At 36.8% G+C, this 57671-nt stretch carries 47 protein-coding genes (1 of these 47 running past the window's edge); 33 read left to right on the top strand and 14 right to left on the bottom strand.

Annotation, left to right across the window (positions count from 1 at the left end):
* A protein-coding gene (locus Q0947_RS08095) for an SDR family oxidoreductase (protein WP_299395257.1) crosses the window boundary here: on the bottom strand, positions 1-576 show its 5' portion. The gene continues 309 nt to the left of window position 1, outside the view; 576 of the gene's 885 nt are visible here — the first part of the coding sequence; the start codon lies at positions 574-576; its stop codon lies beyond the left edge, outside the window.
* A gap of 186 nt (positions 577-762) precedes the next feature.
* Between Q0947_RS08095 and Q0947_RS08090 the strand changes: the two genes are divergently transcribed.
* From Q0947_RS08090 to Q0947_RS08040, 11 genes are all read left to right on the top strand, one after another.
* Positions 763-3531 (top strand): pitrilysin family protein, encoded by a 2769-nt coding sequence (locus Q0947_RS08090; protein WP_299395254.1) that lies wholly within the window; start codon positions 763-765, stop codon positions 3529-3531.
* A 240-nt stretch (positions 3532-3771) separates the two neighbouring features.
* Positions 3772-5412: a CTP synthase gene (locus Q0947_RS08085; RefSeq protein WP_299395251.1), complete on the top strand. Its 1641-nt coding sequence runs from the start codon at positions 3772-3774 to the stop codon at positions 5410-5412.
* Between the two features lie 101 nt (positions 5413-5513).
* The gene (gene yidC / locus Q0947_RS08080) at positions 5514-7412 is read left to right on the top strand and encodes a membrane protein insertase YidC (RefSeq protein WP_299395247.1); all 1899 of its coding nucleotides are present in this window, start codon (positions 5514-5516) and stop codon (positions 7410-7412) included.
* Positions 7413-7687: 275 nt separating this feature from the next.
* Positions 7688-8398 (top strand): toxin-antitoxin system YwqK family antitoxin, encoded by a 711-nt coding sequence (locus tag Q0947_RS08075; RefSeq protein ID WP_299395244.1) that lies wholly within the window; start codon positions 7688-7690, stop codon positions 8396-8398.
* Positions 8399-8689: 291 nt separating this feature from the next.
* Entirely contained in the window at positions 8690-9877 is a 1188-nt protein-coding gene (mnmA, locus tag Q0947_RS08070) for a tRNA 2-thiouridine(34) synthase MnmA (protein WP_299395240.1), read from the top strand.
* A 38-nt stretch (positions 9878-9915) separates the two neighbouring features.
* Positions 9916-11523 (top strand): S8 family serine peptidase, encoded by a 1608-nt coding sequence (locus tag Q0947_RS08065; protein ID WP_299395237.1) that lies wholly within the window; start codon positions 9916-9918, stop codon positions 11521-11523.
* Positions 11524-12468 (top strand): nitronate monooxygenase, encoded by a 945-nt coding sequence (locus tag Q0947_RS08060; RefSeq protein ID WP_299395232.1) that lies wholly within the window; start codon positions 11524-11526, stop codon positions 12466-12468. It abuts the gene before it with no gap.
* 29 nt (positions 12469-12497) lie between these two features.
* On the top strand, positions 12498-12908 hold the full coding sequence (locus Q0947_RS08055) for a hypothetical protein (RefSeq protein WP_299395228.1): 411 nt from the start codon (positions 12498-12500) through the stop codon (positions 12906-12908).
* Between the two features lie 199 nt (positions 12909-13107).
* Positions 13108-14496 (top strand): MATE family efflux transporter, encoded by a 1389-nt coding sequence (locus Q0947_RS08050; RefSeq protein WP_299395223.1) that lies wholly within the window; start codon positions 13108-13110, stop codon positions 14494-14496.
* A gap of 126 nt (positions 14497-14622) precedes the next feature.
* Positions 14623-14850, top strand: coding sequence for a hypothetical protein (locus tag Q0947_RS08045; RefSeq protein WP_299395219.1), 228 nt, complete (start codon positions 14623-14625; stop codon positions 14848-14850).
* Positions 14850-15449: a phosphatase PAP2 family protein gene (locus Q0947_RS08040; RefSeq protein WP_299395214.1), complete on the top strand. Its 600-nt coding sequence runs from the start codon at positions 14850-14852 to the stop codon at positions 15447-15449. The genes Q0947_RS08045 and Q0947_RS08040 overlap by 1 nt, the downstream gene beginning before the upstream one ends.
* On the opposite strand, the gene Q0947_RS08035 is transcribed toward Q0947_RS08040, so the two are convergent.
* The 5 genes from Q0947_RS08035 to Q0947_RS08015 form a co-directional block, all read right to left on the bottom strand.
* Positions 15429-16340, bottom strand: coding sequence for a diacylglycerol kinase family protein (locus tag Q0947_RS08035; protein ID WP_299395211.1), 912 nt, complete (start codon positions 16338-16340; stop codon positions 15429-15431). The genes Q0947_RS08040 and Q0947_RS08035 overlap by 21 nt on opposite strands.
* Positions 16341-16704: 364 nt before the next feature.
* The gene (locus Q0947_RS08030; protein WP_299395206.1) at positions 16705-18066 is read right to left on the bottom strand and encodes an acyl-CoA dehydrogenase family protein; all 1362 of its coding nucleotides are present in this window, start codon (positions 18064-18066) and stop codon (positions 16705-16707) included.
* Positions 18067-18209: 143 nt separating this feature from the next.
* Positions 18210-19286, bottom strand: a complete 1077-nt coding sequence (meaB, locus tag Q0947_RS08025; protein ID WP_299395202.1) for a methylmalonyl Co-A mutase-associated GTPase MeaB — start codon at positions 19284-19286, stop codon at positions 18210-18212.
* Between the two features lie 49 nt (positions 19287-19335).
* Positions 19336-19911, bottom strand: coding sequence for a DUF2911 domain-containing protein (locus Q0947_RS08020; protein WP_299395197.1), 576 nt, complete (start codon positions 19909-19911; stop codon positions 19336-19338).
* Positions 19912-20167: 256 nt separating this feature from the next.
* A complete protein-coding gene (locus Q0947_RS08015) occupies positions 20168-20893 on the bottom strand; it encodes a DUF4382 domain-containing protein (protein ID WP_299395193.1) in 726 nt (241 codons plus the stop codon).
* Between the two features lie 247 nt (positions 20894-21140).
* Here Q0947_RS08015 and Q0947_RS08010 point away from each other — a divergent pair, with 247 nt between their 5' ends.
* From Q0947_RS08010 to pncA, 3 genes are all read left to right on the top strand, one after another.
* Positions 21141-21590: a KTSC domain-containing protein gene (locus tag Q0947_RS08010; RefSeq protein WP_299395188.1), complete on the top strand. Its 450-nt coding sequence runs from the start codon at positions 21141-21143 to the stop codon at positions 21588-21590.
* A gap of 315 nt (positions 21591-21905) precedes the next feature.
* On the top strand, positions 21906-23303 hold the full coding sequence (locus tag Q0947_RS08005; RefSeq protein ID WP_299395183.1) for a nicotinate phosphoribosyltransferase: 1398 nt from the start codon (positions 21906-21908) through the stop codon (positions 23301-23303).
* Between the two features lie 4 nt (positions 23304-23307).
* Positions 23308-23916 (top strand): bifunctional nicotinamidase/pyrazinamidase, encoded by a 609-nt coding sequence (gene pncA, locus Q0947_RS08000; protein WP_299395176.1) that lies wholly within the window; start codon positions 23308-23310, stop codon positions 23914-23916.
* A 79-nt stretch (positions 23917-23995) separates the two neighbouring features.
* Here pncA and Q0947_RS07995 read toward each other — a convergent pair whose 3' ends face one another.
* Together Q0947_RS07995 and Q0947_RS07990 are read right to left on the bottom strand one after the other, a co-directional pair.
* Positions 23996-25033: a c-type cytochrome gene (locus tag Q0947_RS07995; RefSeq protein ID WP_299395170.1), complete on the bottom strand. Its 1038-nt coding sequence runs from the start codon at positions 25031-25033 to the stop codon at positions 23996-23998.
* Positions 25034-25215: 182 nt separating this feature from the next.
* Positions 25216-29178: an AsmA-like C-terminal region-containing protein gene (locus Q0947_RS07990; protein WP_299395166.1), complete on the bottom strand. Its 3963-nt coding sequence runs from the start codon at positions 29176-29178 to the stop codon at positions 25216-25218.
* A gap of 301 nt (positions 29179-29479) precedes the next feature.
* Between Q0947_RS07990 and Q0947_RS07985 the strand changes: the two genes are divergently transcribed.
* Positions 29480-30685, top strand: coding sequence for an SH3 domain-containing C40 family peptidase (locus Q0947_RS07985; RefSeq protein ID WP_299395161.1), 1206 nt, complete (start codon positions 29480-29482; stop codon positions 30683-30685).
* Positions 30686-30848: 163 nt separating this feature from the next.
* On the opposite strand, the gene secA is transcribed toward Q0947_RS07985, so the two are convergent.
* The 6 genes from secA to Q0947_RS07955 form a co-directional block, all read right to left on the bottom strand.
* Positions 30849-34205, bottom strand: a complete 3357-nt coding sequence (gene secA, locus Q0947_RS07980; protein ID WP_299395158.1) for a preprotein translocase subunit SecA — start codon at positions 34203-34205, stop codon at positions 30849-30851.
* Between the two features lie 176 nt (positions 34206-34381).
* Positions 34382-34603 (bottom strand): DUF2795 domain-containing protein, encoded by a 222-nt coding sequence (locus Q0947_RS07975; RefSeq protein ID WP_010177336.1) that lies wholly within the window; start codon positions 34601-34603, stop codon positions 34382-34384.
* 156 nt (positions 34604-34759) lie between these two features.
* Entirely contained in the window at positions 34760-35335 is a 576-nt protein-coding gene (locus Q0947_RS07970; protein ID WP_299395155.1) for a cob(I)yrinic acid a,c-diamide adenosyltransferase, read from the bottom strand.
* 209 nt (positions 35336-35544) lie between these two features.
* Entirely contained in the window at positions 35545-36228 is a 684-nt protein-coding gene (locus Q0947_RS07965) for an ABC transporter ATP-binding protein (RefSeq protein ID WP_299395151.1), read from the bottom strand.
* Between the two features lie 97 nt (positions 36229-36325).
* Positions 36326-37096 (bottom strand): class I SAM-dependent methyltransferase, encoded by a 771-nt coding sequence (locus tag Q0947_RS07960; RefSeq protein WP_299395145.1) that lies wholly within the window; start codon positions 37094-37096, stop codon positions 36326-36328.
* A gap of 171 nt (positions 37097-37267) precedes the next feature.
* The gene (locus Q0947_RS07955) at positions 37268-39127 is read right to left on the bottom strand and encodes an ABC-F family ATP-binding cassette domain-containing protein (RefSeq protein ID WP_299395141.1); all 1860 of its coding nucleotides are present in this window, start codon (positions 39125-39127) and stop codon (positions 37268-37270) included.
* A 317-nt stretch (positions 39128-39444) separates the two neighbouring features.
* Here Q0947_RS07955 and Q0947_RS07950 point away from each other — a divergent pair, with 317 nt between their 5' ends.
* The 18 genes from Q0947_RS07950 (at position 39445) to Q0947_RS15195 (ending at position 57508) form a co-directional block, all read left to right on the top strand.
* The gene (locus tag Q0947_RS07950) at positions 39445-40236 is read left to right on the top strand and encodes a polysaccharide biosynthesis/export family protein (protein WP_299395132.1); all 792 of its coding nucleotides are present in this window, start codon (positions 39445-39447) and stop codon (positions 40234-40236) included.
* A 1-nt stretch (position 40237) separates the two neighbouring features.
* A complete protein-coding gene (locus Q0947_RS07945; RefSeq protein ID WP_299395127.1) occupies positions 40238-42721 on the top strand; it encodes a polysaccharide biosynthesis tyrosine autokinase in 2484 nt (827 codons plus the stop codon).
* 10 nt (positions 42722-42731) lie between these two features.
* Positions 42732-43319: a sugar transferase gene (locus tag Q0947_RS07940; RefSeq protein WP_366915498.1), complete on the top strand. Its 588-nt coding sequence runs from the start codon at positions 42732-42734 to the stop codon at positions 43317-43319.
* Between the two features lie 2 nt (positions 43320-43321).
* On the top strand, positions 43322-44614 hold the full coding sequence (locus Q0947_RS07935) for a nucleotide sugar dehydrogenase (RefSeq protein ID WP_299395122.1): 1293 nt from the start codon (positions 43322-43324) through the stop codon (positions 44612-44614).
* A 2-nt stretch (positions 44615-44616) separates the two neighbouring features.
* A complete protein-coding gene (locus tag Q0947_RS07930) occupies positions 44617-45597 on the top strand; it encodes an SDR family oxidoreductase (RefSeq protein WP_299396691.1) in 981 nt (326 codons plus the stop codon).
* A gap of 317 nt (positions 45598-45914) precedes the next feature.
* Positions 45915-46232: a GIY-YIG nuclease family protein gene (locus tag Q0947_RS07925; RefSeq protein ID WP_299395118.1), complete on the top strand. Its 318-nt coding sequence runs from the start codon at positions 45915-45917 to the stop codon at positions 46230-46232.
* A 183-nt stretch (positions 46233-46415) separates the two neighbouring features.
* Positions 46416-47279 (top strand): ABC transporter permease, encoded by an 864-nt coding sequence (locus Q0947_RS07920; RefSeq protein ID WP_299395114.1) that lies wholly within the window; start codon positions 46416-46418, stop codon positions 47277-47279.
* Between the two features lie 232 nt (positions 47280-47511).
* Positions 47512-48792: an ABC transporter ATP-binding protein gene (locus Q0947_RS07915; RefSeq protein ID WP_299395110.1), complete on the top strand. Its 1281-nt coding sequence runs from the start codon at positions 47512-47514 to the stop codon at positions 48790-48792.
* The gene (locus Q0947_RS07910) at positions 48774-49697 is read left to right on the top strand and encodes an FkbM family methyltransferase (RefSeq protein ID WP_299395108.1); all 924 of its coding nucleotides are present in this window, start codon (positions 48774-48776) and stop codon (positions 49695-49697) included. The genes Q0947_RS07915 and Q0947_RS07910 overlap by 19 nt, the downstream gene beginning before the upstream one ends.
* Positions 49698-49772: 75 nt before the next feature.
* Positions 49773-50549, top strand: coding sequence for a glycosyltransferase family 2 protein (locus tag Q0947_RS07905; protein WP_299395104.1), 777 nt, complete (start codon positions 49773-49775; stop codon positions 50547-50549).
* Positions 50550-50801: 252 nt separating this feature from the next.
* Complete coding sequence (locus Q0947_RS07900; protein ID WP_299395100.1) at positions 50802-51743, top strand: glycosyltransferase; 942 nt, start codon at positions 50802-50804, stop codon at positions 51741-51743.
* 39 nt (positions 51744-51782) lie between these two features.
* Complete coding sequence (locus Q0947_RS07895; RefSeq protein ID WP_299395096.1) at positions 51783-52745, top strand: glycosyltransferase family 2 protein; 963 nt, start codon at positions 51783-51785, stop codon at positions 52743-52745.
* 5 nt (positions 52746-52750) lie between these two features.
* Positions 52751-53650 (top strand): glycosyltransferase, encoded by a 900-nt coding sequence (locus Q0947_RS07890; protein WP_299395091.1) that lies wholly within the window; start codon positions 52751-52753, stop codon positions 53648-53650.
* A 73-nt stretch (positions 53651-53723) separates the two neighbouring features.
* Positions 53724-54728, top strand: a complete 1005-nt coding sequence (locus Q0947_RS07885; protein ID WP_299395086.1) for a glycosyltransferase family 10 — start codon at positions 53724-53726, stop codon at positions 54726-54728.
* A 4-nt stretch (positions 54729-54732) separates the two neighbouring features.
* Positions 54733-55446 (top strand): FkbM family methyltransferase, encoded by a 714-nt coding sequence (locus Q0947_RS07880; RefSeq protein ID WP_299395081.1) that lies wholly within the window; start codon positions 54733-54735, stop codon positions 55444-55446.
* 344 nt (positions 55447-55790) lie between these two features.
* Complete coding sequence (locus Q0947_RS07875; RefSeq protein ID WP_299395079.1) at positions 55791-56828, top strand: glycosyltransferase family 10; 1038 nt, start codon at positions 55791-55793, stop codon at positions 56826-56828.
* Positions 56815-57081, top strand: coding sequence for an FkbM family methyltransferase (locus Q0947_RS15200; protein ID WP_366915497.1), 267 nt, complete (start codon positions 56815-56817; stop codon positions 57079-57081). Before Q0947_RS07875 ends, Q0947_RS15200 begins: the two co-directional genes overlap by 14 nt.
* Before the next feature lie 58 nt (positions 57082-57139).
* Positions 57140-57508, top strand: coding sequence for an FkbM family methyltransferase (locus Q0947_RS15195; protein ID WP_366915500.1), 369 nt, complete (start codon positions 57140-57142; stop codon positions 57506-57508).
* The last annotated feature ends 163 nt before the right edge of the window (positions 57509-57671 follow it).

The following is a 57671-nucleotide window of genomic DNA, read 5'->3' as shown; positions in this document are numbered from 1 at the left end:
AAAACGCATACCGTATTTTGCCCATTCTACAGCAAGACTGCGCGTCATGGCCAATACGCCAGCTTTCGCCGTGGCGCTTGGTACCACGTATGCGGAGCCCGTCCAAGCATAAGTGGTTACAATATTAAGGACGGAGGTATTGGTTTGTTTGGTGTCAATCCAATGTTTTCCAAAAGCCAAAGTACAGTTTTTGGTACCTTTTAATACAATATCAATAATGGTATCAAAAGCATTGGCTGAAAGTCGTTCCGTAGGAGAGATAAAATTTCCTGCGGCATTGTTCAATAGCACATCTACTTTACCATATTTTTCCACCGCTTGTTTTAGCATGGTTTCCACCTCGTCATAATTTCTGACGTCACATTGTAAAGGCAAACAACTTCCTTTGGTGTCTTGTTCCAACTCTTCAGCGGTAGCCTTGAGTTTATCAAGGTTTCGGGAGGTAATGGCCACATTAGCACCAAGTTCTAAAAAGTATTTGGACATTGCTTTTCCCAATCCGCTACCACCACCAGTAACTACTATTGTTTTTCCTTGTAAAGCTCCATCTCTGAGCATTTTTTGAGTGTACATCATGCTAAATTTTTTATAAAAACGTGATTTTAAAATTACGGATTAAAATTTACGATCGTCATTTTAAAAAGTCAAAATTTTCTTAATAATTATAGGGTTGTGGGATTCGTACTTCAAAATTTTTGGTGGCATTCAACTAAGGATTGTAATTTTTACTACCTTTAAAGTGAATCCATTAGCAATATAATTATGAAAAAAACCAACCATTTACTCAAAACTTCACTGTTTTTGTTGTTTTGCATCTCCATGTTTTTCAATGTTGAAGCGCAAATTAAACAAGTCGCAAGTGTAGAAGGAATTACCGAATACCAATTAGATAACGGCTTAAAAGTCCTTTTATTTCCTGACAATTCTGCACAAACCATAACGGTCAACATTACTTATATGGTGGGTAGCCGTCATGAAGGCTATGGCGAAAAAGGCATGGCGCATTTGTTGGAACACATGGTTTTTAAAGGTACGCCTAACCATCCCAATATTCCTGAAGAATTGTCATCGCATGGTGCACGTCCAAACGGAACCACGTGGTATGACCGTACCAATTACTTCGAAACTTTTAATGCTACAGATGAAAATTTAGAGTGGGCGTTAGATTTAGAATCTGATCGAATGGTCAATTCCTATATCGCTAAAAAAGACTTAGAATCTGAATTTTCTGTTGTTCGAAACGAATTTGAAAGTGGCGAAAATTCACCTACTCGTGTGTTGATGGAAAAGGTGATTAGTGCCGCTTATTTATGGCATAATTACGGCAAATCCACTATTGGTAATAAATCTGATATTGAGCGTGTGCCTATTGAAAACTTACAGGCATTTTATAAAAAATACTATCGCCCGGACAATGCTATTTTAATGGTGACTGGGAAGTTCGATACTGAAAAAACATTGGCTTTAATTGAGAAAAAATTCGGTCCGATTAAAAATCCAGAAGGTAAGCTTATAGATAACCCAACCATTGAACCTGAACAAGATGGTGAAAAACGCGTAACGTTAAGCCGCGTAGGCGATTTGCAAATTGTATCGGCGCTTTACCATGTGCCTGCAGGATCTCATGAAGATGCGGCGGCCTTGGCAATTGCTGAACAGGTTTTGACTGATGAGCCTTCCGGCAGATTGTACAAAGCTTTGGTAGATGCTGGGAAATCGTCTGGTATTTGGTCTTTTTCACCGTTTAGTAAAGAACCTTCGTTCTTATATATGAATGTGGATGTGCCTTCTGATAAATCATTAGCAGATGCAGAAACAATCTTATTGTCGACGTTGGATGGTTTACCAAACAATCCAATTACGGAGGCCGAGTTGAATCGTGCGAAAGCAAATCTTTTAAAGCAGATGGATCAGGTGTTTAGGAATTCCTCCTATTTAGGGACTTATATGAGCGAGTTTATTGGTGCTGGCGATTGGCGATTGGCATTTATTTTTAGAGATCGTATTGAGGAAATGACCGTTGCTAAAGTGAATGACGCCATCAAAAAATACATGATTCCTACGAATAGGACGGTTGGAAACTTTATGCCGACTAAAAATCCTGTACGTGTTGGGATTCCGCATACTGAAAATTTAGAGGCATTGGTGGCTAATTATAAAGGTAAGGAGGCATTGGATGCCGGTGAAGCTTTTGATGTGTCTTATGAAAATATTCAAAATACTTTAAAATCGGGTAAATTAGAAAACACAGGGATTGAATATGGCCTGATTAAAAAAGATAACCGTGGTAAAACAGTCAATGTAACGTTCAATTTACGAACCGGGAACGTGGACCAATTAATGAACAAAGGTCTGGCGGCGAGATATACGGCCAGAATGCTTAATAAGGGCACCACTACAATGTCGCGTCAGGATATTGAAGATAAGTTGGCTACTTTAAAATCGTCAATATATTTTAATGGTTCTAACGGACGTGTTACTGCATCCGTAAACAGTACTGAAGAGAATCTGATGGAAACATTGGCGGTAATGACGGACATGTTGAAAAATCCATCGTTTGATGCTGCTGAATTGGAAAAATTAAAAACACAAGATCTTGCCGGTCTTGAAGAAAGTAAATCGGAGCCACAATCGGTGGTGTCTCGACAAATAGCACTATTAAACAATCGCTATAAAAAAGGGCATCCTTTATATAATAGAACTTTGGAAGAAGAAATTGAAGCGATAAAAGCCGTAGATGTTGCTAGTTTGAAAGCATATCACAAAGATTTTTATGGTGTCAATAATAGCACTTCCTTAATTGCTATTGGTAATATGGATGAGGAGGCTGTAAAATCGTATTTTGATAAAACGTATGCCGATTTCAAATCTGATAAACCCTATACTGAAATCAGCGATAAATTTCAAAATAGCAAGCCTGCAAATGAAAAGATCCTTACGCCAGATAAGAAAAACGCATTTACTTTGGGCATTCTGTCCTTTGAAGGCAGTCAATATGATAAAGACTATGCTGCCTTACAAATAGCTGGAGAAATTTTCGGCGGTGGATTCTTAAATTCTCGTATTGCTGGTCGCTTACGTCAACAAGATGGCGTTAGTTACGGTGCTGGTGGTAATGTTGGTGTGGATAGTAATAAGGATGATAAAAATTCGTCCATGTATATCTATGCAATCTACGCTCCAGAAAACGCATCCAAAGTGCAGCAAGGGTTTAAAGAGGAAATAGCACGTTATATTGCTGAAGGTATCACTGAAGAAGAGCTTAAAAATGCAGTTAATGGTTGGGTTCAGGAACAAAACGTATCAAGGGCTAAGGATAATGAGTTGGCAAGAATCATCAATTCCAATTTGTATAATAAAAGAGATATGATGTTCCAAAAGAATGTTGAAAATGAAGTTAAAAAACTGACCGTTGAAGATGTCAATAAAGTCATTAAGAAGTACTTTAAGAATTATGACAATTGGACTATAGTCAATGGAGGTGATTTTGATAATTTTGAAATCAAGAAAGAAAGTAAGAAAATAGACTGATAGATTTTCATCTAAAAAAGAAAGGCCTGCTTCAAAAATTTTCACCTTGAAGCAGGTTTTTTGCGTTTTAAATAGTCGTTTTATGTGAAATTCTTAAAAAATAAGCTGTTAAATAAGGTCTATTTTTTTGAGTGTTTTCTTGTGCTATTGCGGCCGTTCTTTCTATTCATAAATAACTAAAATTAGATGCTACAATAACTATTTAAATTTTGTAAATTTGCCTGCGTTTAACAGCGCAACATGACAACTACTACAAAATACATATTCGTCACAGGAGGAGTAACGTCTTCCTTAGGGAAAGGCATCATTGCGGCTTCATTGGCGAAATTACTTCAGGCTCAAGGCTACAAAACAACAATTCAAAAATTAGATCCGTACATTAACGTCGATCCAGGTACAATGAATCCTTATGAACATGGGGAATGCTATGTAACTGATGATGGTGCAGAAACGGACTTAGATTTAGGACACTATGAGCGTTTCTTGAATGTGACTACCAGTCAATCTAACAACGTTACTACAGGACGTATTTATCAAAGTGTTATTGAAAAAGAACGTCGTGGAGAGTTTTTGGGTAAAACCGTTCAGGTGATTCCTCATATTACTGATGAAATTAAGGAACGCGTTCAAATACTTGGGAAGTCTGGCGAATTTGATATCGTTATTACTGAAATAGGAGGGACCGTTGGAGATATTGAGTCCTTACCATATATAGAGGCAGTACGTCAGTTAAAATGGGATTTAGGTGAGCATAATGCCATCGTCATACATTTAACCTTGGTGCCATACTTATCTGCTGCAGGAGAATTGAAAACAAAACCTACCCAACACAGTGTAAAAACACTGATGGAAAGTGGAGTTATGGCCGATATTTTGGTATGTCGTACAGAGCACGAATTGCCATTGGATTTGCGTCGTAAATTGGCATTGTTTTGCAATGTGAGAGAAGAAGCCGTTATTCAATCTATTGATGCTTCTACAATTTATGATGTTCCTAATTTAATGTTGGAGCAAGGCTTAGATAAGGTAGTTCTTAAGAAACTAAATCTTCAAAGTGATGCGCCAGATTTAACGCAGTGGAATCAATTCTTAAACAAACATAAAAATCCAAAGAGCGAAATCACAATTGGCTTGATTGGAAAGTATGTGGAACTTCAGGATTCTTATAAATCAATTTTGGAAGCCTTTATTCATGCAGGCGCTGAAAATGAAGTAAAAGTAAAGGTTGAACCGATACATTCTGAGCATTTAACTGTTGAAAATGCATCACAACAATTGGCACATTTAGATGGTGTGTTGGTGGCTCCAGGATTTGGAGAGCGTGGTGTTGATGGAAAAATTGAAGCCGTTAAGTTTGTGAGAGAAAATAACATTCCGTTCTTAGGAATTTGTTTAGGAATGCAAATGGCAGTTATTGAATATTCTCGTAATGTGTTAGGCTTGAAGAATGCCAACTCAACTGAGATGAATGAACATACATCTGATCCTGTTATTGATTTGATGGAATCTCAGAAAAACGTAACAGATAAAGGAGGTACAATGCGTCTTGGTGCTTGGGCATGTCATATAGAAGACGGTAGCATCGCTAAAGATGTATATCAAAAGTCAGATATCATGGAGCGTCATCGCCATCGTTATGAATTCAATAATGCCTATAAAGCGCAAATTGAAGGCGCAGGAATGAAGGCTACAGGATTAAACCCTGACACAGGCTTGGTTGAAATCGTTGAAATTCCGTCCCATAGATGGTTTGTAGGTGTGCAGTATCATCCAGAATATAAGAGTACTGTTGCCAATCCGCATCCACTTTTTGTGGCATTTGTGAAGGCAGCATTAGATTATAAAAAAGATGCAAATTGTGTCAGTATGGCACAAAAGTAAATTTGGATGCATTTTTGTGCAGATCAATCTTATCAAAAAACAAAATTTAGTATCAATTTAAAAAGGGCCTATAAAGTCTTGTAGGTCTGAACATATAATAAATGGAAGAAAAAAAATTTGACCTCAATTCTATTATAGGATTCGTTCTTATTTTCGGAATATTGTTGTTCATGCTTTGGCAGAACAAACCAACTCCTGAGGAAATTGCAGCTCAAGAAAAGGCAAAGCAAGCGCAAATTGCTGCAGAGAAGCAACAAAATGTAGAAAAGGACACGTTCGTTTCAAAGGCTGAAGATTTTTCCAATACTACGGTTTCAGATTCTCTGAAGTTGGAAGCATTGAAAAATAAATTGGGAGCGTTTGCTTACGCATCAACGTTACCATCTGCTACAGACGCTGAAACTTTGGTTGAAACTGATTTGTTGCAATTAAAATTTAGCAATAAAGGTGGTTATTTATCTGAGGTAAAACTTAAAAAGTTTGTCTCTTATGATTCGGTGCCAATCTACATTATTAAAGATGGTAATGCGGACTTCAATATTTCTTTCTCTACTACAGATAATAGAAATCTAAATACTAAGGACCTTTATTTTGAGCCAACAGTAACTGAAAACGGAGAAAACACTGTGGTTTCGATGAAACTTAAAGTTTCTGAAAGCAAGTTTTTAGAGTACCGTTATGAGTTGAAGCCAAATGATTATATGTTTGGTTTTAATGTGCGTTCACAAGGGCTGAGTGATGTCATCAACAGTTCACAGCAAGTAAATTTAGACTGGAATACCAAAACTTACCGCCATGCAAAAAGTGTTTCTTATGAAAATAGATACACGGAACTCCTTTTTGAATATGAAGGTGGAAAAGATGATTATTTAGGGCAACAGGATGAAACTGATGATACTGCTGAAGATGTGACATGGGTGGCTCATAAACAACATTTCTTTACTTCCATTTTATTGGCAGATCAACCTTTTAAAGAAGGTTATTTTAAATCGAGAAACTTAGTTCAGGATGAGGATGTAGATACCATTTTCACCAAGGCGTTTACTACAAAATTACCGTTGGCATTGCAAGGTGGTGAATTGAATAAGAGCATGGATTTGTATTATGGTCCTAGTGATTATAAGATTTTAAATGCCTATGACAGAAACCTGGATGAAATATTACCATTAGGTTGGGGTATTTTCGGGTGGATCAACCGTTACTTGTTTATTCCACTATTTGCACTGTTAGGCTCTTTTATGCCTTACGGAATTGCAATTGTGGTAATGACGATTTTAATCAAATTATGTCTATCATTTGTACAGTACAAACAGTTCTTATCTCAAGCCAAGCTTAAGATTATCAAACCAGAATTGGATGCTATCCGTGAAAAATATAAAGACAACAAGCTAAAGATTCAGCAAGAAACAATGGCCTTACAGTCTAAGGTTGGCGCGAGTCCGTTAAGTGGTTGTTTGCCAGCACTGATTCAGTTGCCTGTGTTCTATGCCTTATTCCAATTCTTCCCATCGGCGTTTGATATTCGTCAGAAAAGCTTCCTTTGGGCAGATGATTTATCATCTTATGACACCATTGCGAACTTACCGTTCAAGATTCCTTTTTATGGAGATCACGTGAGTTTGTTCCCAATCTTGGCTTCTATTGCTATCTTTTTCTATATGAAGATGACTACAGGTCAGCAAATGGCGTCACAACCAACTCAAGAAGGGATGCCGGATATGGCAAAAATGATGAAGTATATGATTTACTTCTCGCCAATCATGATGTTATTCTTCTTTAATAACTATGCGTCAGGATTGAGTTTGTATTACTTTATCTCTAACCTTATTAGTATTGGAATTATGTTGGTCATCAAGAATTTTATTTTAGATGAAGATAAAATCCATGCTCGTATTCAGGAGAATAAAGCAAAACCTAAAAAAGAAAGTAAGTTCCAGAAGAAAATGAAAGAAATGATGGAACAAGCTGAACAACAACAGAAAAAACAAGGAAAACGCTAATTTGTTTTCTAAAATATAAAAAATGCCTCTGACACTTCCAGAGGCATTTTTATTTCAATCCTATAATGACAGGATGATTTTAAAATATGAGAATTGGTACAGATGTTGCATATTGGCTTTAGCTAATACAGAATTCTGTTGACTTTATTTTATTGTCATTCGTATTAGAGGTAAGGGTAAAATCTTACAGGTTTTTAAAATAAGTTTGAATTTTTTGAGTTTATTTGTTCGACATAAATTAACGGAACACGAGTACTGTTCAATAACTATATATCATGATTAAGAAACATCTACTTTCTGCGGTAATTTTTACTTTATTTTTAACCACTGTTCATGCTCAAAGTGGTATTAATCAATTTGATGCCAATGGTGAGCGTCATGGTTTATGGAGAAAGAATTATGAAGGTTTAGACCAACCAAGGTATGAAGGCACCTTCGAACATGGGAAGGAAGTTGGTGTGTTCAAGTTCTATAAATTGGACAAGAAACAAAGCGTACTCAGTGCGACTAGAGAATTTAGTCCTGATAGTGATGATATCAGTGTAAAGTTTTTCTCATCTAAGGGGAAACTCATTAGTGAAGGGCATATGAAGGATACTCTTTTCGTTGGAAAATGGGTGTATTATCATAATAAGACAAAAGCCGTCATGACCGTTGAATATTACAAAAATAACGGAAAACTTGAAGGAGAACGCACAGTGTATTATGAAACTGGGCAAGTTGCTGAACTTTCCAATTATGTCAATGGGAAAATTGAAGGTGTCTCCCAAATATTTTCAGATAAAGGCGTGCTTATAAAGGAATTTACCTATAAAAATGACATGCTTAATGGGATGTCAAAATACTATAACGGCGCAGGAGAGATGCTAGCGGAAGGAGCTTATAGAAATGATAAAAAACACGGAATTTGGAAGTTTTATGAAAATGGTGTCCTAACCGAAGAAAAGGATTTTACGGAATACAGTAAAAACCCTATTAAACAGTAGGGGATAATAGTCTTCAGGTGTCAGTCTGCAGTAGGCAGTAAATGGTTTCTGTTGTTTGTAATATTTCAAGTTGGAGTTTATAGTCAATTATAGAGCTACCTAAATTGGTAAAATTTGCGGGAGCTTAGTTTGTAAATAGGCTTCTGATCTTCTATTATTCTATGGTTTCAGGTTAGAATTCCTAATCAACAAGCAGCTTACAGAAATCGGCAAAATCAGCGGGTTACTGTGGGCAGGCAAATTCAATTTTAAATTCAATTTCGTTTACAATAATCTTCGTAATTTTGTAAAATGAAAAGAGTAATTGTAGGACTTTCGGGAGGTGTAGATTCAAGCGTTGCCGCGTATTTATTAAAGGAGCAAGGCTATGAAGTCATTGGTCTGTTTATGAAGAACTGGCATGACGATTCTGTTACCATTTCTGATGAATGTCCATGGTTGGATGATAGCAATGACGCCATGTTGGTTGCTGATAAATTGGGGATTCCATTTCAAACTGTCGATTTAAGCGAACAATACAAAGAACGTATTGTCGACTATATGTTTGATGAATATCAGAAGGGAAGAACCCCAAATCCGGATGTGCTTTGTAATAGAGAAATCAAGTTTGACGTGTTTATGAAAATTGCGCTCGACTTGGGTGCTGATTATGTAGCTACAGGACATTATTGCCGTAAAGGAATACTTGAAAAGGATGGCCAACCTATTTATCAATTGCTTTCTGGTGTTGATAACAATAAAGATCAATCGTATTTTCTATGTCAATTATCTCAGGAACAATTATCAAAATCGTTGTTTCCAATTGGCGAATTGACAAAACCTGAAGTGCGTAAAATCGCCACAGAATTAGACTTGGTAACTGCCGATAAAAAAGACTCTCAAGGCCTTTGTTTTATTGGTAAAGTGAGATTGCCAGAGTTTTTACAACAGAAATTACAACCTAAAGAAGGTGTTATTGTGGAAATTCCATCAGAACAACCTTTATATAAGCAAGAACAACCACAATTTAATTCGGAAGCTGAAGAATTGGCTTACCTGACCCGTAAAGTCGATTACGCGATTACTGACGGTAAAATTGTTGGTAAACATCAAGGTGCCCATTATTTCACTAAAGGTCAGCGTAAAGGGCTTGCTGTGGGTGGTACCGTAGAACCGCTGTTTGTAATCGATACTGACGTTGAGGAAAACGTCATTTACACCGGTCAAGGTAAAAATCATCCAGGACTTCTTAAAAGAGCATTATTTGTCTCTAATGATGAGGTGCATTGGATTCGTGAGGATTTAAAATTGGAATTGGATCAGACCATGGAAGTCAATGCCAGAATTAGATACCGTCAGCCACTTCAAAAAGCCACTTTACATCAGTTGGAAAATGGACTTTATGTGGTTTTTGAAGAACTACAATCTGCCATTACAGAAGGTCAATTTGTAGCTTGGTATCTTGATGATGAATTAGTAGGTTCGGGTGTTATTTCCTAAATTGCAGTACTAATTTTTCTAAATTACTGCTGTATTACATGAAATTTCTTCTGTTCTTCTTATGCTGCATGTCTCAGGCTGCCTTTTCTCAACAGGATGCTTGGGTTTATTTTGCGGATAAGGAAAACGTTGAAGCTTCTATAAATAATCCGATTACCATTCTTTCCCAACAAGCTATTGATAGGAAAAAGCGCCACAATATTCGTGTTGATGGTCGCGATGTTCCTGTGCGTGCTTCTTATATCTCCACTGTAAAAGCTGTAAATGGCATCGTTGTTTTGGCAAAATCTAAGTGGATGAATGCACTTTATGTTAGAGGAGATGTGGCTGCAATTACATCACTTTTCGATTTTGAATTTGTGAGTAAAATCGATTTTGCCGATAGAAATCTATCCGATTTGTCACGTCCATCTGTACCTCAAAACAAATTTACAGTGGAAGCGAATCTGCAGGATTTTAATTACGGGAGTGCTGAAAATCAAGTGGACATGATTAATGTGGATGCACTTCATATTGAGAATTACACAGGTAAGGGCATTAAGATTGCGGTATTTGATTCTGGATTTCCTAATGTGAACACCATGGCTGCGTTTAAACGATTGAGAGACCATCAGAAATTATTAGGCGGTTATGACTTTGTAGACCGAACTTCGGCTATTTATGACTATGCAGGCAGTTCTCACGGCACACGTGTGTTGAGTACCATGGCAGGTTATATAGAAAATGAATATGTTGGTACGGCACCCGACGCGTCCTATTATTTATTCCGCACCGAAGAAGCAGCGAAAGAAAGTCCAGCAGAAGAAAGTTATTGGGTGGAAGCAGCGGAGCGGGCGGATAGTTTAGGTGTGCATATCATTACCTCGTCTTTGGGGTATAATACTTTTGATAATTCCAATTACGACTATACTCCATCAGAAATGAATGGGACCACAACCTTTATAAGTCGAGGCGCTACTATTGCATCACAAAAAGGAATATTAGTGGTTAATTCTGCGGGTAACTCTGGCCAGACGCCATGGCGAATTGTCACTGCGCCGGGAGATGCAGCAGGTGTGTTTACGGTTGGAGCTGTAGATGCCAATGGCGTTTATGCCTCATTTAGTTCTCGCGGAAGTGCATTTCAGCCCACCCAAAAACCTGATGTGGTGGCTCAAGGACTGGGTTCTTTTGTTATTGATGAAAAAGATACGGTTGTCAATAATAACGGCACATCCTTCAGTGCGCCGATTATAGCCGGAGCGCTGGCAAGTTTATGGGAAGCCATGCCAACGGCCAGTGCTGAGCAACTAAAACAATTTGTCAGGGTTTCGTCCTCTCAATATGAAACGCCCGATTATTTTTTAGGATTTGGGATTCCCGATTTTAAGGCAGCATTAGCTTTAACCCTTTCTACTAAAGACGCCGATATAAACGGTTATAAACTATTTCCTAATCCTGTTTCTCATCAATTGCATTTAAAATTACCTGCAGATAATGTACATCGAACACTTCGTGTGTATAATGCGTTAGGTAAATTAGTAATTGAGCAAATGTATGAAGGCAGTTATTCTATATTGGATGTGTCATCATTGGCTTCAGGAACATATCTGTTAAAAATAGATTCAAGTAATTCATCTTCAAATTTTAAATTTATAAAATCATAAATGTCAAATCAAATTACAACCCTTTTCAATATCAAATACCCAATCATTCAAGCAGGAATGATCTGGAATAGTGGATGGAGATTGGCTTCCGCATCAAGTAATTCTGGAATTCTAGGCCTTATTGGTGCAGGATCAATGTATCCAGATGTGCTACGTGAACATATTCAAAAATGCAAAAAAGCTACTGACAAACCCTTTGGTGTTAATGTACCCATGCTGTATCCTAACATTGAGGAAATCATGGATATTATTGTGGAAGAAGGCGTTAAAATTGTATTTACATCAGCCGGAAATCCTAAAACCTGGACGTCATGGCTTAAGGAACGCGGTATTACGGTGGTGCATGTGGTGAGTAGTGTAAAATTCGCTTTAAAAGCACAGGAAGCGGGCGTAGATGCGGTTGTAGCTGAAGGTTTTGAGGCCGGGGGACATAATGGTCGTGAAGAAAGTACGACACTGACATTAATTCCGATGGTACGCGAAGCTTTGGATATTCCACTCATTGCAGCTGGTGGAATCGCTACAGGTCGGGGCATGTTAGCAGCTATGGTATTAGGTGCAGATGGCGTTCAGGTGGGGAGCAGATTTGTTGCGAGCGAAGAAAGTTCCGCACATCAGGCGTTTAAAGATGAAGTTGTGAATGCTAAAGAAGGTGCAACGCAGTTGACTTTAAAAGAATTGGCACCGGTGCGTTTGATTAAAAATAAGTTTTATAATGATATTGTTGAGCTTTATCAAACAGGACCGAGTGTTGACGATTTGAAGGCGTTGTTAGGGCGAGCACGCGCTAAGCGAGGGATGTTTGAAGGCGATCTTGTTGAAGGAGAATTGGAAATAGGTCAGATTGCAGGCTTAATTCATGACATAAAACCGGTTGCCGCTATTGTTGAGGATATGCTGGCAGAATATGAAGCGGCAAAACAACAGGTAAGCACATTGTTTTAAAATGAATCTGTTTTTGACAAACATTAGAAATGACGAAAATTAGATACACAAAGCAAAGATTAACTGGAAATTTAAAAATGGGAATTTTCTTTGTTGCAATAGGTATGCTACTCACGATGTTATCATTTAAAGCTGAGGGTATGAAAGAGATATCATTGTTTTCTGTTGGAGTTGGGCAAATGGTAGCTGGAATTTCCTTAATTATAGTATACTTCTTTGAGAAACGAAATCAATATCTCACTCTTAAAAATGGAGAATTAATAAAAAACACGCTGTTTCCGAAAAAAATAAAACTATCCGATATAAAATCAATTCAAGAATTTGCTGGAGATTATAAATTGATAAGAGAAAAAAACAAGTTTGTAATTAATACACAAATTATTGAGCCAAACTCTTTTGTCAAATTAGAAAAGATACTGAAAGATTATCATCTGAAATAAAGGTGACTTCATATATTTTTAAAATACAATAGATTTTCACCTGCGAAGTAACTGTTTGTAGCTGACTTGTGAACCACAAAACAGTATAACGAATTAACAATATCTAATTGTTTATCAACTTTATCTTAGGCGAAATTAAATCATAAAATCATTCATAAAGCTGAGCAAACTACTACCTTTGCACTTTTAAAATTTCAACGTGGTTTTATCTCAATATACTAAAGAATTTAAGTACAATTTAAACTTAGCAGCGCCGGTTATGCTTGGTATGCTTGGGCATACTTTTGTGAGTTTGGTAGATAATATCATGGTTGGCCAGTTAGGGGCTACGGAACTTGCAGCAGTATCTCTCGGTAACAGCTTTGTGTTTATAGCAATGTCTTTGGGGATTGGTTTTTCTACAGCCATCACGCCATTAGTAGCAGAAGCAGATACTGAGAAGAATTTTGAAAAAGGGAAATCGGCGTTCAAACACGGGTTGTTTCTGTGTACCGTTTTAGGAATCTTTTTGTTCCTGATGTTACTTATGGCCAAACCTCTAATGTTTGTCATGGACCAACCGGAACATGTTGTAGAGCTGGCAATTCCTTATTTGGATTTGGTTGGGTTTTCATTGATACCGTTAATTATTTTTCAAGCCATTAAACAGTTCAGTGATGGATTATCGCTCACAAAATATCCGATGTACGCTACTATCGTTGCCAATGTGATCAATGTGGTTTTAAATTACCTTTTGATATTTGGTAAATTCGGATTTCCAGAAATGGGTCTTGTAGGTGCGGCTTTAGGAACCTTGATTTCTAGGGTAATCATGGTGTTTTTCTTATGGTGGCTTTTAAGAGCTCGCGATAGATCGAAAGCCTATGTCACCAATATCAAGATTTTTGTGTTGGAATCTGCAATGCTTAAAAAGATCATCAATATTGGATTTCCTAGTGCCATGCAAATGTTTTTTGAGGTGGCCATTTTCACATCGGCCATTTGGTTAAGTGGAACGCTAGGTCAAAATCCGCAAGCGGCTAATCAAATTGCATTGAACTTATCGTCTATGACATTCATGGTGGCTACGGGATTAAGTGTAGCCGCTATGATTAGAGTAGGGAATCAGAAAGGGTTGCAAAATTTTACTGAATTACGACGCATTGCCATGTCTATATTCTATTTAGGCGTTATTCTGGCAGTCATTTCCGCGTTATTATTTATAGCGTTGCATAAAGTGCTCCCAACCATTTACGTTGATTTAGATGATCCATTAAACGCGGTAGATACGAGGGAAGTGGTTGCAATTGCTTCAACATTATTGTTGGCAGCGGCTATTTTTCAGATTAGCGACAGTTTACAAGTGGTTGCCTTAGGTGCATTGAGAGGATTACAAGACGTTAAAATTCCGACGATAATCACCTTCATTTCCTATTGGGGAATTGGCTTCCCTGTCAGTTATTATTTTGGGAAAGAAGATATGTGGGGAAGTTTAGGGATTTGGCTCGGGCTTATTGCAGGACTGACAAGTGCTGCGATATTGTTGTTTATCAGATTTGATTATTTGACCAAAAAACTCATAAAGTCAGAGGTGCCTAAAGTTTCTTAAGCCTAGCCATTATTAAATTAATAAAAGGCGAGCGCTTCTATCGAAATCTAAGAATATCACCTTTTATTGTATATTAGCGGGCATTATTTTAACACAGCATAAGAACTAAAAAAAGACTATTTTCATATGGAACTACCAAAATTCATCCTCGGCGATAACACAGATTTTCCTGATGCTATTTACATTATACATACCGATTTTCCTCGTTTTATTTTAAATCTCGAAAATGATGAGGTCGAGTGGATGGAAGAGTTTGATGAACATGATGAAAAGGAAATTACTTCTGAAACTGAGAATTTAATTCAGCAGGCTACAGATTTCTACGATCGTGAAATTGAAAGATACAACGACTAATGATTGATCAAATTTTACAGTTAGATACTGAAGTTTTTATTTTCCTGAATAGTTTAGGGACGCCAACTTGGGACCCGTTTTGGATGGCTTATACCTCTAAATTCAACTGGATTCCATTTTATGCCATCCTGCTTTATTTGATTTATAGACAAGTGCAGTTAAAAGCATTTTTAATCACGATTGTAGCTGTTGCATTAATGATTCTGGTTACAGACCAAGTGACCAATCTCTTTAAATATGGCTTTCACAGACTTAGACCTTGCCATTTAGCGGAATTAATTGATGGCATGCGACTTGTTAAATCGAGTTGTGGTGGTAAATATGGCTTCTTTTCAGGTCACGCGTCCAATACCATGGCAGCAGCCTTATTTATTGGATTAACCTTAAAAAAAAGATTTAAATATCTCTTATACTTCTTGATAGGTTGGGCACTTCTAATGGGGTATAGCCGCATTTATATTGGCGTACATTATCCTTTAGATGTGGTTTTAGGATCCTTGTTTGGAGCACTTCTGGGAACGTTGTTTTATAAACTTAATAGCTACGTCATCGCTAAATTTGGTGTGAATGCTTCTACATTAGGCAATGACGTGAAGTGATTTTTCTAATAGCGAAATTTCAATAGCATCACTCTCAATATTAAAAAATTCTCCGTCAATCTGACTTTCATATATATGTTGATCGGCTTGACGGATTTTTAGTTCTTTAGCTTGATAACTTTGGGCTTCTTTGATTAAGTGATGCTTTTTAAGCAAAATCATTAAGCCGAAGTATAAAGATCTTAACCTTGACATTTTTGAAACTATAAGCACATCCAGTAGCCCATCTTGTAAGGATGCCATGGGCGTCAAACTGATGTTATAGCCCATTTCATTAGTGTTTGAAATAAAAACTAAAAAAGGGTAGGTTTGAATCGTTTTTCCGTTGATTTCCACCGTGATTTTATTACGATAGTTTAAGCCTTTCAATGCTTTTAACGACGATTTGATATAACTCAGTAGTTTGCGTTTATTGGAATTTTCATAATGCATGATCACTTGTGCATCAATCCCAATGCCCGTATTACTGAAAAAGTAATGTTCGTTAATACGACCAACATCAATCTTTTTAATGGTGGTCGATTTGATCAAGTCTATAGCGTGTTCAATGCGCTTCGGAATCTTTAAATTTGATGCCAATCCGTTGCCAGATCCCAACGGAATAATGCCTAAAGCAATATTGGTATTTACCAAACACGTAGCCACTTCATTAATGGTTCCATCACCACCACAGGCTACAATAACATCTGCACCTTCTTCAATGGACGTTTTTGTTAATGTTTTTGCGTGTTTTTTGTAATCAGAATTCTTTATAGTTATCTCATAAGTATCCTTATCGAAAAATTTATTCAAAAATTTTCGTGTGATCGCATGGTTGCCAGAACCAGCAATAGGATTAACTATAAAGTGAATATGTTTCAAATTTTTACCTTCAAGTGATTGAATTGTCATGGTAATGAAATGTTGCGCGGCACGTATTCATGTCTTGACAATTTTTATAATTTGAAAATCTGTTACTGTACTAATTACAGAGATTCTGGTAGCACAAATTAGAGCGCTAAGTTCAGATGTTGAACACGTTTTTAAACGTGCCACAAAAGTCTGAAATGTGGGCGAAAGATATCACTTTGTTCACATAATTTTATCAAAAATTTAAGGAAATGAACGTCATTTATTAGTCCATTATTAAACTTCAAATTAATGATATAAACGAGCAGCGCAAGCGTTTTGATACCAGTGGATTAAGGGTCTTAAACCATCAGCTATATGGAGATATTAAAACCTTATTTAAAGTAATTCAGAATATTTTTAGGTCTTATACAAAAGCACTATAACCTGTAATTGCCCTACCTACAATTAAGGTGTTGATTTCTTTAGTACCTTCATAGGAGTAAATGGCTTCTGCATCCGCCACAAAACGCGCCACGTTGTATTCCAATAATATACCGTTGCCACCCATCACTTCACGTGCCTGACTCACCACATCTCTTGTTCTTAAAGAACAGAATACTTTGGCCAAGGAGGCGTGTTCATCTGTTAATAAACCTTGGTCTTGCAGTTCGGAAAGTCGGTAGACCATAGTCTTCATGGCGGTTAAATTGGAAAGCATTTCCACCAAATGATTTTGAATCAATTGAAATGAAGCGATTGGTTTTCCAAACTGTTCACGTTTTTTGGTGTATTTCAGCGCATTTTCATAGGCACCTCGAGCACAACCTACGGCTTGCCACGCAACGCCAGCTCTCGTCATTCGTAGTACTTTGGCAGTATCTCTAAAGGAATTGGCATTTTGGAGTCGGTCTTTTTCTGAAATTCTGCAGTCGGTTAGCGTTATGATGGCATTCTGAACAGTCCTGAGTGCCATTTTATCTTCTATTTTCTCAGTTTCAAATCCTGGAGTGTCCTTGCGGACTAAAAAGCCTTTTACTTTATTGGTGGTTTCCTCTCGCGCCCAAATGATGGTCACATCAGCAAAAGTGGCATTTCCAATCCATTTTTTTTGTCCGTTAATCACCCATTCATCACCTTCTTGTCGGCAGGTCGTTTCCATCCCACCAGCTACAGCACTTCCAACATTGGGTTCTGTGAGCCCAAAAGCGCCTATCAATTCCATTTTTTGCATTTTCGGTAGCCACTCTTGTTTTTGTTCTTCGCTGCCGCAGAGGTAAATCGACCCCATGGCAAGTCCGCTATGGACACCAAAAAATGTAGATATGGAAACATCCACACGCGCCAATTCTTCCGCGATGATGCCTTCCATGATAAACGGCAGATTAGGACAGCCGTAACCTTCATAGGCTACGCCACAGATATTTAGCGCGGCTAGCTTAGGAATAATCTCCATAGGGAACTTTGCCTTTTTCCAATACTCATTGGCTATTGGCTCAACTTCATCTTCCATAAAATTGCGGACTTTCATTTGGATGGCACGTTGTTCTTGGGTAAGTTTTAAATCTAAATCGTAAAAATCGCCATCAATAGGTGGGAGTTGGTGCTGGCCTTTCTTGCTTTTTTCCGAAAGCATTTTCATAAGTCCGTCCAGCTGTTTGTCATCCAAATCGCCAACGGTCTTCATTATTTTGGGTAAATCTATTTTTTCTGAAATCCTACTCAGGTCTTCAAAATCGACCTCTTTCATTAATTGAATAACGGATTTTATTTTAGTGAATAATCGCATAATACTATCGCATTTAGAATTTTAAGTGTTGAAAAGTTAGTCAATTTTAACTAATTATGAGAACACCAAGTTATGATTTATAACGAGTTTAACGTGTGAAGAATAAATCGATGTTGAAGTGGTGGTTTAACGTTAGAAGGAATCTATTTCAAGCCCAATAATAGTTCTGCGGCAGCGAATGGAGAGGTGGTACCATTTTCAATACGTTCCAACTGAATTTTTAATTCTGTTTTGATGGAAGGATTATTGTAAAAATCAGATTTTAAGCGGTCTTCAATAGTTTGAAGCAACCAGAATTTGTTTTGTTCTTTTCTTTTGTGGTCAAAAAAATGGGTCTTTTTAGCTAGGGATATGTAGTTTTCAATCAACTCCCAAACTTCAGGAATACCTTCATTTTTTAGGGCGCTTGCCAGCAATACCTTAGGTTGCCATCCAGATTCTTTTGGAGGGTAGAGGTGTAGCGCTCTGTTAAATTCCACTTTTGCTGATTTGGCATTTTTAAGATTGTCGCCATCCGCTTTATTGATTACAATAGCATCAGCCATTTCCATAATGCCACGTTTAATGCCTTGTAATTCATCGCCAGCACCGGTTAATTTCAACAGTAAAAAGAAATCTACCATACTATGTACGGCAGTTTCACTTTGGCCAACACCTACGGTTTCAATTAAAATGGTGTCAAAACCGGCAGCTTCACATAAAATGATGGTTTCTCTACTTTTGCGTGCCACACCACCTAACGATGTGCCAGAAGGCGAAGGTCGGATAAATGCATTGTCGTCCTTAACGAGGTCTTCCATTCGGGTTTTATCGCCTAAAATAGAGCCATGGCTTAACTTGCTGCTCGGGTCTACTGCAAGCACGGCAACATTCTTTCCTTGGGAGGTTAAAAATGTTCCGAAAGTTTCAATAAAGGTACTCTTGCCAACACCAGGAACACCGGTAATGCCAATGCGGACAGATTTGTTGGCATACGGCAAACACTCTTGAATAATGGCGTTTGCTTTTTTAAGATGCAGCGGATTGGTGCTTTCAACGAGTGTGATGGCTCTGCTTAATGCAGTACGGTCTTTGGCCAAAATGCCCTTGACCAATTCGGCCGCAGAGGGTTGGCTCAGTCGTTTATTTTTAATTGCTTGAATAGCGAGTTTGTTAGTGGTTTCAGGGTCAGAAACACCTTCATTTTCTTGTAGTGCTGAAGATTTACGCGTTTTACTCAAACTATTTTATTTAGCGAATTTAGATTTAAAGTTTTTACTCTTCCAGTAGTTACTCTGGTTGCTCTTTGCTGACTTCCATCGGAACTTCAATCTTGGTTTGGTCCCAAGCCATTGTTAGTTTCAAATTATCTGTAGTATTGTCAAAAGCAATGGTAAATAGCTCCACTACATTGTCTAAATGGATTACAGGTACGTCCACTTCCAAAAGGTCAAATTCAGGCTCACGCATGGGTTGCATTTGCTCGTCTACGCCCCAAGGATACTCTTTAGTATTGAAATACACTTTCCAAATACTGTCTGTAGGAATCGTCCAAAGAGTGTATGTGCCTAATGGTACTGGGTGTCCATCAACTATCAAGTTCTTATTGGTGGTAAACGTTGTAGCCTCATTTGCACCCGTACGCCAAACTTGATTATACGGTACTAAAGCGCCAAAAATTTCGCGACCTTTTTTAGAAGGTCTGTTGTACATCACTTCCAATTTGGTGTCATTGAGCTCAAACTTTACAACGTCTTTTGGACTCAGTCGTTTTGAGAAAATATCTTCAACAAAATGAGAATATAAAAATAGTCCGACAGCCACTACAGCTAGGAATATCACAAGGCGTTTTAAAAACGTATTCATAAATTCAATCAATTTTAACTAGGGTTAAATATAATTCAAAAACCTTGCCCTGTAAAGCTCTTAACGCTGTTTTATGAAAAGTTGGTATGATATGTTCTAAAATAAGTTGATTATTTTACAATTCTACTTTTGTGCAGGTCTAAATCCATAGAAGTTAGTGTCGTGATAATTTGGATTTCATAAATAAAAAAATGCCCTAAACATAGCATTTTGAGCTTTTTTAGGACATTTATAATGATATATGATTGGGCGATAATTAATCTTGGTCTTCCATTAAATCAATTTGTGTTTTGATGGCTTCTTTTATAAGCTCTGCCAAGTCATTGTTGCCGTCTTCATCGTCAGGACTAATGGTTATCAAGCCGTCACCATCAGTATCTGTTGCCGTAGAAAGATCGATCATATCCATAACGGCATTAAGATCAAAATTGATGAGGATTTCTTTGGTATTGTTGTCAATAACTAAATTTTTATTGGAATCTTCATAATCGATTTCAATTTCCTCTTCAAAATCATGCCAGAAAACAAAGGGTTGACCATTGATTTCTCCAGTTAATTTCATGCTTTTGCCATATAAATCAGAGGCTTCGTTTTCACTTTTATCGAATTCGAACTCAATTTCTTCGTAAATGCCATTTGGTATTTCAACCGTTGCCAATTGAATGCTGTTGCCTGATAATAAATCAATTTCGAAAGGACCTTTGAGTTCGATATCGTCATCGCTTCCAAAAAAGCCATCTATCAGATCTTCATCAGCGTCACTACGCTCGAGTTCAATTTCTTTAAAATTCACAATAAATTTTGATAGGCTTACAGCGTTCTCTCCTGATCGATTAAGTACGTTATTATAATTTGCTTTTGCTGCAATTTTTAGCGATCCTTGGAGAGGAGTATCTACGGAATCATCACTTGAACACGCAGTAAAGACTAAGGATAAACCGAGAGCCATAGCGCCAAATTTCATGTTTTTCATTACTTTCATAATTTTATGCTTTTAGGTTATAGTATCTTAACGAGCCTAATTTTATTTAGTATTTTTCAATTGTTAAAAGTTTCTAAAAGTCGCCCGCTACGGGAATAGCTTTCCAAAATCATTCAAATTTCAATGGGTTTACATCCGTTTTTTTAAGGTTGATACTCTGTCTTTTAAGCTGGAATACAACTAATTACGAATTATAGCAATTCGTATCATAATAACACGTACTTTTGCGCCCTCAAATAAATAGTGAATGAAGCGCATAAATGAATACAAAAAACTCTTTGGAGTAGAAAATGAAGTCGATTTAAAGACTTTAAAGAAGAGTTACCGTGATTTGGTAAAAGAATGGCATCCTGACAAATTCCAAAATGGAGATGCTTTGCAAGAAGAAGCCGAATTACAAAGTCGCAAAATTATTGATGGTTACCATTTTCTTGTAAGTATTGCACCAGAAACTATTGCCGCTAACTTGGACGCCTATACTGAAACGATTACGAATTCAGGTATTGCCGATTATACGCACAAAGGTTTATTGTTGGAAATTACTTTTCAAGATGGTACCACTTACGAATATTTTGGAGTGACCAAACAAGTGTATATTAAAATGATTAATAGTGATAAGCTGAACCGTTTTGCGAAACGTAGCATCTATCCTAATTATGTTTATAGAAAAACGAAACGCAGCTTAGTAGAAGCTTAATTTTCGATACTTTTAAAGACCTTAGTAGTGCATTTTTTAAAATGTCCACTAAGGTCTTTTTGTGTCTAATAGTTTGAGTTCCATTAAAAATTCCCCAAAAAATCCCTATTTCGCCCTCTTTTAAATTTTTGTGTTTTTGATGAAACACTTGTTGCTATCATTAAAATAAATGCAATTTCAATTCTATCAGAATTGTGATCTCTATAGCGATGTAGGCGCATTAAATATTAGCTTTCTCCACATAAACGCACGGTCTGTTTTGAATTTTTTGGATATATTTACAATTCGACATTATTAACTAAAAACTAGATACTCTTGAAGATTACAGCAGCATATACTGACCTTTATCAACTTACGATGGCCCAAGTTTATTTTAAAACTAAACCAGATGGACGAGCGGTTTTCGATTATTATTACCGACACAATCCGTTTAATGGGGGCTATGCAATTTTTGCAGGACTTGAAAATGTATTGGATGTTCTTGAAACCTTAAAGTTTGCCGATTCTGATCTCGCATTTTTGGAGCAACACGGATTTGAAAAGGAATTTTTGGATTATCTTAAAGATTTTCGATTTAATGGGAACATTCGTTCGAGTCAAGAAGGCGATGTCGTATTTCCTAATCGTCCTATTTTACAAGTTGAAGCGAACATTATTGAAGCTCAGGTGATCGAAACCATGTTGTTGAATCTCCTTAATTTTCAAACCTTAATCGCTACCAAGGCCAACAGAATCAGACATAGTGCCAAGGAGGCGGTTTTATTGGACATGGGACTTAGACGCGCTCATGCTACCGGTGGTTATTATGCTTCAAGAGCAGCTGTAATTGGTGGTTTTGATGGCACCAGTAATGTGAAAGCGGCGGAAGATTTTAATATCTCTGTTTCGGGAACCATGGCGCACTCGTTTATCCAAAGTTATGGCGATGAATTACAGGCATTCCGAGATTTCGCTAAAGTGAGACCAAAAAACTGTGTGCTTCTAATTGATACCTATAATACACTCCGCAGTGGTTTGCCAAATGCCATTACTGTGGCAAAAGAAATGGAACGTGAAGGTGAAAAACTATTGGGCGTTCGATTGGATAGTGGCGATTTAGCGTATTTGGCGAAGCAAACCCGAAAAATATTGGATGAGGCCGATTTAGGCTATGTGAAAATTGTAGCGTCAAATCAATTGGATGAATTTGTAATTAAAAGTTTAAAAGACCAAGGTGCGCCGATTGATATTTATGGGGTTGGAACGAATTTAGTAACTGGTAAGCCAGACGCGGCCTTAGGTGGAGTTTATAAATTATCTGAATATAATGGTGATCCGCGAATTAAACTGTCTGAAAATATTATCAAAGTGTCCTTGCCTTATAAAAAGCAGGTGTATCGCATATTGGATAAAAACGGAATGTTTTATGGTGCGGATGCTGTGACTATTTTTGATGAAGGCGCCGTTGAGCAAATGGAGCACCCGTTCGATCCTACAAAAAGTATGAGTTTAAAAGGGTTTGAAAATGAAGCGTTGCTTCAGGATGTTATGACCAATGGCAAAAGAGTCATCCCAACCCGAACAGTTACTGAAATTGCAGACTATTCAAAATCGCGATTGGAAAAACTCCCTGAAGAATATAAACGTTTTCAGAATCCGCATATTTATAAAATAGGTCTTAGTTCTAAACTCAAAGAAGAACGCAATAATCTTGTTCTTAAACACAAATTCTAATTAGATGAAAACGCTTCTTATAATTGATGTTCAAAATGATTTTATACCGGGAGGATCGCTACCGGTTCCTGGTGGGGATAAAATTGTACCGGTAATTAATAGCATTCAGCCTAAATTTGATTTGGTGGTTGCGACACAAGATTGGCACCCTCAAGATCATATCAGTTTTGCTTCCAATCACGAAGGAAAATCAACCTTTGAAGTGATAGAACTTCATGGGAAACCACAAACGTTATGGGCAGACCATTGTGTACAAGGGACGGAAGGTGCGGAATTTCATCCGGATCTCGATTCCACAACATGGGAAGCTATTTTTAGAAAGGGTACTGATAATCAAATTGACAGTTACAGTGGCTTTTATGACAACGGCCATTTAAAGTCTACAGGATTGGCAGGATATTTAAAAGAAAAGGGTGTGACACAATTATTTTTATGCGGACTTGCCGCAGATATTTGTGTGTATTATTCTGCTTACGATGCTTTTAAGGAAGGATTTGCATGCTTTTTTATTGAAGACGCTTCTCAACCTTTAGATTCAGAAAACTATAAGGAGCTTAAGAAGAAAATGGAATATTTAGGAATTCAATTTATTTCCGCCGCAGATATTCAATAGGAACCACAGATTATAATTCAATATAAAACCCCATAGTGCTTTATGCAGTATGGGGTTTTAGCTTTCAATTGACTTGAGTTTATTTTGATTTCTTAATATCAAATTTCTCTTTGTAATACGCAATAATCGGAGGGAAGGGCCCGTATTTATGCTGTTCCGCAGTAAAATCATCTTCCCAAGGTCCGTAAGGCGTAGAAACCGGTTTTAGTTTTAAGTCAGGATAATCCTTTTCCTTATTGGATTTCTCAGGGCGATTAAAACTATTAATATAGCCTGCCACGTTATAAGCTTCTTCATCAGTGAGTACAGGTTTATCTCTTGTTGCCACTAAATACGGCATGTTTGCTTTGATAAATTGCGCTGCGGTCAACACGCGATGCATCCCAGCACCGTCATTAAAGGTGTCATCGCCCCAAAGTGGCGGATAGACATAACCATCCCTGAAATCTTCGTGTTTTAAGCCTTGGCCATCTTCTTGGTGACATTCTATACAATGCTTCGTGAAAACCTGTCTGCCTTTTTGTAAATCCACTTTGGCATTAGGAGGATCTAATGTTGTATATCCTGATACTTTTTTAACTTCATCTTTCGGGATGCCTTCACTTAACCAGTCCATATAAGCAACAATGGCACGCATTTCTCTCGAATCTTTATCGAGTTTTTGCCCATTCATGCTTCGCTCCATACAGCCATTTATACGATCTTCAATGGTTCCCATAGCATTTGAACGACCTCGAAAAGATGGATAGCGCTGTGTTACCCCTGCCCAAGATCCTGAGCCGGGTCTATTACCTGAATCTAAATGACAACTTGTGCATTTAAGGTTGTTGCCTGATAAGCGCATTTGAGGATTTTCCGCTTGTGGCCCAAGGTGCTTTTGAGTTTGGGTAAGCAAGTCATAACCATATTTTACATCGGGCATTATAAACGAATTCGCCATGTCTTCATCCACATTTCTAGGCTCCCAAATCGTGATGGTACGCTCCGACTTTTGCAGTAATTCAGGGTTGTTTTTAAAAAAATAAAAACCAAGAATTACAACGGCCATCAGCCCCATCAGTGCTGAAATTATAATGGCGATGCGCTTTGAAACTATTTTATAATTAATCATTTTCATAGGAAAAAGGCATTGAATGAATAATTATCCGTGAGATAATCTTTAATACCCTTAAAATTATGAAACTGTAAGTAGAACCTTGACTCAAATAGGATGAATGCGAGTGGAAATCAAACTTCAAGATGGATTTAAATAGAAATGTGGTGCCTATCCATAAGGAATCTGAGAGGAAGCGTACCTGATTAATGGTTCAAGCTTTTCTGCAGCTTTCTGAGTTTTCGATTTCCTAATCGGAATTTGACTTTTAGTTTTTGCTTTCTCGCTTTTTCACTCTTTTGATTTTGCAAGAACTGTAAGTAGAATTTGGCTCCTGCAGCGTCAAATGTGGTTTTTTCTGGTAAGGTTAAACCATCATTACTCATTAGGTTTTTCCATGGGATGGACAACCATATGTTGGCGTATTCATTAAGTTTTAAGCGGCCTTCAAAGAATAGATGTATCGCTGAAGATTGTATTTGTGTTCGCGGAATAATGAGCTCACCATTTCTGATTTCAAAAGTTTGTACGATAGGTTGAAATCTTAAATTTTTGAAACGCTCGGCTTTCATCAAAGGGATGTTTTCCATGATAGGCTTGTAATCGTAAAGCGTCAAGTCATTAATTTCTAAGGTTAGAAATCCATTTAATGAATTCATATTCACTTCGCCTTCATTGTTAGCGGTGCCCTGTGCTGTAAGATTATAATTTAAGTTTCCTGCAATATGTTCTGCTTGTCTTAAAGCGTCATTCTTAAAATAATCAAATCGCGTTACGAGTTCATGAAGGTCCATATCCTGAACATCCATATCAATGCTGACCGGCGTGTTTTCGCCAACTTTGATCCCAACATCCACATTCATCGTTATTTTTCCGCCATAAAAGTCAAGTTTGGTGTCCTGGATTCTAAAAAGCCCTTTATTATCAAAACCTAGTTGCGATTCATAATCTGTGATATTGAATTCTTTGTGTTTTAACGTGTCCACCTGAATGGCGATGGCAGGGTAGAAGGACGTATTGATTTTGGTTAAAACTTCCTTCCATTTTTTAAGATTTAAGTCTTTAGGCTCTCCATTTTTTTTGGTAGTAGACTCTGAACGCTCTAAAAACTCCTTGATATTGGCCGTGTCTAAATAAGGCGCATAAATTGAAAAATTAGAGCTGTGCTGACGTTTTTCAGTAGAACCATTAATGAATTCAGAGAAATTGTCAATAGCACCCGAGAAAAACACGGAACTCTTGCCAGGCAATTGAATGTCCAGCGTTTTAAGCGTCGCTAAATCATTATGTATTTGAATATGCAAACTATCTACAGGAATCTGAAGATCGGCCGCTTCAAAGTCTACAAGCGTGCCACCAATCTTTAAATCGCCAGAGGCTTCAGAATTGAGCAGTTTTAAGTTTTTAGATTGGCCCTTGTAATCGCCGTAAAACTCAAAATCACCTGATTTAAATACAAAGTTGGTCGTTTTTAAATAATCATTCAAATCTGCCGATTTCCCTTTTACCTGAACCGAAAAATCAAGATTAAACGGATTTTCGTTCAGCAAATCCTTTCTGCTCGTATGCGCATTGATTTCACCTTGAGCACTGGCAACTGTAGATTTGTATTTCAAATTGAGATGGTCCAATTTCAGGATGGAGTCGTTTTCAAAATACACTTGAGCAGCAATATTTTCCGTAATGAGGTCTCTAAATTTGAAGGAGTCAATCGCCAATTGTATTTCAGGATTGAATTTATTGATGTCTTTAAAGATGTTGTGTAAGGCTTTTTTGTCTTTAAATGTAGCCGTGTCCTCATCTTTAAAAGAATTGATGGTGGTTAACAGTTGATCCCCATCAAAAAAAGGTGCCGATATTTTTAAAAATACGGAGCCTTCGTCTTTTATGTCATCTAATAGGAAATTAGGAAATTCTTTAATGTGCCCATTGAGTTTTATGGGATGGAAATCGTCTATTTCTAAGTTGAATTGTTTCAAAACAATATCATAACGATCTACAAATAAGGCTAAAGAATCGATAGCAATATCCATCTCAGCGGGAGGATAGAATAACTTTATATTGGTCAGTGTCAAATCGCCTTTAGCACTTTCAAGAAGTTCATTAAAAGCCCTCACATTGCCATTCACCTTTCCGTTAAATTTGTACTGTCCCGAATCTATTCTAAACAGTTGAATGTTAAAAAGCTCTTTAAAAACCGCTAATGAGCCTTCAGAAGTGGCATCTGCATTCATGAAAATAGCTTCTTTGAATCGGCTTTCCGGAGGATACACTTTTACCCTGCCTTTAAGGTTGGTTACAGCATCATCATAATTGAAAATGAAATTATGAAGCACAATAGTTTCAGGATCTGTGAGTTCAATTCTCGATTTCACATCATTAATCGTCACATCCTTATAGGTCATTGCCTTAATGTCTATAGTAAACTTCGGATGGAATTGGCTGTAAACGGCTTCTAAGGTTTCGTGCAGCGTTTGTCGGTCAGTATTTTTTTGATTTGCTTCAGGAACAAATTCTTGCGCCATAGCAATTACCTCAGAAATGTTGAGGTTATCAGAAGTCAACATAATTTGACTTGTGGTTGGCGATAGTGGCGACTTTGATAGCAATCCAGCAATACTTTTTAAAGTACCTCTAAAAACCAAATTCTCACCATTTGGAAGGTTAACGGTCAATTCCCTCAAAATGGAGTTCTCATTTTGTAAGTCTACTGAAATGGATTGAATTGGCAGTTGCAAGCCATTCTTTTTAAGGATGACCCGAGTATTCTGTAAAGCAAAACTACCTGTAGCTTTATTTAATATTTGGTATAGATTGGGAATATCTCCTGAAATATTGGTGTTCATTTGAAAGTTTCCGCCTTTAAAGTCGAAATTATCCGTATCAATAAGCTTGGCTAAGGTTTCATTTCGCCCACTTAACTTCACATTGGCTTCTATAAAATTAGCGTCTTCTGGCGTGCTTTGGTAATAGGAATTGACGCTCGTTAGTTTGATATCTTCAAACTCACCATTTAACATATCAAACGTTACTCTGATATCTTTAGGCGATTTTTTCAAGCGTCGCAAACTGTCATTGGTGTAAATGTCAGTAGTTAAATTCCCAGTAAAGGCCGCATTATTTAAATGAATCTTATCCGAAATAACGATTTCATTATTAGTCGTAGCGTAGGTTGCTTTGACCTCAGGATTATTCCTAAAAGCAAATTTTCCGGCAATCTTAATGGTGCTTTCAAATGGCTTTTTAATTTCGAAGTCTTTCAATTTACTGGCAATACTATCACTCAATAATCTTTTGACAGTTTTAAAATTGGTGGTCTTATTTTGTAATTCAAAAACGAACGCGTTGGTTTCCGAGAGATTTAAATCTGCCGTTAATTGAAACGTCTGGTCATTAATATGAAGTGGGAAGTAGGGAATAGATATCACATCTTTTTGAAGGTCAATATTAAAAGTTGGTTTTCCTGTGATATGGGCATTCTTTAAAAAACTTCCTTTTTTTGTGTTAAAACCGAGACGATTAACCGTGATATTCATGGCGTGATTTCCCTCCAATTGTAGCGCATCACCTTTAAAAGTTGTTTTGGAATAATGGATATGGACATCAAAATTTCGGCTTAAAATAGTGTCCTTACTGGTGTATTTTACATTATCCAATACAATGGTTGCGCCTTCGGGGTTGAGCCAATCTGGAAGCTGAATTCCTTTCTGATTGCCTTGTCTGGCGCGTTTTAAATCTTCGTGATAGGCTAGTGGACGCTCAGAAATGACTTCTGAAGTGAAGACAGCATTTTTGATGTCTATTTTTCTAAATATAAAATCGCCTCTCAACAAATTTCCTGCGCCAATTATCAAACGTGCTTCTTCAATGTCGAGAGTTGAAACTTGGTCTGTAATCGAATCATTATTGGTGTGTTTAATGTCTTTTAGGGTAAAACCTACATTAGGAAAGCCGCTCAAAAAACTGGCATTGACTTTGCCAATTACCAAGGTGCCAGAAGTATTATTGGCATACCATTCCTGGAACATATCAATAACACTATCTCTATTAAACCAACCTATGGTAAAAAGAGTGATGGGCAATAGGATGACAACGGCAAGCGTCAAAAGTAAACGCCGCAACCATTTTCGGGTTGTAGTAGTGTTGCTGTTGTCCTTAGAGGTTGTCAATTTGGAAATTTATTGAAAAATAAGGAGAAAATTTGGGTTGGAAAACATAAGGATGAAAATACTTTAAAACAGCTATAATTGAACAGTTTTAGAGTAATTCTCTAACGAGAGGATATGAGTCAAATATTAGTGGAAACTTTGATGATGATTTAAGTTTATTGGCTAATGACAGAATTAGTTTTCAATTATCGATTGCTGTTTTATTGTCACATTCAGAACTGAGCGTGAAAGTGAGCCACTTTAATTTAGTAAATCGATAATAATTTTATAATTTGCTCTAGTTTAAAAAATAACATTGAAAATGATAAGAAAGATCTCTAAAATTGGTGTTCTGTTGCTGACGTTAACCTTTGCAATGAGTTGTGCAACACGAGTGGAACATAGAGCACATTTGACAAAGGAAATTGAAGCAGTTAAAAGTGAATTTGCTCCGGATAAAAGAGTCGCTGTTTTTGCAGTTGAAGCAGAAAAGACGGGTAAGGCTTATGTGTTGAAAGGGGAAAGTAATTTGCCAGATGCTGTACAGACTTTAAAAAATAAGCTTAGTGCTTCAAATATCGCTTATGTCGATAACATCCAAATGCTTCCAGCATCAAGTTTGGGTGATAAGACGATAGGTTTGGTTACAATTTCTGTTGCGAACTTAAGAAGCCGTCCTGCACATTCTGCTGAATTGGCGACCCAAGCAACCTTGGGAACTCCGGTCACCGTTTTAAAAAAGGACAATAGTTGGACCTTAATCCAAACCCCTGACAAATATTTAGCTTGGGTAGATAGTGGCGGCATTGAAGATATCAATCAAGCGGAATTTGACCGTTGGAAAGCTGCTAAAAAGATTATCTATACAACGATCACAGGAAGTAGTTATTCAGAACCGTCTACAACCTCACAAGTAGTCTCAGACGTTGTTGCTGGCGGAATTTTTGAATTGTTAAGTGAGGACGAAAATTTTTACAAAGTCGTATATCCTGATAAGCGTGTTGCGTATATCAGCAAAACCGAAGCTGAACTTTATGCATCGTGGTTATCACGTACCAATCCATCGAATGAAAATTTAGTAGCCACCTCAAAACGATTGATGGGTTTACCATATTTATGGGGAGGCACGTCGCCAAAAGGCGTGGATTGCAGCGGATTTACAAAAACGATATTTTTCTTAAACGGACTTATTTTACCTAGGGATGCTTCACAACAAATCCACACAGGAGATTTGATTGATGACAGTCAGAATTTTGAAAATTTACAACCTGGCGATTTATTGTTTTTTGGAAGAAAAGCCACGGAGACATCTCCAGAGCGCGTGATTCATGTGGGCATGTGGATTGGAAATAATGAGTTTATCCATTCAGCAGGACGTGTTAAAATTAACAGTGTCGACAAAAATGCTCCAAATTTTGATGCTTATAACCTTAACAGATATTTGCGAACAAAACGTGTTGTTAATAGTGATGTAGGCGAGGTGATTGATTTGACAGAAACGAACGTTTTTGAAGCGGCTGCTCAGTAGTTTTTAGGTAGCATCTTGTTGGTAAAAACACCAGCAAGGGCATTTTTTAAGACGGATATTAGTCCATCACTATAGCTAAAAATATCGTAAACAAAAAAAAATCCTGACGTCAATAGAGGTCAGGATTTTTTAGTTCTAATAATTCTGCTTTCACAGGTGTTCTTTATTCTTCAGTTAACACCCAGTCGCCTTTCATTAATAAAGGTTCCGCTTGTTTGTACTTTAAAGTTTTGTTTTCGCCACTCATCACATTCTTGATGGTCACTTTATCATTACGTCCAATCTTTGGCTTGTCGCGAACAATAGTTTCGACAACTTCCTGACGTTGGTTCATGTTTCCGGCTGCTCTGCTTTGTGCTGAACGTTCATCTAAATTAGGGATTTCCTCTTTTGTGGTTTCTAATTTTTCTTTAGAACGTTTCTCACGAGCTTCCTGAATGGCATCTGTAGTTTCTGATGGCAATTCACCTTTGAATAAGAATGAAATCACATCTTTATTCACTTGGTCAATCATCACCTTGAACAATTCAAACGCTTCAAACTTATAGATCAATAACGGATCTTTTTGTTCGTGGACCGCCAACTGAACAGATTGTTTCAATTCGTCCATTTTACGTAAATGCGTTTTCCAAGCATCATCAACTATGGCAAGCGTAATGTTTTTCTCAAAATCATTGATCAACTGCTTTCCGTTGGTGTTGTATGCTTTTTCAAGATCAGTAACTACTTGCAAACTCTTAACGCCATCTGTAAACGGCACTACAATACGCTTAAACTTATCGCGTTGTGTTTCGTATACATTCTGAATTACAGGGAATGCCATATCTGCATTGCGCTGCATTTTATCTTTGTAATGATTGAATGCCGCTTTATAAATGATACCTGCAATTTCCTGTTCTGACATTTTACCGAATTCAGCTTCAGTAATTGGAGAACTCATAGAGAAATAACGGATCAATTCGAACTCGAAGTTTTTATAATCGTTAGCTGCTTTGTTGGTTTGAGTGATACCTTCTGACGTATCAAAAATCATATTAGCCAAATCCACACGCAAACGCTCACCATGTAAGGCATGACGACGACGCTTGTAAATAACTTCACGTTGCGCATTCATCACATCATCATATTCCAACAAACGCTTACGAACACCAAAGTTATTTTCCTCAACTTTTTTCTGTGCACGTTCAATAGATTTAGAAATCATAGAGTGCTGAATCACTTCACCTTCCTCTAAGCCCATTCTATCCATCATTTTGGCAATACGTTCACTACCAAAAAGACGCATTAGGTTGTCCTCTAAAGACACATAAAACTGTGAACTTCCTGGATCTCCCTGACGACCTGCACGACCACGTAACTGTCTGTCCACACGTCTGGAGTCATGACGCTCTGTACCTACAATGGCCAAACCGCCTGCTTTTTTAACTTCTTCCGTTAATTTAATATCCGTACCACGACCCGCCATGTTGGTGGCAATGGTAACCTGACCTGGTTGTCCCGCTTCCGCAACAATATCAGCCTCTTTTTTATGAAGTTTCGCGTTCAGTACATTGTGTGGTACTTTGCGAAGGGTCAACATTTTTCCTAATAACTCACTGATTTCAACAGATGTTGTACCAATCAATACAGGACGACCTGCTTGAGAAAGTTTTGTTACTTCGTCAATAACAGCGTTGTACTTTTCACGTTTTGTTTTGTAAACTAAATCGTCTCTATCATCACGTGCAATTGGTCGGTTGGTTGGAATTTCAACCACATCTAATTTATAGATTTCCCAAAACTCGCCAGCTTCAGTAACCGCAGTACCGGTCATACCTGACAATTTGCGGTACATTCTAAAGTAATTTTGAAGGGTTACCGTTGCAAATGTTTGGGTTACAGCTTCAATTTTTACGTTTTCTTTCGCTTCGATAGCTTGGTGTAATCCATCGCTATAACGACGGCCATCCATAATACGACCTGTTTGCTCATCAACAATCATTACTTTATTGTCGATTACCACATATTGAATGTCTTTTTCAAATAGGGCATAAGCTTTTAATAACTGGCTTAGCGTATGGATACGTTCAGACTTGATTCCGAAATCTCTGAACAATTCTTCTTTAGCATCAGCTTCTTCTTCTTTTGAAAGATTTTGTGCTTCAATTTTTGAGATTTCCATCCCAATTTCTGGCATCACAAAGAAGTTCGGATCATCATCACCTGATAAAAACTCAACACCTTTATCAGTTAATTCAACTTGATTATTTTTTTCGTCAATCACGTAGTACAATTCCGCATCTACCTTAGGCATTTCGCGGTTATTGTCCTGCATGTATTGGTTTTCCGTTTTTTGAAGAAGTTGTTTGATACCTTCTTCACTCAAAAACTTGATTAGTGCTTTATTTTTAGGAATACCTCTATAAACACGTAAGAGTTTGAAGCCACCTTCTTTGGTATCACCTTCAGCAATCAGTTTTTTAGCTTCAGCTAAAACACCCGTCAAATATGCACGTTGAGCAGCAGCAATACTATCTACTTTAGGTTTCAACTCTGTAAATTCATGGCGATCACCTTGAGGCACTGGTCCAGAAATAATCAACGGCGTACGCGCGTCATCCACTAATACGGAATCCACCTCATCCACAATTGCGAAATGATGCGGACGCTGCACTAAATCTTCCGGTGCATGAGCCATATTATCACGTAAGTAATCGAAACCAAATTCATTATTTGTTCCGTAGGTAATATCTGCCATATAGGCTTTTTTACGAGCGGCAGAATTAGGTTGGTGGTAATCAATACAATCTACGGTCATTCCGTGGAACTCAAATAGTGGCGCCATCCACGCGCTATCACGTTTTGCCAAGTAATCATTCACCGTTACCAAGTGCACACCGTTACCAGCAAGCGCATTGAGGTACATCGGAAGTGATGCCACAAGCGTTTTACCTTCACCCGTTTGCATCTCAGCAATTTTACCTTGGTGTAAGGCCACACCACCAATCAACTGCACATCATAGTGAATCATGTCCCAGGTAATCGGCTTTCCGGCAGCATCCCAAGAATTTGCCCAAATCGCTTTATCATCTTCTAAAGTGACATAATCTTTTGATCCCGAGATTTCACGATCAAAAGCACTCGCGGAAACTGTAATGGAAGTGTTGTGTACAAATCGTTTTGCAGTTTCTTTAACCACCGCAAAAGCTTCTGGAAGGATGTCATTTAGGACATCTTCAGTAGCTTTATAAATATCATCTTTAATACGGTCAATTTCTTGATAGATATCTTCACGTTGGTCAATATCATCAGTTGCTTCAGCGTCTTTTTGAAGTTTTTCAATGGTGTCATTAAACGGTTGACGTGCTTCGGCTATTTTGGATTTGAAATAGGCTGTTTTCGCTCTTAATTCGTCATGCGACAAGGCTTCTAGCGCTTTTTCAAAGGTTTTAACTTGTTCTACTATAGGAGTGATGGCTTTGACATCCTGTTTGGATTTATCGCCAACAAAGACCTTCAATATTGAATCTAAAAAACTCATAAGGTATTATTGTTTACACGGCAACATGCTCTGTGTATATTAATATAATTTTGTTTGTATCCTGTTTTTTGCTTTTTTATGGCTCACAAAGATACGGTTTGTGCTAAGGTTATTGAAAAAATAGCGCACAAAAAAAGTCTCGGGTGGAGACTTTTTAACTAATTTTTCTGATTTATTTAATATTCGTCCTCGTTCCAGAGGTAATCTTCATCGGTTGGATAATCTGACCAGATCTCTTCAATTGAATCATAAGAGTCACCTTCATCTTCAATTGCTTGTAAATTTTCCACCACTTCTAAAGGCGCACCAGTACGGATTGCATAATCAATTAATTCGTCTTTAGTGGCTGGCCAAGGCGCATCGCTTAAATAAGATGCTAATTCTAATGTCCAATACATGTGTTATTTGTTTTAAATTTTTGCAAAAATAAATTTTTTGTTGAAAGAAACAAGTAAAAAATGAATTATTTATCATTAATGATAAGAACGTCTAATTCTTACATAATTTCTTAACTATCAATATATAATCAAAAAAAATGTGATTACCTAGTTATTCTAGGATTCTTTCTTGGGAATCCACTGAATTTCTTCGGCTTTTAACTCATAAGACAACTTCCGTGCCAACACAAATAGGTAGTCAGATAAGCGGTTTAAATAGGTTAAAGATTCCGGTTGAAAAGGCTCTAAGTCGTTAAGTGCCGATGCTAAACGTTCCGCTCTACGGCAGACACAGCGGGCAATATGACAGAATGACACCGTTTGATGACCGCCTGGCAAAACGAAGTGTGTCATGGGTGGCAAAGCATCATTCATACTGTCAATTTCCTTCTCCAGAAGTTCAATGTCTTCAGCTGAAATTTTAGGGATGTTTAACCGATCCTTACCATTTTTAAGCGTGGCTTTGTCCGGGTCTGTTGCCAAAATAGCACCAACCGTAAATAAATGGTTTTGGATAATGATTAAAATGTCCTTATAATGTTGTTGGATGTCTTGATCTCTGATTAAGCCCAAATGCGAATTGAGTTCATCAACAGTTCCGTAACTGTCAATACGAATATGGTGCTTTGGGACTCTGGTGCCGCCAAATAGGGCCGTGGTGCCTTTGTCACCTGTTTTAGTATATATTTTCATGATTTTAAATTATGTAGTGTAAAGCTTGACGAATGTATTACGAATATACAATAGATTGAAAAGTTTTGCCACAAAACACTAATGAATTTTGGGAAGAATGAGGTATGAGGTTTGGGGTTTGAGGACTGCTAACTGAAGATTAAGGTATGAGGTCTGAGGACTGCTTACTGCCTACTGCCAACTGAACCCTGCCAACTGAAGACTGAACCCTAATTCCTCACATCACTCTCAATCACTCCATCGCGTAAACGAATGATACGCGCGGCACGCTCTGCTACATCTTCTTCGTGGGTCACGACGATAACGGTGTTTCCAGCTTTGTGAATGTCGTCAAACAACTGCAGAATCTCCAATGAGGTTTTGGAATCTAAATTCCCAGTAGGCTCATCAGCAAGGATGATGGAAGGTTTGTTCACAAGCGCACGGCCCACGGCCACACGTTGACGCTGACCTCCTGAAAGTTCATTAGGTTTATGATGGATACGATCTGCTAAGCCAACATCGGTCAACACGGCTGTTGCACGCGCTTCACGATCTGCTTTGGAGGCACCGGCATAAATCATAGGTAAGGCCACATTATCTAAAGCAGTGGTTCTTGGAAGTAAATTAAAGGTTTGGAAAACGAATCCGATTTCTTTATTTCTGATTTCTGCAAGTTGATCATCAGTTAGTTTGCTGACATCTTGGTTGTTTAGAATATACGTTCCAGAGGTTGGCGTGTCCAAACAGCCTAATAGATTCATCAAGGTCGATTTCCCAGAACCTGACGGACCCATGATAGCCACGTAATCGCCACGTTCAATATCTAAATCGATGCCTTTTAAAACATAGACCGTTTCTGAGCCTAATTGAAAATTTCTGACGATATTTCTGATGTGAATGACGTTATCCATGTGACGATTTAATGTGTTATTTCTGTTTGCAGTGTGTCGATTTGAACTTCCAAAATAAACGATTTACGATTCATATGACGTGTAAAGGCGCAAGATGTTACACTCTAATTTTAAAATGTTGCTTTAATTGCTCTCTTCTAAAAAAGACGATGCCCCAATTAAAGGTGTCAACTGTGACGGTGACTTGCGGGTGATTTTTAATGATTTCCCACACTTCCGTCATACCTTTTGACCAGTATATATCGTCAAACACAAAAACAGAATCGTTGTGAGCCGTAGGTAACAGCATCTCGAAATAGGCTAGAGTAGCTTCCTTAGAATGATGCCCGTCAAAGAAAATGAAATCCCATGTAGAATTTGGCAGTTCCTTGAGGGTCGTTTTAAAATCCCCTTGGATACTTTTAATGTTGCTGAGCTTTTTGTCTGAAAAATTTTGAGTCGCTACTTTCAACAATTCCGGGCAGCCTTCAATCGTCGTGATGTTGGCTCTAGGGTGAGCTAAAGCCATAGTATGTGTACCGATGCCAAGGTTGGTGCCCAGCTCTAAAACGTGATCGGGCTTAAAATAATTAAGCAAACGATAGAGCAGCTTGGTGTTTTTTAAACTTGTGCCCGAAGTTTTCGCAATGGCGTTAATAGGACGTTCATTTGTTTTGAAAACCTTTGAACCTGATCCGAAATCGGTGATATGGATGACTTCGGTGTTTTTGAGCAACTCCCTACGATATGACGCAATTTCAGCATACGCTTCATGTTTCGATCGGTCATAAAAACATTTCGTAACCAAATTGTACACAAACGGGGAATGAACCCCGTGTTGGTTGGTGGATTTTAAAAGGAATTTTATAAAGGATATTGGTTGATGCACGGGGTGTTTTCAATTTTCAATGGAACGCAGATGATGCTGATGATGCTGATTTGCGCAGGATTTTATATTATGTTCAATGTTCAAAGTTTTCCGTCTTTAGTCTTGATTCTTGGCTCCTGATTCTTGGTTCTCTTCTCTATATTCTCTTCTCTCTATTCTTAACCCTCACCTTTAAGATTCCAGTTTTTCCGACAGTTCAAACCAACGTTCTTCCTTAACAGCAATATCATCTATGATTTTTTGCAATTCTTCAGACAGTTTATTGATTTTCTCTTGAGATAAAGAAGCATCAAGGAATTTTTCCTCCAAGGCTTTCTTGCCTAATTCTAAAGATCTGATTTTACTGTTTAAAGATTTGAGTTCTTTTTGCTCGTTATAGGATAGCTTTTCTGCTGTGTTGTTTTTCGTGTCACCAGATGCAGTTTCAATTTTTACGGGCTCCACATAAGGCGTTGATGCTTCATAATCACGGTAATCCGAATAGTTCCCAGGGAAATCCTCAACCTCTCCATTGCCTCTAAACACAAATAAATGATCGACAATCTTATCCATAAAATACCTGTCGTGAGATACCACAAGTAAACAGCCTGGGAAATCTAATAAGAAATCCTCAAGGACGTTTAAGGTCACAATATCTAAGTCGTTGGTAGGCTCATCCAGGATTAGGAAATTCGGATTTTGAATTAACACCGTACATAGATACAGTCGTTTTTGTTCGCCACCGCTCAATTTTTCTACAAAATCGTATTGCTTTTTGCGGTCGAATAAAAACTTTTCTAAAAGCTGCGAGGCGCTAATCTGACGTCCTTTTGTCAATGGAATATATTCTCCAAACTCTTTGATGACGTCGATGACTTTTTGGCCTTCCTTAATTTTGATGCCATTTTGGGTATAATATCCAAATTTCACGGTATCGCCAATTATCACCTTTCCAGAATCGGGCGTGATGGTTTGGGTCAACATATTTAAGAATGTTGATTTTCCCGTGCCGTTCTTACCGATAATGCCAATGCGTTCGCCTGTCTTAAACACATATTCAAATCCGTCTAAAATGACTTTGTCTTTAAACGACTTGGATACTTTATGAAATTCTACAATTTTACTGCCCAAACGCGCCATATTGATTTCCAATTGGATTTTATGGTCATTTCGGCGTTGGTTAGCCTTGGCTTTGATATCGTGAAAATCGTCAATGCGCGATTTAGATTTCGTGGTTCTGGCCTTAGGTTGACGGCGCATCCAATCCAATTCTTTTTTAAATAGTTGCTTGGCCTTGCCAGTTTCAACCGTTTCATTGGTGATGCGGGCTTCTTTTTGTTCTAAGTAATAGGAGTAATTCCCTTTATAAGTGTATAATTTACCGTGGTCCAATTCAATGATTTCATTACAAACGCGTTCCAGAAAATACCGGTCATGCGTTACCATAAATAAGGTCATCTGTGCTTTCGCAAAATACTGCTCCAACCATTCAATCATTTCCAAATCGAGGTGGTTGGTAGGTTCATCCAAAACCAAAAGGTCAGGATTGTTGATCAATGCTGTAGCTAATGCCAAACGTTTTTTCTGACCTCCAGAGAGCGTTTTGATTTTCTGGGTAAGGTCGTCCAACTTTAATTGCGATAGGATTTGTTTGAAACGCAATTCAAATTCCCAAGCGTTGTGACGGTCCATGCCTTCAAAAGCTTTCTGATATGCATCACTGTCGTCCGGATTTAAAAGCGCCTTCTCATAACTCTCTATGACTTTTAAAATTGGTAAATCTGATTTAAAAATGGTGTCTTCAATCGTCAGTTCATCTTCAAATTGAGGCGATTGTGATAAAAATGACAAGCGTAAGCCTTTCCTAATCACCACTTGACCGTTGTCAGGCTGGTCTAATCCCGCCAGAATATTAAGGATGGAGGTTTTACCACTTCCATTTTTTGCCACAAAAGCGATTTTATCATCTTTATGGATGCTAAAGGAAAGGTCTTCAAATAGCGGAGCATCGCCATAAGTTTTTGAGATGGATTCAACAGTTAAATAATTCAAAGTCTAATTTTTTTTACAAATAACGGCAATAAATCACAATGGATTGTCTATCCCCAGTTTTAAAACCACAATAGTGTTGTAATTCGGATAAAGGGTAACACATCTAACCAAATGTGGTCCTATTTTTAGGTTCTCAAATCAAGGAATTTCGTTATTACAAATTTATAGATTAGTTCTTAATATTTTATAGAAGTGCTTAATCGGAATCGAGGGATTAAACGGATTCCTAATTAAGCAGTTAATATTTCAAAAATATTGAGAAATGTTTTGATATTCATAGTGAAAACCTATATTTGTTAAAACACATGTCGCCTTCTATGAAAAGATTTTTATTGGTAATTGGAGTAATTTTGACTTCTTTTTTAACATCCTGTATTCCTCATAAAGACATTGTGTATCTTCAAAATAAAAACACCGCAACAGATTCTTTGCAGGTGATGATAGAGCAGCAAAAGCCGTATCGAGTTCAGATTAATGATATTTTGAATATTCGGATCAAAGTTTTGGATCAGGATAACGTGAGTATTTTCAATCCGATAGGCGAAGGAAATCTTAATGCGAGTGCTTCAGAACGTGCCTATTTTGATGGGTTTACAGTTGATAATCACGGTAAAATCAGAATTCCTGAGCTGGGACAACTGAGTGTACTGGGGTCTACTACTGCCGAAATTGAGGAACTTATTAAGGAGCGACTTTTGGCGGAGCAATTTAAAGAAACAGCGAATATTTTCATCACCGTAAAACTTTCAGGATTACGCTACACCGCCATGGGCGAAGTGGGTTCACCTGGATCGCAGATTTTGTTTCAAGAGCGTGTCAATATTTTTCAGGCCATAGCAAATGTGGGAGAAATTCCTGTTACAGGCGACCGTAAGGATGTGTTGATCATTCGTCAGTATCCGCAAGGGCAGCAAATCCATCATCTGGATCTAACAGATGTAAATGTCATGAACTCACCTTATTATTATATTCAGCCGAATGATATGATTTATGTAAAGCCGCTCCCACAAACAACATGGGGAACAGGTATTACAGGGCGAGAAACTTTAGGGACGATAATTACGGTATTAGGACTTGTCAGTACCACAATTTTATTAATAAGTAGGTAGGATGGAAGATTACGAAAACGACTATTCGGAACCAAGAGGTACTTATTTTGACTTTAGAGGCTATTTATTCAAAGCGCTCAACTTATGGAAGTTTGTAGTGCTAAGTGTTGCATTCGCCTTGATTGTAGCATATCTCATCAATGTTAGAAAAGAAAGTATTTATAAATTAAGTTCCCTTATTTCGGTAGAAAGTGATCAGAATCCTTTTTTTACTGCCAATACGAGCATATCCTTTAACTGGGGTGGTGTTTCTGGAAAAGTCGGAAAAGTGCTCACTACGGTTAAAACACGAACGCACAATGAGCTTGTGGTAGATTCCTTGCAGTATTACATGCAGTATTTAAGGCAAGGCAAGTATCGCATGGAGGACATTTATAAAAATGCACCATTTGTATTAAATCTAGATAAGACCAAGGGGCAAATACTCGGGAAACCTATTGCGATTAAATTTATTAATGAGAATCAATTTCAGTTACTCGCTACTTTTGAATCGAGTGGCTTTACCGCACAGCGGTATTCCGATAAAGAGAAACTCAATGGGAATATGAAAATCGGTGAGTTCGCTAAAACCTATAGTTTTGGAGAACCCATCAATCTGCCTTTCTTTAACGGCACAATCACCAAACGGAAGGAAGCGACCATAGTACCCGACACACAATTTTATTTCCAATTCCTCAATTTTGATTCTGTAGTCAGCCAATATCAAGGCGGTATCATGATTTCACCTTATTCAGGAAGTTCGTCTTCCGTGTTGTCCTTGTCGCTTGCGGGAAGTAATAAGGCGAAGATTGTGGACTATTTGAATGCCACCACGTCCATCTTGAGTAAAACGGAACTACAACGTAAAAACCTATATGCCACCAATACCATCAAGTTTATTGATAGCAGCTTAAATGCAGTTAACGATAATCTAAAGGATGTCACCGAGGAAATGAATTCCTTCAGGAAACAAAACAAGCTCTTTGATGTGACTGAAGAAATGGCCATAGTGTCTGAAAAGTTGAAGGCACTGGATCTAAATAGGGAAGAAGAGCGCACCAAATTGAATTATCTCAATTCCTTAGAAACCTACTTACGGACCAAAACAGATTATACGAAGATAGCCGCACCAACATCTGTAGGTATTGATGAAAGCAATATTTTATCAAGTGTCGCTAAAATTACAGCACTTGCTATTGAACGTCAAACAAAGGAATATACCGTAAAAGAAGGGAATCTTATTTTTAAGGATATTGACCGACAGATTGAAGCAGAAAAAAATGTGCTCTTAGAAACGATTGGTAATACGAAACGAACTATCGGACTCAATTTGGATAATATCAATAACAAAATCGCTCGTTTTGAGGGGCAACTTAGCAATTTGCCTGAAGATCAGCAGGAGTATTTAAAAATCCAAAGGAAAATGGATATTAGCCAAGAGGCCTATAATATCTATTTGACCAAACGTGGCGAAGCAGCTATTGTCAAAGCGGCTAACGTTTCAGATATCAGTACCATTGATGAAGCTAAGGATATTGGCGGCGGACGAATAGGGCCAAATAAGAACCTTAATTACATGATGGGGTTGATGTTGGGCTTCTTTATCCCAATGTTTCTAATTTTTGTAGTCTTCTTGTTGGATAATACCATTCACGGGTCAGATGAGGTACAGCGTTTGTCGAGCATCCCTATTATAGGTCTGATTGGGAAATACAACTATAAGAACAATTTGGTGGTATTTGAAAAGCCTAAATCGGCTGTGTCAGAATCGTTCAGATCCATCCGTTCGAGCTTACAGTTTATTTATAAAAAGCAAGGGGAAGAAGAAGGTAAGGGTAAAACCATTATGATTACGTCTTCAGTGAGTGGGGAGGGTAAAACCTTCTGTTCCATCAATATCGCTACAGTGTATGCTTTGTCCGGTAAGAAGACTTTGCTTTTAGGGCTGGATTTAAGAAAACCAAAAATCTTTGGCGATTTTCAAATTACGAATGACAAGGGGGTTGTGAATTATCTGATTGGTGAAAGTTCCTTTGATGAAATTAATTACCAGTCGTTTATTGAAAACCTTGATGTGATTCCGTCAGGACCTGTGCCTCCAAATCCATCAGAATTATTAATGGGCGACCGAATGAAAGAGCTCATTGATCATGCCCGTAAACATTATGATATGATTGTGTTGGACACACCACCACTTGGTTTGGTGACTGACGCTTTAGAGCTGACGCAATATGCAGATGCGACCTTGTTTATGGTGCGTTTAGACTATACAAAAAAGGGAATGCTGTCCTTAATCAATGCCAAGTATAAAATGGGAGAGGTAAAGAACATCAGTTTTGTACTTAACTTCTACAAACATAAAACCAATCATAATTATGGTTATGGCTACGGTTATGGCTATGGTTACGGTTATGGCTATGGCGTGTATGGCAATGCCTATCATGAAGGTAATGGCAGACGCTCGTTGCTGAAACGTTTTAAGAAGTTTATACAAACGAATACTTAAGATTTTAGGTTTGATTTCACCCAAACAAGCGCGTGTAAAGCGTAGTTTTGACATTTTGTTGGCTTTATTTCTATTGCCCTTTCTTATGTTACCTATTGTTATATTGATTATAATAGCCAGTATAGATACGAAGGCCAGTGGTTGGTTTTTGCAAGAACGCATAGGCCAATATGGGAAACCGTTTAAGATTTTTAAAATCAGAAGTCTTAAATCTGGTGTACACCGTTTAGGAAATATGGATGTTTATGCATCATCTTTTGGTAGCTTTTTAAGAACATATAAATTAGATGAACTGCCACAGCTTTTTAACGTATTAAAAGGCGATATGAGTTTTGTTGGTCCAAGACCTGATTTACCCGGATTCGCAGATGTGCTTGAAGGTGAGGATCGTATCATATTGGAAATAAAACCAGGGATTACAGGTCCAGCGACTTTAAAATACAGAGATGAAGAACTGATCTTGGCCAAACAGTTGGACCCTGATACTTACAATAGGTCGATTATCTGGTCAGATAAAGTTGAAATCAATAAAAAATACATCAAAAATTATAGTTTTTATTTAGATTTGATATACCTTTTAAAATCAATAAAAAACTAATAATGAAGACTAAAGCTAAAATTACCGTTATAGGATTAGGATACGTAGGCTTGCCTTTGGCGGTCGAATTTGCTAAGAAGTTTCTTGTGGTCGGTTTTGACATCAGTCAAAAAAGAATTGATGAGCTAAATCAAGGTGTTGATCGTACTTTAGAAGTTGATAATGAGACGCTTCAGTCGGTATTGGTGACTGATATTAATTCTAGCAAGGGTTTGCTAGTGTCGAGCGCGTTATCAGATATTGAAGATTCTGATTTCTATATTATAACAGTGCCTACACCAACAGATGCATTAAACAAGCCCATCTTTACGCCTTTGGTAAAAGCAAGTGAAACGGTAGGTAAAGTATTAAAAAAGGACGCAGTCGTTATTTATGAATCTACGGTGTACCCTGGCGTTACAGAAGATATTTGTGTGCCCATTTTAGAGCAGGAATCTGGACTTAAATTTAATATCGATTTCTTCGCTGGATATTCGCCAGAACGCATTAATCCAGGAGATAAGGAGCATACAGTAACTCAAATTCTAAAAGTAACTTCTGGGTCTACACCAGAGATAGCCATAAAAGTGGATAATCTATATAAAACTATTATCACTGCAGGTACGCACATGGCTCCATCCATTAAGGTGGCTGAAGCTGCTAAAGTAATTGAGAATTCGCAACGTGATATTAATATTGCTTTTGTAAATGAGTTGTCTAAAATCTTTAGATTACTTGATATTGATACTAAGGCCGTATTGGAAGCTGCGGGTACAAAATGGAATTTCATTAAAATGTCACCAGGATTGGTTGGTGGGCATTGTATAGGCGTCGACCCATATTATTTGGCACAAAAAGCAATAGAATCAGGTTATAATCCTGAAATTATATTAGCAGGCCGTAAGATGAATGACAGTATGGGTAGCTATGTGGCTCAAGAAACTGTCAAGATGATGATTAAAAAAGGAGCGCGTATTAAAGGTGCAAAAGTTTTAGTCTTGGGGATTACTTTTAAAGAAAACTGTCCTGATATCAGAAACTCTCGAGTGATTGATATTGTGAAGGAATTTGAAAGTTATGATGTAGATGTTGAGGTTTATGATCCTTGGGCTTCCGCAGAAGAAGTAAAACACGAATATAATTTGGATTTGATTTGTACAGATACCAAATTGGCTTCAAAATATGAAGCGATAGTTGTTGCAGTGTCTCATGAAAAATTTTTAGATTTAGACATTCAAAACTTGAGATCAGAATCAGGTGTTATTTTTGACGTTAAATCCTTATTACCAAAAGAATCCGTAGACGGCAGATTATAATGATGTACACACACGCATACCATACCGAAGATTTATCAACATATAGCTTTTTAGTCACTGGAGGCGCAGGATTTATTGGATCTAATTTGGTTCAATATCTACTGCAGCATGGCGCTAAAAAAGTGAGGGTATTAGATGATTTTTCGAATGGATATCGTGAAAATCTTCGGGAATTTATGGACAATCCCGCCTTCGAATTGTTAGAAGGTGATATTAGGGATATAGACACCTGTCATAAAGCGGTACAGGATATGGATTTTGTGTCGCATCAAGCGGCTTTAGGTTCCGTACCCCGATCCATAAATGATCCCGCAACCACCAATGATGTGAACATCTCTGGGTTTTTGAATATGATGGTTGCCGTAAAGGACAATCCAACGGTTAAACGCATGGTGTATGCCGCTTCGAGTTCTACTTATGGTGATAGTCCATCCTTGCCAAAAGTTGAGGATATTATTGGGAAGCCTTTATCGCCTTATGCAGTCACAAAATATGTGAATGAATTGTATGCTGATGTGTTTGGAAAAACCTACGGTACAGATGCGGTTGGATTGCGTTATTTTAATGTGTTTGGCCCAAAACAAAGCCCTAATGGCGCTTATGCGGCGGTCATTCCGTTATTTATGCAAGCGCTAAAGGATAATAGTTCGCCAAAAATTAATGGGGATGGTGGGCAGACACGTGATTTTACATTCGTAGACAATGCGGTACAGGCAAATGTCAGAGGTTTTTTTGCCTCAAAGGCAGCTGCTAATCAGGTCTTTAATGTAGCCTGTGGCGAACGTATAGATATCAATTATCTTTGGGAAGCTTTACAATCAGCCGCAGACTCTAAACTGGAGGCCATCTACGGCCCAGAACGTCAAGGTGATGTCCGCGATTCTTTAGCAGATATTTCTAAAGCCCAAAAGTTATTAGGCTATCAGCCACGTTATACGGTACGTGAAGGCTTGAAAATTACTTGGGACGCTTTTAACAAGTAGTGTCATAGCGAGGGCGCACTCTAATTTCATACGTCATTGCGACGAGCGTGTTTCATTCATATGGTGCGAGGAGCACACGCCATTCAAACGTCATTGCGAGGAGCACACGCCATTCAAACGTCATTGCGAGGAGCACACCCCATTCATACGTCATTGCGAGGAGCGTAGCGACGCGGCAATCTCAAGGTTGAGGCGCCATAACAAACAGATTGCTTCAGTCGTTCCTCCTTCGCAATAACGGAACAAATTGCCACATCACTCCTTACGTAGCTCCTCGCAATGACTGGTTGTGCTATTAATCCCAATACCCATTATTTATGAAACCCGGCTTCGTCTACATCGTCACCAATAAAAATCACACGACCTTATACGTTGGAGTCACATCAAACATTGTGAATCGTATTAAGCAACACAAAGATAAATTCTACCCAAAATCATTCACGGCGCGCTATAATCTAAATAAATTAGTGTATTACGAAGCATTTCAAATGATAGGCGATGCTATAGGAAGGGAAAAAGTATTGAAGGCTGGGAGTAGAGCAAAAAAGGTAGCATTAATTGACACTATAAACCCCGAATGGGTTGATTTGTACGAAGCGGTCAAGGCTGAGTTTGGGATTTCTGAGGATGAATAACCATCTTATTTCCAGGGTCATTGCGAGGAGCGTAGCGACGCGGCAATCTCATGAATTGAGGTTCTAATCAACAGATTGCTTCAGTCGTTCCTCCTTCGCAATGACCGAACCCACATTTATACAGTTCTACATTTCTGTTTTCCAATAGCTTTTGTATATTAGCCACAACCTAACCTAAACACTTTGAGTCCTACAGATACAGACGATTGGCTTTATACCATCTCTTCCAAACGAAAACTAATCGACTTTAATTTTGCCGAAATCTGGCGTTACCGCGATTTGCTATTTTTATTTGTGAAACGGGATGTGGTGACGGTGTACAAACAGACCATTTTAGGACCGCTGTGGTATCTCATTCAGCCGTTGTTTACGGCACTGACATTTACGCTTATTTTTAATAAGGTGGCTAATATCGAAACAGGTACGGTGCCGCCATTCTTATTTAACTTGGCGGGGATTTCCATTTGGAATTATTTTAATACCTGCCTGACTTCTACGAGTGATACTTTTACAAGCAATGCCGGGATTTTCGGGAAAGTTTATTTTCCGCGAATCATCATGCCTTTGTCTGTTATTATTTCCAATTTGATGAAGTTTGGAATACAGCTGCTCATTTTTATCGCATTTTATGTGTATTATTACTTTAATGGCGCGGCCATTTATGTGGATAGCAGTATTGTGTTTTTCCCTGTTATTGTGATGTTGATGGGTTTGCTCGGATTAGGAATTGGAATGCTGATTAGTAGCATGGTCACCAAATACCGCGACTTGAAATTTTTAGTTGGTTTTGGAGTACAGTTGCTGATGTATGTGTCGGCGGTGATGTATCCCCTGGCATTAATGCGCGAGAAATTGCCTAAAATAGCTTGGATAGTAGAATATAACCCTGTTGCCTATATTATTGAAACAGCACGATATATGTTATTAGGAACCGGGACCTTTAGTTGGTTCGGTATTTTATATACGGTAGGAGTGACCTTGGTCATATTGTTTTTAGGGATTGTGGTGTTTAACAGGACGGAGAAAACGTTTATTGACACGGTGTAGTTGCGAAGACGACCACCACAGCGTCATTGCGAGGAGCGTAGCCCTTTTCATCAAGCGTCATTGCGAGTATGGGACCCCGCGACCCAAGCGTCATTGCGAGGAGCGTAGCGACGCGGCAATCTCAAGGTTGAGACGCCATAAAAAACAGATTGCTTCAGTCGTTCCTCCTTCGCAATGACGTCACAGGAGAAGACTCGTAATGACAGGTTAAAATAATTATATTTAAGATTTCATGATCATTTTAAAAGCCGAAAATATCAGCAAACAATACCGCCTCGGGCTCGTTGGTACGGGCACGATCAGTCATGATTTGAACCGATGGTGGGCTGGCATTCGTGGGAAAGAGGACCCGTATTTGAAAGTGGGTTCAGTGAATGATAGAAGCACGAAAGCGGATAGCGATTATGTTTGGGCCTTGCGTGACATCAATTTTGAAGTGCAACAAGGGGAAGTGCTTGGTATTATTGGAAAAAATGGCGCAGGAAAAAGTACCTTGCTTAAAATATTATCGCGAGTAACGATTCCTACCACTGGCGAAATTAAAACCAAAGGAAGAATAGCGTCTTTATTGGAAGTGGGCACTGGGTTTCATCCAGAACTTACAGGCCGTGAGAATATTTATTTGAATGGTGCCATCCTCGGGATGACCAAAGCTGAAATAAAATCTAAAGAAGCCGAGATTATAGAGTTTTCTGGGTGTGAGCGCTATGTGGATACACCAGTAAAACGCTATAGCTCTGGGATGCGGGTGCGTTTGGCTTTTGCGGTTGCCGCGTTTTTAGAGCCTGATATTTTGGTGATTGATGAGGTGCTGGCGGTAGGTGATGCCGAATTCCAGAAAAAAGCGATTGGAAAGATGCAGGATATTAGTAAAGGTGATGGTCGGACGGTGTTGTTTGTGAGTCATAATATGGCGGCTGTAGAAAATCTATGCACGCGGGCAATTGTACTAGAACATGGATCCGTCGTCTTTGCAGGTGAAACTACTCCCGCAATTGATTATTATCTAAATTTGGAAAACACAAATTTAAATGAATCTTCAATAGAAGCTTTTATTGAAAATCAATCTGATGATATTTTACGTTTGACTGATTTTTTAGTTACTCAAAATGAGATAATCAGTGCCAATTTTTATACCAATAAAACAGTAAAAATATCAATCTCCTATGAAGTTTTTGAGGATGTTATGGGTTTAAGAGTAGGATTTGATTTAATAGATCTATCAAAATCTTCTGTTCTATTTCGGGCTTTTGAAGATGATGATAAGAAATCTATAGAAATAACCAAAAAAGGATTTTATAGTATTGAATCTGAAATCCCAGAAAATATTTTTAAAAATGGATATTATGGCGTTAAATTGGCCATAGGCATACATAATAAACGCTGGATAATCTTTGATGACAATGTCATGGTGAAATTTAATATGGTAAATGTGAATGGTCTTAATAGAGCATATTCGGATTCAAGACCAGGAGTCATCATGCCACATTTGAAATGGAGGAAAAATATTTAAAGAGCAAAATGGGGCATAAATCGAAAAAAAGTTTGCTTTACCGATTGGCAGGAAGAATTTCAAAAATTCTAAGAGGATATCAACAGCGCCAAGATGAAAAACTTCTCATAGAATCTGAAAGAATATGGTTTGACTTGTTTCAGAATGGGGATAGTTTTTTATTTCAATTGGAAAAGGAGGTCAAAATCAAATTATATAAGGATAGTATCTTGTCAAAATTAATTTATAATGGATTCGAAAAAAAGGAACGTGATTATGTGATGTCTCAGCTTAATAATGGAGATATTTTTGTTGATGTAGGGAGTAACATTGGATTGTTTTCATTGCCTGCGTCAATAAAAGTTGGAGACACAGGTAGAGTAATATGTTTTGAACCAGCTCCTACTACATTCAATAGACTATTAGAAAATATAAATATCAATAAGTTTCATAATTTAGATATCCGGAATTTAGGATTGTCTGATAAACAAGGTGAGTTACAATTTCATCTTTATAACGATGGGTATGATGCATGGAATTCATTTGCAGCAGATAAAAATTTGCAATCTGATGTTGCCATTAGTGTTCGCACATCAACCTTAGACCACGAACTATCAGATATTGATAAAAGCAGAATAAAGCTTATTAAGATTGACGTTGAAGGGTGGGAGAAGTTTGTTTTGCATGGAGGAAAAGAATTCTTTACAAACTATGACCCAATAGTTTTAATTGAATTTACTGACACTAATACATTCAATGCAGGTTATAGTATTTATGAATTATATGATATTATGATCAATTGGGGATATACTTGGTATCGATTGGGTGAAAATAATGAGTTGGAAAAAGAAACAAAACAATTCAGATATCCTTATGTTAATTTAATTGCCATTAAAAAATATATTAGAACTTTAAATTCTATATAAAGCTTAATCTGTTAAGAATATTTCTTTTCTAATTATATTTTTTCACCTCCGAGCTTTAAAATGTTATTATATACCATGCTAATTTCAATTATTACCATAAATTACAATAATCTTGAAGGTTTAATAAGAACAATGACAAGTGTGTTGCAACAAACCTATCCTCAAATTGAATATATTGTGATTGATGGAGGAAGTAGCGATGGAAGTAAAGATTATATAGAAAATCACCAAGATAATATAGCTTATTGGGTGAGTGAACAAGATAAGGGGATTTACCATGCCATGAATAAAGGTATTTCCCAAGCAACGGGTGAGTATATTCTATTTTTGAATAGTGGAGATATGTTAGTGAGTAAAGATGTTATTAAAGAATGTCTACCAAAATGTTTAAATCACGAAATCATATGTTTTGATATCAATGTTGTTGGTAAAGACCACTCTTATATTAAAAGCTGCCCGGACACAATCAGGTTTTCTTTTTTGTATACAAATACATTGCCCCACCAATCAACAATTATTAAAAGATCCTTGTTTGAATCTATTGGGAATTACGACGAAACTTTAAAAATTGTGTCAGATTGGAAGTTCTTTATTATTGCTATATGTAAGTATAATGTAAGTTACAAATATATTAGTAGGGTTCTTTCAATATATTATTTAGGAGGTATTAGTTCAAATCCAGATAATTTTTTGTTAATGAACGCTGAACGCCAAAAAGTTCTTGAGACCGAATTTTCTTTCCTATTAAATGATATGAATGAGTTGAATTCTTTAATTTCACAAGTTGACAACTTAAGAAGGTCCAAAAAGATTAAAATGCTTATTCGATTAGGCTTTTTAAATAAATTTTAAATGTATTAATTTGTGGAGGTAATTTGGTAACTAATGTTTAACTGATGTAGTTTATTTACTTTTTTAATTTATTGACGACAAGTGAATGTTGAGTTTTCTTTGGCTCAATAGATTAGTGTATAAAACGTCAATATCGGTTAAAATAAAGATGCATACTCATATACAATTCTTAGTTCTATTTGATTTCTTAAAAAATGGTGGATTGATAACGCTGCATCAAAATTTAGAATGTAGTAAAATTAGACATATTCAATGATTTCAGTAATTACGCCTGTTTATAATGCGGAAAAGTATTTATCTAAAAGTATTCAATCTGTTTTAGACCAAAAAGAGGTAAGTGAACATATACTAATTGATGACGGGAGTACAGATGGGTCTTGGGAATTGATTTTGAAACATTCAAGGAATAATAAAAAAATCATTGCACTTCAACACCCAGACAAGAAAAATCATGGGCGATCAGCGTCTAGAAATTTGGGGTTGTTAAATGTTACAAACAATTATATTGCGTTTTTAGATGCAGATGATTATTATTTGCCAAATAGATTTAATGAGGATATTAAGATTTTGAATGATAGTCAAATCCACGGAGTTTATAACGCTATTGGTGCTCATTATTATGAATCTAGCAACCAAGAAAAGAGGGAGCTCCGTAAACTAACTACCCTTGTTGAGTTTGTGCCATCTGATATGTTGTTCGAAGCATTGATTAGTGGCAAAAAGGGGCATTTTTCAATAATGGGGCTTACCATAAAGAAGGAAGTGATTGATAAAATCGGGAGCTTCTCTGAACAGTTAAAAGTAGCGGAAGACACTGAGTTGATTTTAAGAATGGCTTTAATATGCAATTTAATACCGGGATTCTTAAATAAACCGGTGGCCATGAGAGGGATTCATAATTCCAATGTGTTTAACCGCGAGGACTTATATGTGACCGAAAGATTAATAATGTTGGAACTTTTAGTTAAATGGATGGGAACCCGAAGTATAGAATTAAATAAGGTAGACAAAATCATGAATCTATTGTGGTTTTTTCGATTTCAGCAAAGGATGGGTTTGGCTAATGAAATTAGGTATTGGTTTCAAATAAATTCGTCACATCTTAGATTTTTATTTTCCTTTTTGAGCATAAAATATTTTCCACTAATCAGAAAACGGCAAATATATTTTTCATTTTTATACAGGAAAAAATAAGTTTAAAATTATATTAAAAGTGTTTTGAAAAGAGATAGAATGAACGAACCGCTGGTGTCTGTGATAATTCCAACATATAATCGTGCCCACTTAATTTTAGAAACTATACAGAGTGTAGTGATGCAATCTTATAATAATTGGGAATGTTTAGTAATTGATGATGGCAGTACTGATAATACAAGGCAAATTGTAAATGAGTGTAATAATAAAGACAAGAGAATAAAATATTTTATTCGGCCACCAGAGTATAAAAGTGGCGGTAATGGAGCTCGTAATTATGGATTTAAAATAAGTCAAGGAGATTTTATACAATGGTTTGACGATGATGACGTTATGTTGTCAGATTTTATTGAACAAAAAATTAATGTATTTGATTTTAAAACCAATTTTGTTATTGGACTAGGAAACATCACAGATGATAAATTGAACACCGTCGCACAGTTAAGTTTCGATAAGGATATGTCTTTATACAGAGGGCTAGTGCTTTGGAAAACTAAAATTATTACGGGTTGTGTGATGTTTAAAAAAACCTTTTTAGAGGGGGAATCGTTGTTTAATGAGAATATTTTGCGAGGTCAAGAAACAGAATTCTTTTCTCGGTTATTTTTTAAATGTAATAAAAACGATTACATTTTGGTTGAAGCCCCATTGTTTTTATATCGACAACATGGGTTGTCTAAAACAACACAGAATGTTAAATATAACGTTTCGTTTAAAACATCTGAAATATATATAGCACTTGAGAATTTAAAACAAAGTATTCTATTAAACGACCGACAATTATTTCAGTTCTTTTATAAGGTTCTAATCAATTTTTTATTTCGAGCAGTTCAAAATGGAGACTCTCCAAATGCCCACGTAATATTAAACGAATTAGTGCCAATTTTAAAAAAAAATAACAAAGCCCTCTCATATCAAATTAATATTGCTAGTAGGATGTTTTTGATTCTTGGGTGTACATCATATAAAGTGGAAATGTATTTTAAAAACTATCCTTTATAACTTTTATGTCATACTTCGTTTCTATCATTATACCAACTTATAATCGCTCAGCATACATTGCGGATGCCTTAACAAGCATTCGTGACCAAACTTATAAAAATTGGGAATGTATAGTAGTTGATGATGGAAGTTCAGATAATACTGGGGAGATAGTTAAAAGATTTGTTGACAAGGATGCTCGTTTTAAATATTATAAAAGACGCGATGATTTTCCAAAAGGGGCCAATGGATCTAGAAATTTCGGGCTTTCAAAAAGTATAGGATCTTTTATAGCCTTTTGTGATGATGATGACTATTGGTTGTTCGATAAGTTAGATAAGCAAATTACTATTTTTAAAAACCATCCAGAAGTAGGTTTGGTGACGAGTAACATAGAGTTCGTAAATGCCAATGGTGTTCGAACAGGCCGGGTAATTATTCAAAAGCACAACCACGGCTATGTATTTCAAGAATTTCTATTAAAGAACCGAATATCTATGATCACACCTTTGGTTAAGAAAGAAGTGTTTGAAAAAGTAGGTCTTTTCAATACTGATTTTCACTATAATGAGGATTGGGAGTTTTGGAGACGTGTTGCTTATTACTACCAATTTTATAGTATTCAAGAGGTGTTAGCTTGTGTGCGAAAACACGATGAAAATAGCAGTCTTACTTTTTCACAGTCGCCATTTGAACAGTATAAGATATATAGCAGATTAAATAAAGCACTTTTAACATGGGGTCAAACTGTATTTAGTAAAAAGGATAAACATTTAATTGCTATATCAACTTGGAAACGATACAAACAAATTCAAAAAAATCATTGTCCTGGTATACTGCCTAAATTGAAACTTTTTACCCAATCGATCATGTATGATAAAAAGCAATTTCTTTATTTGGTATATTATACAATTTTTTCATTTTGATATTTGAATGAAGATAATTGATTAATGTCAAGAATTTATATATTTTGGTTTATTCATAAATAAAAATCATCTTTTGGTTTCAATTTTAAAAAAAGTAAAAAATCGCATTCATTATTATTGGAAGTTTTATAAAAGCTATAAGGTTCAAAAGTTAAAGTTTCGAGATTCTAGCATCAAGTTTTTTAATTATGGCTATAGCGGCAAGAAAATTCAAGATTATTGGTTTTATAGATTCATAACACATCACAACCTGAATAGCCAAAATAAAGTTATAAATGTAATCTCTGTATTTGGCGAAAAAAAAATTGTGTATCTGCTTAAAGGAATTAAGATTTTTATTTGTGGGGAGAACCTTACTCCAATGGTTAGTGCATATCCTAAATATCTTAACTATGCGGACCACTATGGCAATAAAGTTGATTTGGCCTTGGGTTTTAATGACGAAAATAATATGCCGGCAAACTATATGCGTCATCCTCTATGGTTACATTATTTCATACCCCCAGAGTCAACTTTAGAAAGTCTCAAAAAACTAATTGATGAGTATAATTCTTTAGGAAATAGAAAAACCATCAACCGGAACGGTTTTGCTGTACATATTTCCAGACATGATAGAAATGGCATTCGGGAAGAAATTATTGAGGCCATGAATGGAATTGACACTGTATGTTGTGCAGGTACCTTTATGAATAATTCGAGTGAGTTAAAGGAGAAGTATAAAGATGATAAAGTAGAATTCCTAAAAAAATTTAAATTTAATATTTGCCCCGAGAATAGTAATACAGAGGGTTATGTAACCGAAAAACTTTTTCACGCTATCATGTCAGGTTGTATTCCTGTATATTGGGGAAGCAATAACTTGCCAGAACCAAACCTTATCAATCCAAACGCTGTTTTGTTCTATGAAAGAGATAATAAGGAAAAACTAATTAAAAGAGTTAAGGAACTTATGGAGTCTAAGACGGCATATGAGGATTTTTTGAAGATTCCGCCTTTTCAGGAACATGCTGCCGAAATTATTTGGGAACAATTGTCCAAACTGAGAATCAGAATGGAAGAGATAATTGAAAAAAAGTAAATAAATGATGGCTAAATATTACTCACAATATAAGCAGGACAAGTTTTTAGATAAAATAGTATTCAATGGTAAGAAAAGTGGTTTTTTTATTGATGTTGGTGCTCATGATGGGATAAGGTTTAGCAACTCTTACTTTTTTGAAAAAAATAGAGAATGGAAAGGCATTTGTATAGAACCCAATCCTAATGTATTTTCAAAATTGAAGGAAAACAGAACGTGCACAAATTTGAATATTTGTGCCGGTGAAAATAATCAAATCATCAATTTCACAAAAATTGAAGGTCCTGCTGAAATGTTGAGTGGAGTTACTGACTCTTATGCACCAGAGCATTTAAAAAGGATTAATAAAGAAGTTTCTAGTCATGGTGGAAGTATGGAAACAATTGAAGTGAAGATGAAAAGGTTAGATAGTATTGAGGGTATCACGGATCGGGTCATAGATTTCGTGTCAATTGATACAGAAGGGAATGAGCTCGGTGTTATTAAATCCATTGATTTTAACAATATTAACATTTCTTGTTTTGTAATTGAGAATAACTATAATGATCATGAAATGATTAGACTATTACAGGAACATGGTTACGAGCATATTGCTAAATTAAGATGTGATGATGTTTATGTTCATGAAAACTATAAGTCGCTTTCCTTTAAATTAAGGTTGAACCTGTGGAAGGGAACAATTTTTTTTAAAAAGACAATTGTTAAAATTTTAAAATGATAACATCAAGAATACGTTCTTTTTTAAGATTGAAGAGTATTCAAAATTGTTAAAATATTCAAAATTCCATCTTATTCCAAACAAACAGGCATACCGGGCAAAAGGTGTTGTGGAGCATTTCTATAAGGCTTTCAGGATTATATTGAAAATTATCTTGATGTAGACGATAAGAAGCTGATTAACTATGTAGAAGTCAAAAGTTAATACAGTCGTTAAAAAAAACAATATTTTTAGTTAGGTGTTTTACTGAAGTTCTAGGCATATTTATTTTGTTTAAACAAGAATTTAATTTATTTGACTTTTTGTCGTATTATTAGGAACTATTAAGATCTAACAATCAGTTAATGTATTTGCAGCTATTTAATGGCTTAAAAAGCACAAAAGGACACCTCCATTCACATTTGAAATTATATAGGACTTATAATGATCAAAAGTCAAAATTCCGAAATTCCAATATAAGATTTTATAATTTTTGGGATGTAGGAAGTATTGAAGACTATTGGTTCTATGAGTTTATAACACATCATAAGCTAAATAATCAAAATAGAATTGTCAACTTCATTTCGGTGTTTGGAGACAGAAGAATTATTAGATTTTTAAGAAAAGGAAAAAGAATTTTTTTTACGGGAGAAAATTTAAACATAGAAGATTCTCTTTTTCCCAAACATCTAAAATTTGAAGATCATTATGGCCATCAGGTCGATTTGGCTTTAGGGTTTAATTACAAAGAAATCATGGGAGCTAATTATATGCGTTTCCCTTTATGGTTGATTTATTTTGTGCCACCAGATTCAACGTTGGAAAGCCTTAAAAGACTAATAGATAAATTAAATTCCACAGAAACACGAACAAATGAAAACCGTGTACGATTTGCTGCACTTATTTCAAGACATGACTTTCAAGGTATCCGTACCGAAATTATCGAGACACTTAAGGATTTTGAGACCGTGAGTTTTCCAGGTAAATTTAAGAATAACACTTTCGAACTTAAAGAGAGATATAACGATAATAAATTAGAATATTTAAATAATTTTAAATTTAATATCTGCCCAGAGAATAGTAATACTAAGGGTTATGTTACCGAGAAATTGTTCCATTCTATAATGGCCGGATGTATCCCTATATATTGGGGAAGCAATAACCTACCAGAACCAGATATCATCAATCCAGAAGCCGTTTTGTTTTATGACAGGGATGATAATGTAAAACTCATAAATCAAGTTCGTGAACTAACGGAGTCTGAATCGGTATACGAATATTTTTTGAGGATTCCACCTTTTAAGGATGGTGCTGCTGAAGTTATTTGGGGATATTTGTCTGAATTAAGAAGCCAATTAGATCAAGTTATAAATATTAAGAAGAGAATTAGTGGTAAAATATAACTCACAATATAAGCAAGACCGTTTTTTAGATACAACAGTGTTCAATGCCAAAAGAAATGGATTTTTTATTGATATTGGTGCTCATGATGGTATTTCATTGAGCAATTCATTTTTGTTTGAGAAACATAGAGCATGGAAAGGAATTTGCATTGAACGGAATCCAAAAGTTTTTTCCAAATTGGAAAAAAACAGATCATCTACAAGTTTAAATATTTGTGTAGGAGAAGTCAATGAACCAATTCCGAAATGTTAAGCGGTGTTACAGATGCATATGCTCCAGAGCATTTGAAACGGATTGAAAAGAAGTCTCTATTCATGGTGGTCGTGTTGAAATAATTTCAGTAGATATGAAGAGGTTAGATTCAATTGAGGACGTGAAAAATCGAAAAATCGATTTCGTCTCAATAGATACGGTAGGTAATGAACTTGGTGTAGTCAAGTCAATCGATTTCAATAATTCTAAAATCTCTTGTTTTGTGATAGAAAATTACTACAAAGATTCTCAAATCACTAACCTATTACAGGAAAATAATTATAAACATATTGCGAGATTAAAATGCGACGATGTTTATGTACACAAAACTCATTTATCTTTCGGTTTTATTGTACGACTGAACAGATGGAAAGGAACGGTTTTTTTTTTTTTTAAGATAATTTCAAAATTTCTTAAGAATATGTAATATAACAAAAGCGTATGTTATTTGATCTATTTCAAAAATGGATTTGCTTATTTACGTATTATAAACTCATTGCGCCGTTGGATTACTGTAGGCTTCCCCCGTTTAGAACTGTTTGTTAATCCAAATATATAATTTTTTCCGTTTTAAAATGAACTGGCTTTCT

The sequence above is a fragment of the uncultured Gelidibacter sp. genome (assembly GCF_947500795.1).
Classification (GTDB): Bacteria; Bacteroidota; Bacteroidia; order Flavobacteriales; family Flavobacteriaceae; genus Gelidibacter.
The sequence above is the reverse complement of the archived record's forward strand: the minus strand, read 5'-3'. Positions and strand labels throughout refer to the sequence as shown.

Coding starts and splice junctions, on each gene's coding strand:
- Q0947_RS08090 (WP_299395254.1), top strand. CDS start 763: ATGAAAAAAACCAACCATTTACTCAAAACTTCACTGTTTTTGTTGTTT.
- Q0947_RS08085 (WP_299395251.1), top strand. CDS start 3,772: ATGACAACTACTACAAAATACATATTCGTCACAGGAGGAGTAACGTCT.
- yidC (WP_299395247.1), top strand. CDS start 5,514: ATGGAAGAAAAAAAATTTGACCTCAATTCTATTATAGGATTCGTTCTT.
- Q0947_RS08075 (WP_299395244.1), top strand. CDS start 7,688: ATGATTAAGAAACATCTACTTTCTGCGGTAATTTTTACTTTATTTTTA.
- mnmA (WP_299395240.1), top strand. CDS start 8,690: ATGAAAAGAGTAATTGTAGGACTTTCGGGAGGTGTAGATTCAAGCGTT.
- Q0947_RS08065 (WP_299395237.1), top strand. CDS start 9,916: ATGAAATTTCTTCTGTTCTTCTTATGCTGCATGTCTCAGGCTGCCTTT.
- Q0947_RS08060 (WP_299395232.1), top strand. CDS start 11,524: ATGTCAAATCAAATTACAACCCTTTTCAATATCAAATACCCAATCATT.
- Q0947_RS08055 (WP_299395228.1), top strand. CDS start 12,498: ATGACGAAAATTAGATACACAAAGCAAAGATTAACTGGAAATTTAAAA.
- Q0947_RS08045 (WP_299395219.1), top strand. CDS start 14,623: ATGGAACTACCAAAATTCATCCTCGGCGATAACACAGATTTTCCTGAT.
- Q0947_RS08040 (WP_299395214.1), top strand. CDS start 14,850: ATGATTGATCAAATTTTACAGTTAGATACTGAAGTTTTTATTTTCCTG.
- Q0947_RS08035 (WP_299395211.1), bottom strand. CDS start 16,340: ATGACAATTCAATCACTTGAAGGTAAAAATTTGAAACATATTCACTTT.
- Q0947_RS08030 (WP_299395206.1), bottom strand. CDS start 18,066: ATGCGATTATTCACTAAAATAAAATCCGTTATTCAATTAATGAAAGAG.
- Q0947_RS08020 (WP_299395197.1), bottom strand. CDS start 19,911: ATGAATACGTTTTTAAAACGCCTTGTGATATTCCTAGCTGTAGTGGCT.
- Q0947_RS08015 (WP_299395193.1), bottom strand. CDS start 20,893: ATGAAAGTAATGAAAAACATGAAATTTGGCGCTATGGCTCTCGGTTTA.
- Q0947_RS08010 (WP_299395188.1), top strand. CDS start 21,141: ATGAAGCGCATAAATGAATACAAAAAACTCTTTGGAGTAGAAAATGAA.
- pncA (WP_299395176.1), top strand. CDS start 23,308: ATGAAAACGCTTCTTATAATTGATGTTCAAAATGATTTTATACCGGGA.
- Q0947_RS07995 (WP_299395170.1), bottom strand. CDS start 25,033: ATGAAAATGATTAATTATAAAATAGTTTCAAAGCGCATCGCCATTATA.
- Q0947_RS07985 (WP_299395161.1), top strand. CDS start 29,480: ATGATAAGAAAGATCTCTAAAATTGGTGTTCTGTTGCTGACGTTAACC.
- secA (WP_299395158.1), bottom strand. CDS start 34,205: ATGAGTTTTTTAGATTCAATATTGAAGGTCTTTGTTGGCGATAAATCC.
- Q0947_RS07975 (WP_010177336.1), bottom strand. CDS start 34,603: ATGTATTGGACATTAGAATTAGCATCTTATTTAAGCGATGCGCCTTGG.
- Q0947_RS07970 (WP_299395155.1), bottom strand. CDS start 35,335: ATGAAAATATATACTAAAACAGGTGACAAAGGCACCACGGCCCTATTT.
- Q0947_RS07965 (WP_299395151.1), bottom strand. CDS start 36,228: ATGGATAACGTCATTCACATCAGAAATATCGTCAGAAATTTTCAATTA.
- Q0947_RS07950 (WP_299395132.1), top strand. CDS start 39,445: ATGAAAAGATTTTTATTGGTAATTGGAGTAATTTTGACTTCTTTTTTA.
- Q0947_RS07945 (WP_299395127.1), top strand. CDS start 40,238: ATGGAAGATTACGAAAACGACTATTCGGAACCAAGAGGTACTTATTTT.
- Q0947_RS07935 (WP_299395122.1), top strand. CDS start 43,322: ATGAAGACTAAAGCTAAAATTACCGTTATAGGATTAGGATACGTAGGC.
- Q0947_RS07930 (WP_299396691.1), top strand. CDS start 44,617: ATGTACACACACGCATACCATACCGAAGATTTATCAACATATAGCTTT.
- Q0947_RS07925 (WP_299395118.1), top strand. CDS start 45,915: ATGAAACCCGGCTTCGTCTACATCGTCACCAATAAAAATCACACGACC.
- Q0947_RS07915 (WP_299395110.1), top strand. CDS start 47,512: ATGATCATTTTAAAAGCCGAAAATATCAGCAAACAATACCGCCTCGGG.
- Q0947_RS07910 (WP_299395108.1), top strand. CDS start 48,774: ATGGAGGAAAAATATTTAAAGAGCAAAATGGGGCATAAATCGAAAAAA.
- Q0947_RS07905 (WP_299395104.1), top strand. CDS start 49,773: ATGCTAATTTCAATTATTACCATAAATTACAATAATCTTGAAGGTTTA.
- Q0947_RS07900 (WP_299395100.1), top strand. CDS start 50,802: ATGATTTCAGTAATTACGCCTGTTTATAATGCGGAAAAGTATTTATCT.
- Q0947_RS07895 (WP_299395096.1), top strand. CDS start 51,783: ATGAACGAACCGCTGGTGTCTGTGATAATTCCAACATATAATCGTGCC.
- Q0947_RS07890 (WP_299395091.1), top strand. CDS start 52,751: ATGTCATACTTCGTTTCTATCATTATACCAACTTATAATCGCTCAGCA.
- Q0947_RS07880 (WP_299395081.1), top strand. CDS start 54,733: ATGATGGCTAAATATTACTCACAATATAAGCAGGACAAGTTTTTAGAT.
- Q0947_RS07875 (WP_299395079.1), top strand. CDS start 55,791: ATGTATTTGCAGCTATTTAATGGCTTAAAAAGCACAAAAGGACACCTC.